Here is a 41,491-nt window from a genome sequence, read left to right as displayed (position 1 = left end):
CATGTGAGAGTAGGTCATCGTCAAGCTTCTAATTTCAAAGCCCCTGATCAGCGAAAGCTGGTCGGGGGTTTTGTTTTTGGGGAAGGAAAAATACTCGCTGTGCCGTGGGATGCTTCCGCTTGGCGCGCCGCCCTCTCCCTGAAGGGAGAGGGGACCGATTGGCACGGTGAGCAGTTCTGGCGTTAGTCGGAGACAGGCTCGCTCCTACAAAGGGCTGAGGGGCTTGGTCATGATGAGGGTGCGCTCTTCGCCGTGGAGTCGTTCGCGCAGCACGCAATAGCCCAGGCGAGCGTAGAAGCTCTCAGCAGTGATGGAAGCGGGGACCAGCAGGGCCTCTATGCTGCGCTCCAGGGCGGCTTTCTCTATTCGGCTCATCAGGGCCTGGCCGATGCCTCTGCGTTGCTGCGGAGGGGTTATGAAGAGGCTGCGCACGACATCGCCATCCAGGGCGCCAGTGCCCACGATCCTGTCGTCCAGCAAGGCGACGAAGACCAGGCGTTGCTCCAGCAACTCCAGCACCCGCCCAGGCGTGAAATTCGCCACTACTGATGCGATAACGCTCTCCGGATAGTCCTGGCTGTTGCTCTCTTGGACGGCCGCTACTATCACCTGGCTGATGGCCTTGGCGTCGTCGCTATGGGCTTGCCTGATCGTCAATCTCATCGATGCGCTCCCTGATCTCAGCCTGCTCATCCTGACGTGATCGGTAGCGCATGGGTAGAGCGGAATCGCAGGCAACAAAAAAGGCGCCCTGGGGCGCCTTTCTTGTGTTGATCACTGATCAGCCGTTGTGGCGTTTCAGGACCAGGGTGGCGTTGGTGCCGCCGAAGCCGAAGCTGTTGCTCATGACGGTGTCGATCCTCGCGTTCTCAAGGGTCTCGCGCAGAATCGGCAGGTCGGCGACTTCCGGGTCCAGCTCGTCGATGTTCGCGGAGCCGGCGATGAAGTTGCCTTCCATCATCAGCAGGCAGTAGATCGCTTCGTGAACGCCTGCGGCGCCCAAGGAGTGACCGGACAGGCTCTTGGTGGAGCTGATGGCCGGAGCCTTGTCGCCGAACACGGCACGTACGCCACGGATTTCAGCGACATCGCCGACCGGGGTGGAGGTGCCGTGGGTGTTCAGGTAGTCGATCGGGGTGTCCACGGTCGACAGGGCCTGCTGCATGCAGCGGATGGCGCCTTCGCCGCTCGGGGCGACCATGTCGTAGCCATCGGAAGTTGCACCGTAACCAACGATTTCGGCGTAGATCTTGGCACCACGCTTGAGCGCGTGTTCCAGTTCTTCGACCACGACCATGCCGCCGCCGCCGGCGATGACGAAACCGTCACGCTTGGCGTCGTAGGCGCGCGAGGCCTTTTCCGGGGTGTCGTTGTACTGGGTGGAGAGGGCGCCCATGGCATCGAACAGGCAGCTCTGGCTCCAGTGTTCTTCCTCACCGCCGCCCGCGAAGACGACGTCCTGCTTGCCCAGTTGGATCTGCTCCATGGCCTGGCCGATGCAATGCGCGCTGGTGGCGCAGGCCGAGGAGATGGAGTAGTTCACGCCCTTGATCTGGAAGGGAGTGGCCAGGCAGGCGGATACAGTGCTGCCCATGGTGCGGGTGACGCGGTATGGGCCGATGCGCTTGACGCCCTTCTCGCGCAGGGTGTCGATAGCTTCCATCTGGTTCAGGGTGGAAGCACCGCCGGAGCCGGCGATCAGGCCGGTGCGCGGGTTGGAGATCTGCTCGGGGGTGAGGCCGGAGTCCTTGATCGCCTGTTCCATTGCCAGGTAGGCATAAGCGGCGGCGTCGCCCATGAAGCGGAAGACCTTGCGGTCGATCAGCTCTTCCAGGTTCAGGTTGACCGAACCGGACACGTGGCTGCGCAGGCCCATCTCGGCGTAGCTCGGGTTGTGGCGGATGCCAGCACGGCCTGCACGCAGGTTGGCGGAGACGGTGTCTTTGTCATTGCCCAGGCAGGAAACGATGCCCAGACCGGTGATCACGACGCGACGCATGCGGATACCCTTAGAAGCTGTCAGTGGAAGTGAACAGGCCGACGCGGAGGCCTTCGGCGCTGTAGATTTCGCGGCCATCGACGCTGACGGTGCCGTCGGCGATGGCCAGGATCAGCGAACGATTGATCGTACGCTTGATGTGAATGTTGTAGGTGACTTTCTTGGCGGTCGGCAGGACCTGGCCGAAGAACTTCACTTCGCCCGAACCCAGGGCGCGGCCGCGGCCGGGGTTGCCCTGCCAGCCAAGGTGGAAGCCCACCAGCTGCCACATGGCGTCGAGGCCCAGGCAGCCCGGCATGACGGGGTCGCCTTCGAAGTGGCAGGCGAAGAACCACAGGTCCGGGTTGATATCCAGCTCGGCGACCAGTTCGCCCTTGCCGTACTTGCCGCCAACATCACTGATGTGGGTGATGCGGTCGATCATCAGCATGTTCGGGGCGGGCAGTTGCGCATTACCCGGGCCGAAGAGCTCGCCGCGGCTGCAGCGCAGCAGGTCTTCTCGGGTGAAGGCGTTTTGTTTGGTCATGCGAGCTCCTCAAAAATCCTGGATAGCAGGCGTTGTCTGGCTTGTGCCTGCGGCGCCGCGTTCCGTTGTTCTTGTCACGGTGTCATGCGGCAGCCTAGTCATAGACTATTGCCTTTAGGTGAAAGTCACAGCAATCGGCGAACGCTTGTTCACTTTTCGCCGACGCAAGGTTTCCGTCAGGACGCAGGCCCGGACCGGTCCGCAGTTTGCGGGCAAGCGCTCCGCCGATCAACGACCTGGGGCAACCCAGCGCTGCAGAATCCGCTGCAGTTCCGCGCGTTTGAACGGCTTGGCCAGGTAATCGTTCATTCCCGCCTCCAGGCACGCTTCGCGGTCACCTTGCAGCGCGTTGGCGGTCAGGGCGATGATCGGTACCTGCTCGCCGCCCGGTTTCGCGCGAATCTGCCGGGTAGCCTCGTAGCCGTTGAGCACCGGCAGCCGGCAATCCATCAGGATCGCCGCGAATTCGCCGCGCTCCGAGGTGCGCACTGCCTGGGCGCCGTCACCCACCAGCGTGACGCGATAACCCAGGCTGCGCAACATGGCTTCTATGACCGTTTGATTCACCGGGTTGTCCTCCACCAGCAGTACGGACTGACCAGTGGCAAGGGCATCGACACCCGTCAATCCGCTCTCTGCGGCGCTCTGACGCTCCCGGAAGGGCAGCGGAATTTCCAGGGTGAAGGTCGAGCCACAGCCCTCTTCGCTGACGGCGCCCAGGGTGCCGCCCATCCGCTCGGCCAGGGTGCGCGCGATGGACAGCCCCAGCCCGGTGCCGCCGTAGCGCCGCGAGGTGGACGAGTCCGCCTGCTGGAAGGCTTCGAACATGTGCTCCAGGCGCTCGTGGGAGATGCCGATGCCGCTGTCCTGCACCGAGCAGCTGAGCCACAGCACTTCGTCGTCCAGCGCCTGCCAGGTGGCTTCCAGGCGCACACCGCCGTCCTCGGTAAACTTCAGGGCGTTGCCCAACAGGTTGACCAGGATCTGCCGGATGCGCGTCGGGTCGCCCTGCACCTCCAGGTTGTCGAGGCCCGCCTGAACCTTCATTTCCAGCTCCAGCCCGCGTTGCTGGGCGCTGTGCTGGAAGACCTGGATCGAGCTCTGGATCAGCTCCAACAGGTTGAACGGGATGCGCTCCAACTCCAGGGCGCCGCGCTCGACGCGAGAGAAGTCGAGGATGTCGTTGATCACCTTGAGCAGGTGCTCGGTGGATTCGGTGGCCAGCGCGCTGTACTCGGCCTGCTCCTGGTTCAGCTCGGTGGTTTCCAGCAACTGCAGCATACCCAGCACGCCGTTCATCGGAGTGCGCAGTTCGTGGCTCATCATCGCCAGGAAGTCGGACTTGGCGCGGTTGGCCTCTTCGGCTTCCTCCCGCGCCGCGACCAACTGGGCGATGCTGCGCTCCTGCTCCAGGCTGGCCTGCTGCAGGCCGCGGGCAAGGTTGTTGATGTGCCGGGCCAGGTCGCCGACTTCGCCGTCGTCCGGCACCGGCAGGGTGGTGTGGTAGTCGCCGGTCTGGATCGCCTGCACGGCGCGGCCCATGGTGCGGATCGGCGCGGCCAGGCGGCGGGCGAGGCGCCGCGCCAGCAGATAGGTGAGGATCAACGCGAACAGTGCGAGCAGGCTCGCCTTGAGGAGGATTTCCTGCTGGCGTTCGCTGAAGGCATCGCTGGCCATGCCGACCACCACGCGGCCGAGATAGTCGCCAGTGGGCGGTGCGGCAGCCGGCAGCATGTCGTTGGAATCGGCCAGCCCGCTGCCGTTGAGGGTGATGTTCTCGCGCTGGATCGAGGCGTGGAAGATCTCCACCTTGGTGCTCGCCTGCGCGGGATCGGCGGCGTGCTCGACGTAGACGAGTATGTTGTCGCCGCGGTCGCGTACTTCAATGAAGCGTACGTGGGCGGTGCTCAGGGTCGCGCGCAGCAGGCTCTGCAGCACCGGAAGGTTGCCGGAGATCACCCCGTATTCCGCCGCCGGGGCGAGTTGATTGGCGATCAGCTGGCCGGTGTGGTTGGACTCCAGGCGCAGGTCCTGCAGACGCGAGTAGGTGAAGTAACCGGTCAGCAGCACGGTGAGCAGCAGCGCCGGGCCGAGGCTGATGGCCAGCATGCGCGTCTGGATGTTCCAGCTCTTGCGGGAACTCATGGTTTCTCTCCTTCGGCCAGGCGCTGCGCGAGTTCCGCGTCAACTGGCAGGTCGATGCCGAGCGAGCGCGCCACCTGGCGGTTGCTCTGCACCTTGAAGCGGTCGGGGTAGCGGCTGCGGGGCCAGTGCTCCGCCGGCTCGTCGAGCAGGGTGTCGAGGGTTTCGAGCCAGTCGCTCTGGTCGCTGTAGGTGCTGGCCAGGCTGCCGGCCTTCACGAAGGCTGCAGTGGGACCGATCAGCGCCCGGTTTTCGGCGTAGGCGCTGAGCAGGATGCCCTTGATGGTTTGCGCGTTATAAAGCTGTTTGTCGTCCAGCCCGAGCAGCAGGTCACTGCGACCGAGCAGTTCTCGCAGCGGGCGGTTGTCTTCGGCGCGGGTCTGCAGCTCACTGACCAGCTCCACTCCGAGTTGGGCGGCGGTGTGCTGGAGCTCTTTCAGCAGAAATTCGCTGCTCGGCCCGACCAGCACGCCGATGCGTTGCGGGCGTGGGTTGAGCTGCAGGGCCAAGGCCAGTTGGCGTGCCGGCGGCGGATCGCTCCACAGCAGGCTCAGGTGCGGCGGGTCGCGCTCGCCCAGCACCTGCCGGGCTTCGACGCGGCTGACCAACAGGGTCAATGCCGGCGGTGCGTCGTGGCTGGCCAGGCGCCAATTCAGCGCGCCGCTGCCGAGCAGCAACAGGCGCGTCTCGCCATCCAGCTTGGCGGCGGGCGGCAGGTTCTCCGGTGATTCCAGGCGCACCTGATCGTCAGGACGAAGTTGTGCCAGGGCCTCGGCAAAGTCCTGCAGCGCCGGGCTCTGTTCGGTGCTCACCAGCAAGATTTCGCGGGCCTGGGCCGGCAGCGCGAACAGGCAGGCCAGCCAGAGCAGCAGGGCGATGCGGAGGGTTGTGCGGCTCATCCTTGAGCGGGGGGCAGACATGCTAGAAGTCCACCTCGGCGCTGAAATAGAGCAGGTGGCGATTGTCGTAGCGGTTTTCCGGCCAGGTCAGCGGTTCGTCGTCCAGACGCTGTTGCAGTACGCCGGCCAGTTCCAGCGCCGCGCGGCCCAGGGGGATGCGCTTGGCGACGCGCAGGTCGACACGCTCGAAGCGGTGCTCGTTCAGCGCGTCGTCACCGTAGTAGAAGACCGAGCTGGACCAGCCGCGCCCCCAGTCGCGCATCCAGCCGGCCGAGCCGCTGTTGCGCGCGGTCAGGCGCTGGTCGTAGCGGCTGCTCGCCTCGTAGTCGACATAGGCATAGGTCAGGCGCACGCGGTCCTGGCGCGTCAGGCGCCAGTCGAGCTGGGTCTCGGCGCCACTGAAGCGGATGTCGTTGTCGTTGGTTGGTTCGAAGTCGGAGACCTTCAAGGGATCGCTGATCAGCCCGTGGATTTCGTCGTAGTAGGCTTTGATGTCCAGCGCCAGGCCGAGTTCGTCGAACTGGCCGTTGTAGCCGATTTCCCGCGAGCGCATGCGCTCCTGGTCGAGGTCGCCCGGCCCGTGGGCGCGGGCGAAGTAGTAGGCGCTGGACTGGCCGTACACGGGCGTCGAGAGGTTGCGCACGCGGTAGCTCCAGTTCACGTCGTTCTCGTACATGTCCGGCGAGCGCACCGCCTCGGAATACACGGCGCGCAGGCTGTGGCGCGGGGTGATCAGATAGTTGAGGGCGATGCGCGGGCTGATCGAGCTGCCGGAGCGCTGGTCGTCCTCCGCCATCGCGCCGCCCTGCAGCAGCCAGTGCGGTGCCAGGTGCCATTCCAGCTGGCCGAACAGGCGCCAGATATCGTTGTTCACCGTGCCGTCGAAGTAGGTTTCCGAGGTGGCCTGGTCGTGGCGGTAGCTCATGCCGCTGACCAGCCGAACGCCGTCGGCAAGGTTCAGCGTGTCCTGGACTTCCAGGTCGTAGCGGGTCTCGCGGATGTTCTGGTTCACCTGCCCGCAGACCGGCAGATAGGCGCCGCCCGCCAATTGCTGGACGACCTGTCGTGCCAGCGCCTGCTTCTGCGGCGTGCCGCGGGGAATGCGCGGCAGAGCATCGGCGAAATTCTGCACATATTTCGGGTCCAATTCCCACAACTGCGCGAGCTGCGGGCTGAAGGCGATCTGCGCTTCGCACGCGTCGAAGTCCTGCAGGCGCTCCCAGTGTTCGGCGTATCCCTGCACGTAGAGGCTGTGCTCAGGGTTGGCGTCGAACGTCCAGCGCATCGAGCCTGCGTAATCGCGGGCAGTCAGGTCGGAGTCATTGTCGCCAGGGGCGATGTTGCCGAAGATCGGCTCGTAGCCGTAGGGCCGCTGGTTGCTGCCTTCCTTCGCGGCGAGCTGCCAGTCCAGGCTGTTGCGCAGGTCCAGGCTGTGGCTGGCCACCAGGTTGAAGCGGCTCAGGCGACGGCCATCGCGGTAGTCGCGGCCGTGCTGGTCGTGGTCGAAGCCATCGTCTTCCTGGCCGGAGAGCGACAGCCGGTAGTCGCCGGAACGGCCATGGATGCCCTGGCTGGCGTACCAGTCGCGAACGCCGTTCTGCCCGGCGGTGTATTTCAGCCGTGTGCCCTGGCTGTCGGCGGGGTGGCGAGTGAGGATGTTGATCACCCCCATCAGCGCGTTGGCGCCGTAACTCACGGCGTTGGGCCCGCGGAAGACCTCGATGCGGTCGATGTCCTCGATGGCCACCGGGATGTCGCTCCAGTCCACCGTGGCCAGGCCGGGGCGGTACACCGAGCGGCCGTCGACCAGTACCTGCAAACGCCGCGCCTCGGTGACGTTGGTACCGTGGTAGTTCACCGTCGCCTGGTTGCCCGACAGGTAGCCGACCATCATGCCCGGCACCAGGCGCATCAGCTCGGGAATGTCGCGGGCGCCGGAGGCCTTGATCAGGTCGCGGTCGAGTACCGTCATGCTGCCGGGAACTTCGGCGGGGGACTGTTTGAGCCGCGTCGCGGTCAGAACTTCCGGGACATCGAGGCTGTCCACGAACAGGTCGCCCGCCACAACCTTGCCCGCCAGCAATGCGGCAAGCAGGGAGAGCGGCAAAGGGACGCGGACGGATCGATGCACGGAACGGCCTTGTTCTCGCTTCTTATCAATGGGGTCAACGTCTGCAGCCAGACGTTTCCTGTCAGACGGATGTTAAACGAGGCGGCGCTGATTGCCAGTCCCGCGATCCGCACTGGTCGCTCGCCGATGCGGCCTTATAATGCCCCAATCGCCGCCCCTCAGCGGTCACCAATGGAACAGACATGACACAGCAGCAACCGATCGCCGTCCTTGGCGGTGGCAGTTTCGGCACCGCCTTCGCCAATCTGCTGGCAGAAAACGGACAGCGCGTTCGCCAATGGATGCGTGACGAGGAACAGGCCGAGGCGATCCGCACCCGTCGCGAGAATCCCAATTACCTCAAGGGCATACGCATTCATGACGGCGTGGAGCCGACCACCGACCTCGCCGCCACCCTGGCCGAGTGCGAGATGATCTTCGTCGCGGTGCCTTCCAGCGCCCTGCGCAAGGTGCTTGACGGCCGCAGCGAGGAGCTGGCGGGCAAGATGCTGGTCAGCCTGACCAAGGGCATCGAGGCGCAGAGCTTCAAGCTGATGAGCCAGGTGCTCGAAGAGATTGCCCCGAAGTCCCGCATCGCGGTGATCTCCGGTCCGAACCTGGCGCGGGAGATCGCCGAGCACGAGCTGACCGCTACCGTGGTCGCCAGCGAGGACGAAGACCTTTGCGCCCAGGTGCAGCAGGCCCTGCATGGGCGCACCTTCCGCGTCTACGCCAGTGGTGATCGCTTCGGCGTCGAACTGGGCGGTGCATTGAAGAACGTCTACGCCATCATTGCCGGCATGGCCGCCGCGCTGGGCATGGGCGAGAACACCAAGGGCATGCTGATCACCCGCGCCCTGGCCGAAATGACCCGCTTCGCCGTCCAGCTCGGCGCCAACCCCATGACCTTCCTTGGCCTGGCCGGCGTCGGGGACCTGATCGTCACCTGTTCGTCACCCAAGAGCCGCAACTATCAGGTGGGCTTCGCCCTGGGCGAAGGCCTCACCCTGGATGACGCCGTGGCGCGCATGGGCGAGACCGCCGAAGGCGTGAACACCCTCAAGGTGCTCAAGGCCAAGGCCGATGAGCTGCAGGTCTACATGCCGCTGGTGGCTGGCCTCAACGCCATCCTGTTCGGCGGCCGCACCCTGGAGCAGGTCATCGGGGCGCTGATGAGCGGCGAGCCGAAGACCGACGTCGATTTCATTCCCACCACCGGTTTCTGAGGAGGTACAACCATGTCTGCGGAACGTCAGGAAAAAGAGTCCCTGGTCCTGCGCGTCGTCTGGATGCTGGTCTTCGCGCTGGTCTGGTTCGTCGCCGAGATCATCCTCGGCGCCGTGGTGATCATCCAGCTGATCTACCGCATCATCTATGGCGCGCCCAGCGGCAGCCTGATGGGCTTCGGCGACAGCCTGAGCCAGTACTTTGCGCAGATCGGCCGCTTCGGCACCTTCCAGACCGAAGAGAAGCCCTGGCCGTTCGCCGACTGGCCGACCGCTCGCGCGCCGGAAGGCGAGGCTCCTCACGATGTGCCGCCGGCACCGCACCCGGTGCGTGACGAGGAGCCGAAGCTTTGAAGCTCTGGCTGCTGCGCCATGGTGAAGCCGAGCCCCAGGCCCGCCGCGACTCGGAGCGGCGACTGACCGCCCACGGCATCAAGGAGGCGCTCAAGAGCGCCGCCCAGCTCGCCGGCCAGCCGCTGGACGGCATCCTGGCCAGCCCCTACGTGCGCGCCCAGGAAACCGCCGAACTGGTCCGCGAGGCACTGGGCTTCGAGGGCTCGGTCGGCACGGCACCCTGGCTGACTCCGGATGATGACCCCAAGGATGTGCTGCGCTTCCTCGACGGCCGCAACGAGCGAAACCTGCTGCTGGTCACCCACCAACCGCTGGTGGGGGCGCTGGCCGGGCTGCTAGTGCACGGCAGCCGCAGCGACGCCGTGCCGTTCAGCACCGCCACCCTGGCGGAACTGGAAGGCGAGGTGCCGGTGGCGGGGCTGATGAAACTGGTATCGCTCTACCATCCGCGGCACTCCTGAGCTCGCTGAAAAACCTCCGGATACTTTGTGTCGGAGCTTTCCCCTCTCCCCAGCCCTCTCCCTTAAGGGAGAGGTAGCCGCCCGTGCCGGCTGATGCCGTGGTTTCTCCTGCTGCGCAACAGTCCCCTCTCCCGTTCGCGGGGGAGGGCTAGGGAGGGGGGCTCTTCCTCCGCCCCGAGCAATTCGTGCCCGGATGTTTCCGTGCAGTGCCCGTCGCAGAGCGGCTCGCGCCCATCCTTCGACTAAATTCTACAAAACTTCACACGACCAACCTTGTTTGCGGCTGCGCTGCGTGGAATATTCGACCAAGCAAGTGCTTGGTCGATCCATCGCTATATCCCTGAGCTACACCTCTGACAACAAGAACAAAGGAGGGGCACGTGGTTAAAGCAGTCCGATTACCACTCGACCTGTTCTATCAGCGCGAGAAGAGCCACCCGAACAAACGCTACCTGGTGCAGCCGCTCACCGGCGGAGCCGTGCAAACCCTGACCTGGGGCGAAGTGGGCGAACAGTCCCGCCGCGCCGCGGCCTGGCTGCGCAGCCTGGACCTGCCCGAAGGCAGCCGGGTGGCGATCATTTCGAAGAACTGCGCGCACTGGATAGTCGCCGACATCGCCATCTGGATGGCCGGCCACGTCTCGGTGCCGCTGTATCCCAACCTCACGGCCGACTCCGTGCGCCAGGTGATGACCCACTCCGAAGCGCGGGTGGCCTTCATCGGCAAGCTGGACGACTGGCCGGCGATGGTCGACGGCATTCCCGAAGACGTGCCTACTGTGGCGCTGCCCTTGCACCCGGAAGGACGCTTCGACCACCAGTGGAGCGATCTGCAGGCGCACTCACCCATCCTCGATGATCCACGCCCGGATGCCGCGACCCTGGCGACGCTCATCTATACCTCCGGCACCACCGGCACGCCCAAGGGCGTGATGCACACCTTCGGCAACTTCGCCTTCGCCGCCAGCCATGCCATCGACCTGTTCGGTGTCGGCGAGGAGGACCGCCTGCTGTCCTACCTGCCGCTGTGCCATGTGGCCGAGCGCATGTTCGTGCAGATGGCGTCGATCTACGCCGGGCAGACGATCTTCTTCGCGGAGAGCCTGGACACCTTCGTCGCCGACATGCGGCGCGCGCGGCCCACTGTGTTCTTCGGCGTGCCGCGCATCTGGACCAAGTTCCAGATGGGCGTCTATGCGCAGATGCCGGCGCAGAAGCTTGACCGACTGCTGCGTCTGCCGATCATCGGCCGCCTCGTTGGCCGCAAGGTGCTCGCCGGCCTTGGCCTCGATGCCGTGCGCTATGCCCTGTGCGGCGCCGCACCGGTGCCCGAAGCGCTGCTGGACTGGTACCGGCGCCTGGGCCTGAGCGTGCTCGAGGTCTACGGCATGACCGAGAACTGCGGCTACTCCCACGTCTGCCGGCCTGGCGAGCAGCGGGTCGGCTGGATCGGCCGTAACAGCCCCGGTGTCGAAGTGCGCATCAGCGACGAAGGCGAGGTGCAGGTGCGCAGCGGTGCGACCATGGTCGGCTACTTCAAGGACCCGGAGCGCACTGCCGAGACCCTCACCGAGGATGGCTTCCTGCGCACCGGTGACAAGGGCGAGCAGGACGCCCAGGGCAACCTGCGCCTGACCGGCCGCATCAAGGAAATCTTCAAGACCGCCAAGGGCAAGTACGTGGCCCCGGCGCCCATCGAGAACCGCCTGGCCGTGCATTCGCGGATCGAGCAGATCTGCGTGGTCGGCGATGGCCTGATCGCCCCGCTGGGCCTTTGCGTGCTGTCCGAGGTGGGCCGCCACGAAGCCGCCAACGGCTCGCGCAGTCAATTGGAGCAGAGCCTGCAGGAGCTGCTGACAGAAGTGAACGAGGCGCTGGACAAGCACGAGCGCCTGGCCGGGCTGGTGCTGGTCAAGGACGTCTGGACCGTGGACAACGGCTTCCTCACGCCGACCCTGAAGATCAAGCGCAACGTGGTGGAAGGGACCTACGGCAAGCGCTTCAATGAATGGGCGGAGCGCCGCGAGGCGGTGCAATGGCATGAATGACAGAAGGACTTTCGAATGACCTGGCGCACCACGCCCGACCTGGAAAAGCTCAACGCCAACCTGAAGAACACCATCGGTGAAGTGCTCGACATCCGCTTCGAGGCGTTCGACGACGACTCGCTGACCGCCAGCATGGTGGTGGATTCGCGCACCCACCAACCCTACGGCCTGCTGCATGGCGGTGCCTCGGTGGTGCTGGCGGAGACTGTCGGTTCCACCGCCAGTTACCTGTGCCTGGATACCAGCAAGTACTACTGCGTCGGCCTGGAGGTGAATGCCAACCATCTGCGCGGCCTGCGCAGCGGGCGGGTGACTGCAGTGGCGAAGGCGGTGCATATCGGCCGCTCGACCCACGTCTGGGAAATCCGTCTGCACGGGGATGACGGCAAGCCGAGCTGTATCTCGCGGCTGACCATGGCCGTGGTGCCGCTGGAGCGCTGAGTGCTCTTCGTAGGAGCGAGCTTGCTCGCGAACCCGCTCCGATGCGGAGTTTTGTTCGCGAGCAAGCTCGCTCCTACAGAAAGCCTCTCGCAATTTTGTCCAAGACCCGCCGTTCCCGCGCCGGTAAAGTAGGCCCATGGAACGCATCGAACACCACAGCAGCGGCTTGCCCGGCGTCCGCTTCATCGACGCCGAGTACCGCCGTTTTGCCTTTCCTCGGCATTTTCACCTCGACTACCACGTCGGGCTGATGCTGGACGGCTGCCAGCGCTACACCCATCGCGGTGAGCGCTCGCTGGCCGGGAATGGCGACATCCTGCTGATGAGCCCCGAAAGCATCCACGACGGTTCCAGCGAAGGCGAGGACGGCTACCGCATCCGCGTACTGTCCATCGACCCGCAATGGCTGGACGATGCCTGCCGCGCCTTCAGTGATGGCCGCCAGGGCGCCCCGCGCCTGACTGCTGCGCAGCTGCGCGATCCGCTGCTGCAGGCCGAACTGCAGCGCGCCCACGCCCTGATGCTCGGTGGCGAGCGGCTGGCGCAGGAAGGTCAGCTCTGGCAGGCGCTGGCCGCGCTGCTGGAGCGCGCCTCCAGCCTGCGCATTCGCGAGCCAGGGCAGGGTTTCGATGCGCCGACCTGGACGTGCCTGCGCGAGTGGCTGGAATCGCGCCTTGAGACGCCGCCGACCCTGGAAGAGATCGCCGAGTTCTGCGACCTCAGTCCCTGGCAGGTGCTGCGCCGCTTCAACCACCAGTGCGGGTTGCCGCCACACCAATGGCTGACCCAGCTGCGCCTGGAGCGCGCGCTGCCACGGGTGATCAAGGGCCAGCCGCTGGCGGAGATCGCCCTGAGCCTGGGCTTCTATGACCAGGCGCACTTCAGCCGCCTGTTCCGCCGTACCTACGGATTGCCGCCCGCTCGACTACGCCAGCGCTGATCCACCCCAAGGAATCCCTATCCATTCCCACTGGAGAATCCCGCCATGCAGGAGGTTCAAGTCTTGCTCATGCTCACTGCCGTGTTCGCAGTCGCCCTGGTCAGCCCCGGCCCGGACGTCGCGCTGGTGGTGCGCACCTCGCTGCACCAGGGCCGCCGCGCTGGCGTGCTCAGCGCCCTTGGGCTGGCCTGCGGCATCCTGGTCCATGGCACCCTGGTGCTGACCGGCGTGTCGTTGCTGCTGGCCCGCTCACCGCTGCTGTTCAGCGCCCTGCAACTGGTGGGTGCGGCTTACCTCGCCTGGCTCGGCGTGGGCGCGCTGCGCGCGTTGCGCAAGCCGGGTGGGGCAGGGCGGATCGCCGGCGAGCTGCCGGACTCGACGCTCGGCCCCTGGATGCGCGGGCTGGCGACCAACCTGTTCAACCCCAAGGCGCTGGTGTTTTTCCTTGCACTGCTGACCAGCCTGATTCCAGTGGGCATGTCGGTTGCCGGCAAGGTCTCGGTGGCGGTGATGCTGTTCGTCGTTGGCTTCGCCTGGTTCAGCCTGCTCAGCGTGATCCTCACCCGACCGCTATGGCAGCAGCGCCTGCTACGCGCGGTTCCGGTGATCGATGGTGCCTGCGGGCTGGTGTTCCTGCTGGTGGCGGGGGGAATCCTGCTCAGCCTAATGAACCACGCGGCGCATTGGGTGTGAGGCGTGCTGGCGGATAACGTGTTCCAAGTTATGCGCCCTACGATGGGCGTTCCGTAGGGCACCTAACGCGGCACGCGTTCTCCGCCGCAAAGAGGGTGAGATCAGGGCAAACCCGCCGGAGCGCCATGGAGTTTGGCCGTAGTGCCGTCATTCGCGGGAGCGCGGGTCATTGCCGCGCCCCCGGTGCTGTCGGAAAATTCAGGCTGTCATTCCCCTGAGTTCACGCAGCATGTCGCAAGCGGTCTTCTTCGCCCACGCCAATGGTTTCCCCTCGGGCACCTACGGCAAGTTGTTCGACGCCCTGGAGCCGGATTACCGGGTCCATCGGCTGGACATGCATGGCCACGACCCGCGCTTCCCGGTGAACGCCAACTGGGAAAACCTGGTGGAAGAGCTGCTGCATCACCTGCAGGCGCTGGACGAGCCGGTGTGGGGCGTCGGTCATTCCCTGGGTGGTGTGCTGCATTACCATGCGGCGCTGCGCAAACCCGAGCTGTACCGCGGGGTGGTGATGCTCGACTCGCCTTTGCTGACCCTGGCCGACCAACTGGTGATCCGTGCCGCCAAGCGCTTCGGCTTCATCGACCGGCTGACGCCCGCTGGCCGCACCCTCGGCCGCCGCGAAGACTTTAACGACTTCGCCGAGGCGCTGGAATATTTCGCCGGCAAGCCACTGTTCAAACGCTTCGACCGCGACTGCCTGGAAGCCTACGTGCGCCACGGACTGGCGCCGGCGGACGCACGGGGCCTGCGGCTGAAGTTCGACCCGGCCACCGAGATTTCCATCTACCGCAACGTGCCGCACACCGCACCGGGGCGCGCCAAACAGCTGGCCGTGCCGCTGACCATGGTGCGCGGCCGCCACAGCCGCGTAGTGCTGCCACACCATGCCCGGCTGATCGGCCGCATCCCCATGGGCGAAAGCCTGTCGCTGCCCGGTGGGCACATGTTCCCGCTGGAGCGTCCGCAGGATACCGCTGCGCTGCTCAAGACCGTCTTCGCTCGCTGGCAACAGCGCGCCAACACCTGAGGAATCGCCATGACCGCCCAAGTCCAGGAAATCCGCCTGAACCTGCCGCACATCGAGCTGGCCGCGCACCTCTTCGGCCCGGAAGATGGGCGTCCGGTGATTGCCCTGCACGGCTGGCTGGACAACGCCATGAGCTTCGCGCGCCTGGCGCCCAGGCTCGAAGGCGTGCGCATCCTCGCCCTGGACTTCGCCGGCCACGGCCATTCAGGCCACCGCGCGCCGGGGGCCAGCTACCTGCTGTGGGACTACGCGCTGGATGTGCTGATGGTGGCCGAGCAGATGGGCTGGGAACGTTTCTCCCTGCTCGGGCATTCCATGGGCGCCATCGTCTCGGTGCTGCTGGCCGGCTCCATGCCCGAGCGCATCGAGCGCCTGGCGCTGATCGACGGCCTGGTGCCCTATACCGGCGAGCCGGACACCTCGCCACAGAAACTCGGCGAAGCGTTGCGTGCCCAGCTGGCTTTGCCGAACAAGCGCAAGCCGGTCTACGAAGCCATCGACCGTGCGGTGGAAGCGCGCATGAAAGGCGTCGGCGCGGTAAGCCGCGAGGCGGCTGAATTGCTGGCCTCCCGTGGCCTAATGCCGGTGCCCGGCGGCTACACCTGGCGCACTGACCCACGCTTGACCTTGCCGTCGCCGCTGCGCCTGACCCGCGCCCATGCGCGACAATTCGTCCAGTCCGTGCAATGCCCGGCCAGCCTGGTGCTGGCGCAGCAGGGGCTATTGATGGTCGAGCCGGCATTGCGCGAAATGCTGAAGAGCCTGCCCTTCGAGGTCCATGAGCTGCCCGGCCAGCACCACCTGCACCTGGATGACGAGGCGGGCGCCGAAGCCGTTGCCGCGATCTTCCGACCCTTCCTGCAAGCCTGAGGGAAACACCCCGTAGCGCCCTGTGGCTTGACTAAAGCGGGGCCGGCCGCGACGCTGCACGGATCGCTTCAGGGAGATTGTGCATGCTCGACATCCAGACCGCCGCGCGCCAGGGGCCGGAACACCCTCACTTCGCCAGGACCGACGCGCACCGGATGTCACGGCTGTTCCGCATGCTGATCGCCGGCGGACTGCTCGGCTTCACCAGTATCGCTGGCTCCGCCGATCTGCCCGACAGCCACGACCTGGAGATCCTCCCGCGCTTCCCGCGTTCGGAGATCGTCGACTTCAACCAGGCCGCCAGCCAGGAGCGTATCTATCCGCAAGGCTCGATCAGCCGCATCAGCGGGCGCCTGCGCATGGAAGGGGAGGTACGCGCCATCGGCGACCTGACCGCCGTGACCTACCGCCTGCCTGACGAGGATTCCAGCCAGAGCGCCTTTGCCGCCGCGCGCAAGGATCTGCTCAAGGCCGACGCCACGCCGCTGTTCTGGTGCGAGAGCCGCGATTGCGGCTCCAGCAACCTGCTGGCCAACTCGGTGTTCGGCAACGCCAAGCTGTTTGGTCCGGACGACCAGCAGGCCTACCTGCTGGTGCGCCTCGCCGCTCCGCGCGAGAACAGTCTGCTGGCGGTCTACACCATCACCCGTGGCAACCGCCGCGCCTACCTGCACGCCGAACAGTTGGACAGCAGCGCTGCTCTGGGCGAGCTGCTGCCCAGCCCGGCGACCCTGATGCGCCTGCTCAAGGCCAACGGCGAGCTGACCTTGAGCCACGTGCCGCAGGAACCGGGTGGCGCCTGGCTCGACCTGCTGGTGCGCACCCTGCGCCTGGACACCGGCGTGCGTGTGGAACTGGCCGGCCGGCACGCTGGCGACTGGCGGGCGGCGCTCACCGCCCAGGGCGTACGCGATGCGCGTCTGGAGCAAGGCAAGGATGATGGCGAAGGCCTGCATATGACCTGGCTGCGCTGATTTCCTGAGCGCATTCTCCAGGCTGAATATCCGGCACCAGGAACGGAAACGCCCTACACTGGGGCTTTCGAGCCAATCGGGGTTTCCAATGTTCGACAACGATCGCCTGTTGCTGCGCTTGCTGCTGCTCGGGTTGCTGGGCGCCAGTATCTGGGTGCTGCTGCCCTTCTGGTCCGCGCTGTTCTGGGCCGCCGTGCTGGCCTTCGCCAGTTGGCCGCTGATGCGCCTGCTGACGCAGTTGCTGGGTGGCCGACAGGCCACGGCGGCGGGTTTGCTGACCGTGGGCTGGATCGTGCTGGTGGCGTTGCCCCTGGTGTGGCTGGGCTTCGGCCTGGTGGACAGGGTGCGCGAAGGCGTCGAACTGGTGAAGAACCTGCAGGTTTCCGGCCTGCCGCCACCGCCGGCGTGGATGGCACGGGTACCGCTGATCGGCGATCGGCTGATTGGCTGGTGGTACCAGGCCGACCAGCAGGGCGTGGCCATCTTCTCCGCGCTCAAGCCCTACATGGGCGAGGTTGGCAACTGGGCCCTGGCGCGCAGCGCCAAGCTGGGCGCGGGCATCTTCGAACTGGTGCTCAGCCTGGTGCTGATCTTCTTCTTCTACCGCGACGGCCTGCGCCTCCAGGCATTCGCCCACGGTGTGCTCGAGCGCCTGATCGGCGAGGCGGCGCAGCAGTACATGGATATCATCGCTGGTACCGTGCAGCGCGTGGTCAACGGTGTGATCGGCACCGCCGCGGCGCAGGCCGTGCTGGCCACCATCGGCTTCCTTGTCGCCGGCGTGCCGGGTGCCCTGGTGCTGGGGTTGTTGACCTTCGTCTGCAGCCTGCTGATGGTGCCACCGCTGGTGTGGGGCCCGGCCGTCATCTGGCTGTTCTACCAGGAAAGCTACGGATACGCGGTGTTCATGGCGATCTGGGGCTTCTTCGTCATCAGTGGCGTGGACAATATCCTCAAGCCCTACCTGATCAGCCGCGGCGGCAACCTGCCGCTGGTGGTGGTGCTGCTGGGCGTGCTCGGCGGGTTGCTCAGCTTCGGCTTCATCGGCCTGTTCCTAGGCCCGGTGCTGCTGGCGGTGGTTTACAATCTGGTCAGTGCCTGGGTTGCGAGCTCGCACCGGCCTCCGCCGCCGCCAGTGGCTTGATGGGTCGGAGCGGGGGCTACCCTCTCCCCAGCCCTCTCCCTGAAGGGAGAGGGAGCCGTTCGGCACAAGGTTGTCCTTCGGATTCAGCCGGCTGGATTCGAGCTTTCAACGCTGCGAACAGTCCCCTCTCCCTTCAGGGAGAGGGTGCAATCGGCCACTGCGGAGTCCATCGCAAGCGCTGTTCGCGAGTAAGCTCGCTCTTACAGTAGTACTCCGGCGTAGGGCGAGTAACTCGGAACGGGGTGTCCGCTCTGCGATCCGGCGAGCTCAGACGTGCTCGCTCCTCACCTGCACCAGCTTGTCCCGCCCTGCGCCCAGGCCGAACACGATCCCCGCCACCGTCACCACCACGAAGATCACCCCGGTCGCTGCCCAGCCGCCGGTGGCGTCGTGCACCACGCCGACCAGGAACGGTCCGCAGGCCGCCAGGGTGTAGCCCACGCCCTGGGCCATGCCGGAGAGGTTGGAGGCGACGTGGGAGTCCGGCGAGCGCAGCACGATCAGCGCCAGGGCGATACTGAAGGTGCCGCCCTGGCCGAGGCCGAGCACCACCGCCCAGCCCCAGATCCCCGCGAGCGGCGCGAACAGTAGGCCGAGCAGGCCGGCCAGGGTCAGGCCCATGACGATCACCACGGCGATGCGTTGGTCCTTGCCACGGGTAGCCAGCCAGGGCGCGGCCAGTGCGCTGAACAACTGCACCATCACCGATCCGGAGAGCACCAGCCCGGCCTCCACTGCGCTCAGGCCGCGGTCGATGAGGATCGACGGTACCCAGCCAAAGACGATGTAGGCCAGCGACGACTGCAGGCCCATGTACAGCGTGACCTGCCACGCCAGCGGGTCGCGCCATAGCCCCTTCACCTTGTACACCGCGCGGTGGGCGTGGTGGTTCTGGCGCGTCTGCGGCAGCCAGATCGCCGCAGCGACCACGGCGGGAATCGCCCAGAACGCCAGGGCCAGTTGCCAGCTGCTGCCCAACAGTCCGGCCAGCGGCACGGTGGCTCCAGCGGCGGTGGCGGCGCCCAGGCACAGGGCCATGGTGTAGACGCCGGTCATGGTCCCGGCGATGTGCGGGAAGTCGCGCTTGACGATGCCCGGCAGCAGCACGCCGATGATGCCGATGCTGGCGCCGGCCACCAGGCTGCCGAGGAACAGCCCGGCCACCGGGAACAGGCTGCGCAGGACGATGCCGCCGGCCAGGGTGAAGAGGATCAGCAGCACGGTGCGCTCGGCGCCCAGGCGCCGCGCGAGCATCGGCGCCAGCGGCGCGAACAGGCCCAGGCAGAGCACCGGCAGGGTGGTCAGCAGGCCGGCGGCGGCAGCGGAAAGGCCGGTGCCGTCGCGCACGGTGTTGAGCAGCGGCGACAGGCTGGAAAGCGCCGGGCGCAGGTTGATCGCCACCAGCACCAGGCCCAGGAGCAACAGCCAGGTGCGTTGCGGGCGCGGCGCTGCCTTCACGTCGTCGTCCTCGGCGTCGATCAGCAGTTCTTCGGGCGGGCGGGACACCTTGTGTTCGGTGTCTTTCGGGTCATGGGGCAAGGACATGGCGGGCATTCCAGTGCAGCAAGGCAGAGAACATTCGTCGAACGTTGTGGCAAGGAGAGTCAGATCAGCAGCGCGCGGTTCGCTTTCGCGGCGGCCTCGGCGTCGCCACGGGCGATGGCCTCGAGCAGCTCGCGGTGCAGTTCGAAGCTGGGTTGCGGTCGGCTCGGGTCGCCGATCGTGCGCTCCAGGCCGGCGCGGATCACCTGGGAGAAATAGCGGTAAAGCTCGCTGAGCACCGGATTATGGGCGCTGTCGACCACGCGCTGGTGGAACATCAGGTCGAGTTCGATGTAGGTGGCAAGATCGCCGCCGTGATGCACGGCGGAAGCCTCCAGCGCTTCGTGCAGGTCGGCGAGGTCGGCTTCGCTGCGGCGCTCGGCGGCCAGCCGGCTGGCTTCCACCTCGATGATGCCGCGCGCTTCCAGCGCCTGTTCCACCGAGCTGCGGGCCAGCACCAGCATGGCGTCCAGCGGGTTGGCGCAGGCGCGCACGTAGGTGCCGTCGCCCTGGCGCACTTCCAGTACGCCGGAGAAGGTCAGCACGCGCACCGCTTCGCGCACGGTGTTGCGGCTGATACCGAGGGACTCGGCCAGTTCGGGCTCCGGCGGCAGGCGCTGGCCCAGTGGCCAGATGCCGTCGCCGATGCGCTGGTGGATCTGCTCGAGGGCAATGTCCACCAGCGAGCGTTTCTGAAGGGGGCTTGGCATTCAAACATCCAATCATCGGATGAATTAGGAAGGCCAAGACTAGGGCAGCGGCGGAGCGCTGGCAATGCGAAAAATGAGCAATACCACCGGAGCGGGGCGCTCCGGTGGTGGTGCCGGGCAGATCAGGCGGCGATGTTCACCAGACTGCCGCCGGTGGCCTGGAGCGCAGTGGCATCGCTGCTCTGGTACTGCTTGAGCAGGTTGGCCACCAGCTTCTGGTAGGCCGCGGTGGTGTGGGTGTCCGTGTCGGACTGGCTGGCGGATGGTGGGGGTGGCGGTGGCCCATCGCCCTGGCGCTGGGCCAGGAACGCGCTGGTCGGCTCGTCGCCGCCGCTGCCGTCGGCGTCGAGTTGGCTGAACACCTGGCTGAGTGGGCCGCTGGCGTCGTCCTTGCCGGCGGCTGCCAGTTCGTCGGCGCTGATGACGCCGTCGCCATTGGTGTCCAGCGCGCTGATCAAGTCCTCGCCGGACCCGCCGGCATTGGCCACGCCTCCTGGGCCACCCATGCCGCCGGGCGGCGGTGGAGGCATGGCGGCCGACAGCTCGTCCTGCGAGACTCCGCCGCTGCCATCGCTGTCCAGTTGAGCGAGCAGGTCGTCGACATCGATGCTGCTGTCACTGTCACCAGAAGACAGAGCGCTGGTCAGCTCGTCTGTGGTGAGGTTGCCGTCGCCATCGCTGTCGATGGACTTGAACAGGTCTTCCTGGAATTTCGCCGCGCCCTGGTTGCCTCCGCAGTTGCCGGCCTGGGTGCCGGTCGAACTGCTGGCGGTCTGGGTCCTGGCGAGCGTCGAGCCGGTGTAATGGCTCGAGTAGCTGCTGACGCCGCTGATCATAGGACTGTCTCCATGGTTGCCCGGAGGGTTCTCCGGTTTTCGCAGCCTCGGTGGCGTCTGTGTCGAGGGTTTGTGCGCCTTGTATGCGCCGCTCTACATCAGCCTCGTGGCAGGCGCAGCACGGCGGTGGCGCCGCCGCCTGGGGTTTCCTCGAAGGCCAGGTCGCCGCCCTGGCGCCGCGCGGCATCGCGGGCGATGGCCAGGCCCAGGCCAACGCCGCCGGAGTTGCGATTGCGCGAGCCTTCCAGGCGGAAGAACGGTTCGAACACCTGCTCGCGCAGCTCGGCGGGAATGCCCGGGCCGTGGTCGCGCACGCGGATTTCCACCTCGCGGGTACCGTCGCGCAGCTCGATGCTGACCTCGCCGGCGTAGCGCAGGGCATTGTCCAGGAGGTTGTTCAGGCACGAGCGCAAGGCCATGGGCTGCACCTTGAGCGGCGCGCAGAAGCCTTCGACGCCGACATCGGCGCCACGTTCGCAGGCGTCTTCGGCCAGGGAGTCGGCCAGGGCCTTCACGTCGAACCACTGCAGCGGCTCGGTGGCGCGCTCCTGCTGCAGGTAGTGCAGGGTGGAGTCGAGCATGCCAATCATCTCGGCCAGGTCCTGGCCGATGCGCGTGCGCAATTGCGGGTTGTCGATTTCCTCGACGCGCAGGCGCAGGCGCGACAGCGGGGTGCGCAGGTCATGGGAGACCGCCACCAGCATGCGGCTGCGCTGCTGCACCTGTTCGCGGATGCGTTCGCGCATGCGGTTGAAGGCGTGGGCGGCCTGGCGCGCTTCGCGCGGGCCGGTTTCCGGCAGGGGCGGGCTGTCCAGGTCTTCGGAGAGGCGCAGTGCGGCGTCGCCCATGCGCTGCACCGGACGCGCCAGCAGGCGCGCACCGATGCCGGCGGCGAGGATCAGCGCCAGCAGCTGGAAGGCGAACGGCGCGCTCCAGAACGGCAGGCGCGGCGGCGGAGGCGGACGCAAGCCCTCGGGTGGCGGCTGGAAGCCTTGCGGCGGCGGGCCGTGCTCGAAGCCCTGCTCCGGCGGCGCTGGTGGCGGCATGTCGGGCCGGTGCGGGCCGTAATGGTGGAACCAGGCAAAGGCCAGCAGGTGGGCGATCACGATGGCCAGCAGGAATACGCCGAACAGCCGGGCGAACAGGCTGTCGGCACGCTGCAGCGGTTTTCCCCTGGCGCGCTCGGGCGCGGGCTCAGGCGATGTCGCGGACATCGAACAGGTACCCCTCGCCGCGCACGGTCTTGATCAGCCGGGGCGAGCGCGGATCGTCGCCGAGCTTCTGCCGCAGGCGCGAGACCAGCAGGTCGATGCTGCGGTCGAAGGCCTCGATGGCGCGGCCGCGAGCGGCGTCCAGCAGCAGTTCGCGGTTGAGCACCCGCCGCGGGCGTTCGAGGAACACCCAGAGCAGGCGGAATTCGGCGTTCGACAGCGGCACAACCAGGCCATCGGGTGCATGCAGCTGGCGCAGCACGCTATCCAGGCGCCATTGGTCGAAGCGCACCTGGGCGCGCGGTTCACCACGTGCGCCTTCCTCGCTGGGGCCGCTGCTGCCGCGCACGCGGCGCAGGATGGTCTGGATACGCGCTACCAGCTCGCGCGGCTCGAAAGGCTTGGCCATGTAGTCGTCGGCGCCCAGTTCCAGGCCGATGATGCGGTCCGCCGGCTCGCAACGGGCGGTGAGCATGAGGATCGGGATGTCCGACTCGGCGCGCAGGAAGCGGCACAGGGAAAGGCCATCCTCGCCGGGCAGCATCAGGTCCAGTACCACCACGTCGAAACTTCCGTTCTGCAGTGCGCGGCGCATTCCGATGCCGTCGGCTACGCCATGGGCCTCGATGTTGAAACGCGCGAGATAACTGCAGAGCAGCTCGCGGATCGGCTCGTCGTCATCCACCAGCAGGGCACGGATAGTCCAGCGGCGTGGGTCGTCGGAAGTGGTGAGGTGCATGAAGGGACCTGTCGCAGGAAAACGTAGGGCAGGGTGGCCAAAGGCCTCGATGGGCGTGCGACGAACGCATGCTAACCCGTCATCGCGAGCGCGGGCCATGGTCGGCGAGGCTGCAGCCGACGGGTGTCGCCAGCGTGTCCGCTGTGTATCGGTATCGATACAAAGGCGCGGGCTCAGTTCCAGCACGGTTTTTTACGCCTTCTTTACGCGGCCCGGCGAGGCCGGGAATCGCTCCTTTACGCCCTCCTTGCGGAAAATTGCCGTCAGGCGGCAAAGGCCGCCCAAGCGATGGAGTCGCCCGCGTGAGGAGAAACAAAGCATGAGCGTGCTCGACGGTGTGTCACTGGTCCTGGCCACGGGACTGTTCATCTACCTGCTGGTGGCGCTGCTGCGCGCCGACCGTTCCTAGGAGTGGCCATGAACAGCCATGACGTATTGCTGATCGTTGCCTTCCTGGCGCTGGTGCTGGTGCCGGCGCCCTTCCTCGGGCGCTTCTACTACAAGGTGATGGAAGGGCAGCGCACCTTCCTCAGCCCGATTTTCCTGCCGGTGGAGCGGGCGATTTACCGCGCTTGTGGCATCCACCCCGAAGACGAGCAGGACTGGAAGCGCTACACCCTGGCCCTGCTGGCGTTCAACCTGGTGGGGCTGGTGCTGCTGTTCGCCATCCTCATGCTGCAGGGGCTGCTGCCGCTCAATCCGCAACACCTGCCGGGCCTGGAGTGGACGCTGGCGTTTAACACCGCGGTGAGTTTCGTCACCAACACCAACTGGCAGGCCTACAGCGGCGAAGCCTCGCTCAGCTACCTGAGCCAGATGCTCGGCCTGACCGTGCAGAACTTCGTCAGCGCCGCCGTCGGCCTGGCCGTGCTGGTGGCGCTGGCCCGTGGCATTTCGCGCAAGTCGACGACCAACCTGGGCAACTTCTGGGTCGACCTGACCCGCGCCACGCTTTACGGGCTGATCCCGCTGTGCCTGCTGCTGGCACTGCTGCTGGTGTGGCAGGGCGTGCCGCAGACCTTCCTCGACTATGCCCACGCGCTGACCGTGCAGGGCGCCGACCAGTCCATTCCGCTGGGGCCGGCCGCCAGCCAGATCGCCATCAAGCAGCTGGGCACCAACGGCGGCGGCTTCTTCGGCGTGAACTCGGCGCACCCGTTCGAGAACCCGACCATCTGGAGCAACCTGTTCGAGGTCGTCTCGATCATCCTGATCCCGGCCGCGCTGGTGTTCACCTTCGGCCACTACGTGAAGGACCTGCGCCAGAGCCGCGCCATCCTCGGCTGCATGCTGGTGCTGTTCGCCCTGGGCCTGGGTGCGTCGCTGTGGGCCGAGTACCAGCCCAACCCGGCGCTCAGCGCGCTGCCGGTGGAGCAGGTCGCTCCGCTGGAGGGCAAGGAAAGCCGCTTTGGCACCACCGCCAGCGTGCTCTGGTCGGTGACCACCACGGCAGCCTCCAACGGCTCGGTGAACGCCATGCATGACAGCCTCAACCCGCTGTCGGGCATGGTGGCGATGCTCAACATGATGGTCGGCGAAGTGATCTTCGGCGGTGTCGGCGCGGGCCTCTACGGCATGCTGCTGTTCGTGCTGATCGCGGTGTTCCTTGCCGGGCTGATGGTCGGCCGCACCCCGGAATACCTGGGCAAGAAACTCGAAGCCCGCGAAGTCCGCCTGCTGGTGGCGACCCTGCTGGTGATGCCGGTGGGCGTGCTGGTGCTCGGCGCCATCGCCGCCAGCCTGCCGGGCCCGGCGTCGGCGGTGACCAATCCGGGGGCGCATGGCTTCAGCCAGTTGCTCTACGCCTATACCTCCGGCACCGCGAACAACGGCTCGGCTTTCGCCGGCTTCGGCGCCAACACCCCGTTCCATAACCTGATGATCGCCCTGGCCATGCTGATCGGCCGCTTCGGCTACATCCTCCCGGTGCTGGCGATCGCCGGCAGCCTGGCGGCGAAAAAGGCCACCCCGGTCGGCCCCAACAGCTTCCCGACCCACGGCCTGCTGTTCGTCAGCCTGCTGACCGCCACCATCCTGCTGGTGGGCGGCCTGAACTTCCTGCCGACGCTGGTGCTGGGCCCGGTGGCCGATCACCTGACGCTTGGCTTCTGAGGAGCTGTCGCAATGAATGCGAAAACCCAGGAACTGGCCTTGAACAAGGCCGTCGAGAAACGCCCGACCACCGCGCTGTCCGCCCTGTGGAAACCGGCGCTGCTGCAGGCCGTCGTCAAGCTCGACCCGCGCCAGCTGCAACGCTCGCCGGTGATGCTGGTGGTGGCCCTGACCGCCGTGCTGACCACTGTGCTCTGCGTAGTCGGTGGTGAAGCTGTACCGACTTTCGTTGCCGTGCAGATCGCCGTATGGCTGTGGTTCACCGTGCTCTTCGCCAACTTCGCCGAGGCTCTGGCCGAGGGCCGTGGCAAGGCCCGCGCGGACAGCCTCAAGGCTGGCACCCAGGGACTGCAGGCGATGCGCCGCACCAGCAGCGGCAACTTCGAGAAAGTCGCCGCCAGCAGCCTGCGCAAGGGTGACGTGGTGCGCGTCGAAGCCGGCGAGCTGATCCCCGGCGACGGCGAGGTGATCGAAGGCGTGGCGGCGGTCAACGAAGCCGCCATCACCGGTGAATCCGCGCCGGTGATCCGCGAGTCCGGCGGCGACCGCTCGGCAGTGACCGGCAACACCCGGCTGGTCTCCGACTGGCTGCTGGTGAAGATCACCGCCAACCCTGGTGAGTCCACCCTCGACCGCATGATTGCGCTGGTGGAAGGCGCCAAGCGCCAGAAGACCCCCAACGAAGTCGCGCTGGACATCCTGCTGATCGGCCTGACGCTGATCTTCCTGCTGGTGGTGGTCACCCTGAAGCCCTTCGCCCTGTTCGCTGGCGGCAACCTGCCGCTGGTGTTCCTGGTGGCGCTGCTGGTGACCCTGATCCCCACCACCATCGGCGGCCTGCTCTCGGCCATCGGCATCGCCGGCATGGACCGCCTGGTGCGCCTGAACGTCATCGCCAAGTCCGGCCGCGCCGTGGAAGCGGCAGGGGACGTGCATGTGCTGATGCTCGACAAGACCGGCACCATCACCTTCGGCAACCGCCGCTGCAGCGCCCTGCACACCGCTCCCGGCGTACAGCCGCTGGAGCTGGCCGAGGGCGCCTTCCTCGCCTCGCTGGCCGACGACACGCCCGAGGGCAAGTCCATCGTCGAGTTCCTCCGCGCGCAGATCATCCTGCCCGAGCCTGACCGCAGCCGCGTGACACCAATTGCCTTCAGCGCCGAGACGCGCCTGTCGGGGATCGACGTCGACGGCCACGTCTACCGCAAGGGTGCGGTGGACGCCGCGCTGGCCTTCGTCGGCCTGGATCGCTCGCAGATGCCGGACAGCCTGGCCAAGGAGATCGAGCGCATCGCCCAGAGCGGCGGCACGCCCCTGCTGGTGGTGGCCGACGGCAAGTTGCTGGGGGCGATCCACCTGAAGGACGTGGTCAAGCCGGGCATCCGGGAGCGCTTCGCCGAACTGCGCCGCATGGGCATCCGCACCGTGATGGTGACCGGCGACAACCCGCTGACCGCCGCGGCCATCGCCGCCGAAGCGGGTGTGGACGATGTGATTGCGGAGGCCACGCCGGAGAAGAAGCTGGCACGCATCCGCCAGGAGCAGGGCGAGGGTCGCATGGTCGCCATGTGCGGCGACGGCGCCAACGATGCTCCAGCGCTGGCGCAAGCAGACGTCGGCATGGCCATGAACGACGGCACCCAGGCTGCCCGCGAGGCCGCCAACCTGGTAGACCTGGACAGCGACCCGACCAAACTGCTGGACGTGGTGCAGGTGGGCAAGGAGCTGCTGGTAACCCGTGGCGCGCTGACCACCTTCTCGGTGGCCAACGACGTGGCCAAGTACTTCGCCATTCTTCCCGCGCTGTTCGCCGGCATCTACCCGCAGCTGGGCGTGCTCAACGTGATGAAGCTGGCCAGCCCGCAGAGCGCCATCCTCTCCGCCATCGTGTTCAACGCGCTGATCATCGTCGCGCTGATCCCCCTGGCCCTGCGCGGCGTGCGCGTGCAGGCCAGCGACGCCTCGCAGCTGCTGCGGCGCAACCTGCTGATCTACGGCGTCGGCGGGCTGCTGGCGCCGTTCGTGGGGATCAAGGTGATCGACATGATTTTGGTCGCCGTGGGCCTGGCTTGACGGGCTTCGTTGATCGACTGACGGGAGGCGTTGGTGCCTTGCGCCCTCTCCCTAACCCTCTCCCTGAAGGGAGAGGGGACCGTCCGGTGATATCGGGAAATGTGGAGCTCGCCGGATGCTCCGAACAACTCTCTCTCCCGTCAGGGGGAGGGCGGGGGAGAGGGTAGACAGCCCCGCTCCTAACCCAACAGAGGAACACCAACATGCTCAACCAACTCCGCCCCGCCATCGCCTCGCTGGCCCTGCTCAGCGTCGTCACCGGCGTCGCCTATCCGCTGGCCGTCACCGCCATCGCCCAGGTGGCTTTCCACGACCAGGCCAACGGCAGCCTGGTACGCGACGATCAGGGTGTCGTGCGCGGCTCGGCATTGATCGCGCAGAAGTTCGACGGCGCCCAGTGGTTCCACCCGCGCCCATCGGCCGGTGATTTCGCCACCGTCTCCAGCAGCGCGAGCAACCTCGCGCCCGGCAACCCGGCGCTGGCAGAGCGCATTGCCAAGGATGCCGCCGCCCAGCAGATCGGCGCGCAGCCGGTGCCGCTGGCGCTGGTCACCACCTCCGGCAGCGGCCTCGACCCGCAGCTGCCGCCCGCCGCCGCGCTGTACCAGGTGCCACGCATCGCCCTGGAGCGCGGCGTACCGGCCGCGAGCCTGGAGAAGCTGGTGGAGGCGAACACCGAGCGCCCGCTGATCGGCCCCGCCGTGGTCAACGTACTGGCGCTGAACATGGCCCTGGCCAGCCTGCCTCGCTAGACTCCAGCGCCAGAGCCGTCCAGGTCGATGCACAAGGTCACCAACCTGCAGCGGACCGCTCCCTCTCCCTTAAGGGAGAGGGCTGGGGAGAGGGGGCTCTCCCTGGCAAACCATCAAGCGAGCGCCGAAAGCGCCCCCGAGGATATCGACATGACCGACCCCAACCGCGCTGACGCCCTGCTGGCCGACCTGCCCCCCGTAGGGCGTGGCCGCCTCAAGGTATTCCTCGGCGCCGCGCCGGGGGTCGGCAAGACCTACGCCATGCTGCTGGCCGCCCAGAGCCAGCTGCGCCAGGGCGTCAAGCTGCGCGTCGGCGTCGTCGAAACCCACGGCCGCGCCGAGACCGAAGCCCTGCTCGCGGGGCTGCCGCAGCAGGCGCTCAAGCGCTCGGTCTACCGTGGTATCACCCTGGAGGAAATGGACCTCGACGGCCTGTTGGCCGATCCGCCGACGCTGGTGCTGGTGGACGAACTGGCACACAGCAACGCTCCGGGCAGCCGCCACGCCAAGCGCTGGCAGGACATTCAGGAGCTGCTGTCCGCCGGCATCGATGTCTATACCACGGTCAACGTCCAGCACCTGGAAAGCCTCAACGATCAGGTGCGTGACATCACTGGCGTGCAGGTGCGCGAAACCGTACCCGACTGGGTGCTGCAGGAGGCCTTCGAACTGCTGCTGGTGGACCTGCCGCCGCGCGAGCTGCTGGAGCGCCTGCGCGAGGGCAAGGTCTACGTGCCCGAGCAGGCCCGCGCCGCCATCGACGCCTTCTTCAGCCAGACCAACCTTACCGCGCTGCGCGAGCTGGCCATGCAGACTGCCGCCGCGCGGGTGGATGCCGACCTGGCTCATCGTTATCGCCAGCAGGGCAGCGAGGCGCCCGCCGTGCGCGGCCGTCTGCTGGTCGGCGTGGATGGCGAGCACAACGCCGAGCGCCTGGTGCGCCATGCCAGCCGCGTGGCCGAGCGTCGGCACCTGCCCTGGTCGCTGGTGCACGTGGAGACCGGTGAGCCGCGCAGCGAAGAGTCGCGCATGCAGTTGCAGAACGCCCAGCAACTGGCCGAGCGTTTGGGGGGCGATGTGGTCGAACTGCGCGGCGGAGAGGTCGCACGAACCCTGGTCGAACACGCCAAGGAGCGCCGCGCCACGCTGGTTCTGGTCGGCCGCTCGCGGCAGCGCTGGTATCGCCAGCTGTTCGGCGGCGGCCTTGCCGCGCGCCTGCTGCGCCTGGGCGACGGCCTGGAGATCAGCGTGCTCGACAGCGAGGCCGACCTCGCGCCACCCAAGGCTCGCCCGCAAACGCCGTGGCCCTGGGGCAACTACGCGCTCGCCGCGCTCGCCGCCGGCTGCGCCAGCGCCCTGGCCTGGGGCGTCGCCAGCGTGCTGGAGCTGCCGAACATTTCCCTGGTATTCCTCGCCGCCGTGCTGCTGGTGGCGGTACGCAGCAGCCTCGGCCCGGCGCTGGCCTGCGCGGTGCTGTCGTTCCTGGCCTACGACTTCCTGTTCATCCCGCCGCACTTCTCCTTCTCCATCCAGCGCGAAGAGGACGTGCTGACCCTGCTGTTCTTCCTGCTCATGGCCGGCCTCACCGGCAACCTCGCGGCCCGCCAGCGCCGACAATTGCAGGCGCTGCGCGAGACGCAGGAAGAAACCAGCCAGATGCTCGAACTGTCGCGCAAGCTGACCGCCGCCACCGACCGCCAGGCGGTGATGGCTGCCGCCGCGCAGCAACTCGGCGGTTGGGAGGGCCTGGATATCTGCCTGCTCGGCCGGGTCAACGGCGAGTGGAAACCCGAGGGCGGCCTCAATCGCGCGCTGGAAGACCAGGAGCGCGCCGCCGCCGATTGGGCCTGGCAGCACGACCAGCCCGCCGGCCTGGGCACCGGCACGCTGCCGGGCGGGCGCTGGTGGTGGTGGCCGCTGTCCGGCGAGGACGGCCCGCTGGCGCTGCTGGGCGTCAGCCCACGCGATTCGCAACCGTTGTTCGGGTCGCGCCGCCGCCTGCTGGCTGCTCTCGGTCAACCGCTGGCGCAGGCCTTGGCCCGTGCGCGTCTGGCGGAAGACCTGGAAGCTGCGCGCCTGCATGGCGAAACCGAACAACTGCGCAGCGCGCTGCTGGCCTCCGTCAGCCATGACCTGCGTACGCCGCTGACCTCCATGCGCGGCGCCATCGACAGCCTGCTGGCCTTGGGTGACGCAATCCCGCCGCCGGATCGCCGCGAACTGCTGGAAAGCACCCGCGACGAGGCCGAGCGCCTGGACCGCTACATCCAGAACCTACTGGACATGACCCGCCTCGGCCATGGCGGCCTGAAGCTGTCCCGTGACTGGGTGTCGCCCGGCGACATCGTCGGCAGCGCGCTCAGTCGCCTGCGCGCGGTGGTTGCCCCGTACCGTGTGGAAACCCGTGTGCCGCCGGAACTGCCGCTGCTCCATGTGCACGCCGCGCTGATCGAACAGGCGCTGGTAAACGTGCTGGAAAACGCCGCGCGCTTCTCGCCGCCCCAGGGCCGCCTGCGGGTGGCGGTGGAGCAGGGCGATGACGAGTTGCGCTTCCTGGTCAGTGACGAAGGGCCCGGCATTCCGCCGGCCGAGCGCGAGAAGATCTTCGACATGTTCTACACCGCTGCGCGCGGCGACCGCGGTGGGCAGGGCACCGGGCTGGGCCTGGCGATCTGCCAGGGCATGGTCGGCGCCCATGGCGGTCGGATCACCGTCGAGGACGGCATTGATGGGCGCGGCACCACCCTTGTGCTGCACCTGCCGTTGCAGCAGCAGCCGGACCTGGAGCAACTTGATGCTGCTGTCTGAAAGGCTCAAGCTGGACGCCCCCAGTCAGTCCGGGCTCCCAATGAACGCCAGCGCTGCCACCATCCTGGTCGTCGACGACGAACCGCAGATCCGCAAGTTCCTCCGCATCAGCCTCAGCGCCGGTGGTTACAAGGTGCTGGAGGCCGGCACCGGCGAGGAGGGCCTGGCCCAGGCCGCGCTGGGCCGTCCGGACCTGGTGGTGCTCGACCTCGGCCTGCCGGACAAGGACGGCCAGGACGTGTTGCGTGAGCTGCGCGAGTGGTCGCAGGTGCCGGTGTTGGTGCTCTCGGTGCGCGCCAGCGAAAGCGAGAAGGTGCTGGCGCTGGACAGCGGCGCCAACGACTACGTGACCAAACCCTTCGGCATCCAGGAGTTTCTCGCGCGCATCCGTGTGCTCCTGCGCCAGGGGGCGAGCGGCGAGACGCAGGAAGCGGTGGTTGCGGTCGGCCCGCTGAGCGTGGATTTCTCCTATCGTCGCGTACTGCTCGATGGCGAGGAAGTCTCGCTGACCCGCAAGGAGTACGCCGTACTGTCGACCCTGGCGCGACATATCGGCCGGGTGGTGACCCAGCAGCAGTTGCTCAAGGATATCTGGGGGCCGACGCACACCGAGGACACGCATTACCTGCGGGTGGTCGTTGGCCATCTCCGCCAAAAGCTTGCTGACGACCCGGCGACACCGCGTTTCATTGTCACTGAAGCTGGTGTTGGCTACCGCTTGCGCGAGGCCTGACCTCGCGCATTCCTCTGCTGCGCGGGCAATGCTCACGATCGCGCCCATGGGGCGCTCCTACGAGTTGCGACATTAGCCTTCGTTGGTCAGCAGCCAGTCGGCGATATCCCGTTTGCCATTAAGCACTCGCCAGACATCGATGTGGTCGGCTCGCTCAATGAAGAACACCAGGTGTGGATAGCGTTTCAGAGGCCAACTGCGCAGGCCTGGAATGTTCAGTTCGTGGGCATATCGTGAAGAGGCTGTTGAGGGGTTTCGTGCAATCAACTGATAGGCGCGTTGTAGCTCGTCAATGAAGCCGAAGGCGGCCTTCTCGCCACCTTCGCTCAGATAGTATTCCAAGGACTCTGCGACATCCCGCCGGGCTATGGCCCGGGGTCTGACCGGGCGAGCTTTCACGAATCGCGCCTGCGCACGCGGTCACGCAGCGCTTCGAAGTAACCATCATCCACGGCTTCACCTGGCTCGGATGCAGCACCGGCCAGAAGTAGCTCTCGCAGGTGCTGGCGGTCCTGGTCCTTGCGGATCAGCTCGCGTACATATTCGCTACTGGTGCCGTAGCCGCGTTGGCTGACCTGATCATCGACGAAGCCTTTCAATGCTTCAGGCAGGGAAATATTCATCGTGCTCATGCCGGCTCTCTTGGAAATGGCAAAATTTGCCAAAGCATACGCCGTTTACCTCGCGTGGCAAAAGCCTTCCGCTGGTCGGTCAATACGGATTCTCCGCCTCATACCGATCCAGCGTATCGCTGGCGATCTGCCGGCCGAGGGCGATGAGTTCGGGGGCCTTGTAGAATTCGAAGAAGCGGCACACGCGCTTGGGAACGTTGATCAGGATGTCCGGCGGGTAGCCGGCGATCTTGTACTGGGCCAGCGACGTCTGCATCACCTCGAAGCTCTGGTTCACCAGTTCCAGCAGCGAGGCCGGGCTGCTGCTGTCGATTACGTGGCTGCCGGTGGCCGAGCGCGGCGAGCCCATCGCCTGCGGGGCGGCGGCGGGTTGCTGCATTTCCGGCTCGGCGGGCTCTTCGGAAGCCGCCGGAATTGGGTGGAGCAGGGCGTCGGCGATCAGCTCGGGTGGCGGCTCGACTTCGCCGCGGCGGAAGAAGCTCAGCTTGTTCGACAGCCCGGATATCACCGAGTCGAAGCGGCCTTTCAGCGCTGCCGGGCGCTCGATCACCGGCAGCGAATACTGGCGCTGGTTGGTGGCGTTGAGGTTGACCGCTATGATCAGGTCGGCGTGGGTCGAGACCACCGGGACGATCGGCAACGGGTTGAGCAGGCCACCGTCAACCAGCATGCGGGTGCCCTGCATGACCGGGGTGAACAGGCTGGGGATTGCCGCCGAGGCGCGCATGGCCTGGTGCAGGCAGCCTTCCTGGAACCAGATTTCCTGCTGGTTGGTGAGGTCGGTGGCCACCGCCGTGTAGGGAATCGGCAGCTGTTCGATGTCGATCTCGCCAAGAATTTCGTGGATCTTGCCAAAGACCCGCTCGCCGCGAATGGCGCCGAGACGGAAGCTGACGTCGAGCAGGCGCAGCACGTCGAGGTAGTCCAGGCTTTCCACCCAGTCGCGGTACTCGCCCAGCTTGCCGGCGGCGTAGATGCCGCCGATCACCGCGCCCATGGAGCAGCCGGCGATACACACCACTTCATAGCCGCGTCGTTCGATCTCCTCGATCACTCCGATATGCGCATAACCGCGCGCGCCGCCGGAACCGAGTACCAGCGCGATCTGTTTTGACATGGGGCAACTCCGCGTGACGAACCCTGCGACGATACGCCGGGGGCAGCGGCCGCGCCAAGCCGGGCTTTGCTAGAATCGCCGTTTGATTTCCCTGCCGGAGCCTCCTGATGAGCGAACCGATCCGCCTGACCCAGTACAGCCATGGTGCCGGTTGTGGCTGCAAGATTTCTCCCAAGGTCCTGGAGGTCATTCTCGCGGGCAGCGGCGCGCAGAACCTCGACCCCAAGCTGTGGGTCGGCAACGCCTCGCGCGATGACGCCGCCGTCTACGAAATCGACGCCGAGCGTGGCGTGGTGTCCACCACCGACTTCTTCATGCCGATCGTCGACGATCCCTTCGACTTCGGCCGCATTGCCGCCACCAACGCCATCAGCGACATCTACGCGATGGGCGGCGACCCGCTGATGGCGATCGCCATCCTCGGCTGGCCGGTGAACGTGCTGGCGCCGGAAATCGCCCGCGAGGTGATCGCCGGCGGTCGCAAGGTCTGCGATGAGGCGGGCATCCCGCTGGCCGGCGGCCACTCCATCGACGCGCCCGAGCCGATCTTCGGCCTGGCGGTCACCGGCATGGTCGAGAAGCGCTTCATGAAGCGCAACGACACCGCCACTGCCGGCTGCAAGCTGTACCTGACCAAGCCGCTGGGCATCGGCATCCTCACCACCGCCGAGAAGAAGGCCAAGCTGCGCGCCGAGGACGTGGGCGTCGCCCGCGACTGGATGTGCACCCTGAACAAGCCCGGCGCGCGCTTCGGCAAGCTCGGGGGCGTGAAGGCGATGACCGACGTCACCGGTTTCGGCCTGCTCGGCCATCTGGTCGAGATGGCCGACGGCAGCGGCCTGACTGCCCGCGTCCGCTACGATGCCGTGCCGCGTCTGGCCAGCGTCGAGTACTACCTCGAAGCCGGCTGCGTGCCGGGCGGCACCCTGCGCAATTTCGACAGTTACGGCGAGCGCATCGCGCCGCTGCCCGAACTGCACAAGCTGCTGCTGTGCGACCCGCAGACCAGCGGCGGCCTGCTGGTGGCGGTGGAGCCTGCAGGCGAGGCGCAGTTCCTCGCCACGGCGAAAGAGCTGGGCATGGAGCTGTCGTCCATCGGCGAACTGGTTGGCCGACAGCGTCACGCGGTTGAGGTGGCGTGATGCGCGACAACACCCGCCACTACCGCGAGCTGTTCCTGTGTGATGTGAGGATGATGGACGTGCGTGCCCCGGTCGAATTCGGCAAGGGTGCGTTCCCCAACGTGGTCAACCTGCCGCTGATGAACGACATCGAACGGCAGAAGGTCGGCACCAGCTACAAGCAGCACGGCCAGCAGGCGGCCATCGCCCTGGGCCACGAGCTGGTCTGCGGCAAGCTCAAGGCCGAACGCATCGAGGCCTGGGCGAACTTCGCCAGGGCCAATCCCGGGGGCTACCTGTACTGCTTCCGTGGCGGCCTGCGTTCGCAGATCACCCAGCAGTGGCTGAAGTCCGAGGCGGGCATCGACTACCCGCGCGTGGTCGGTGGCTACAAGGCGATGCGCGGTTTCCTCTTCGACACCACCCGCGCCGCTGTCGAGGAATGCCAGTTCGTATTGGTGGGGGGCCTGACCGGCACCGGCAAGACCGAGGTCATTGCCCAACTGGCCAACAGCCTGGACCTCGAAGGCCACGCTAACCATCGCGGCTCCGCCTTCGGCCGTCGCGCTACGCCGCAGCCGGCGCAGATCGATTTCGAGAACCGCCTGGCCATCGACATCCTGAAGAAGCGCCACGCCGGCATGGAGCAGTTCGTGCTGGAAGACGAGGGGCGCATCGTCGGTAGCTGCTCGGTGCCGCTGGAGCTCTACCAGGGCATGCAGCACTATCCGCTGGTGTGGCTGGAAGACAGTTTCGAGCAGCGCGTGGAGCGCATCCTGAAGGACTACGTGGTCGACTTGTGCGCGGACCATGTGCAAGTGGTGGGTGAAGAGGGTGGCTTCGACTCTTTCGCCGCCTACCTGCGCAAGAGCCTGTCGGGCATCGTCAAGCGCCTGGGAGGCGAGCGTTACCAGCGCTTGGCGGCGATCATGGATGCGGCCCTGGAGGAGCAGAAGCGCAGCGGCGCGGTGGACCTGCACCGGGGGTGGATCGAGGGGCTGCTGGGCGAGTACTACGACCCGATGTACGCCTTCCAGCGCGAGAGCAAGGGCGAGCGCGTGGAGTTCCGTGGGACGCAGGACGAGGTGGTGGAGTATCTGAGGTTCCGCGCGGAGCGTTAGCTCTTTTGTAGGAGCGAGCTTGCTCGCGAACAGATTTCGCTCCTACAAACAAAGCGCTCGGCGCTATGGGCACCTGACTGCATCCGGCTTTTGTAGGAGCGGACTCTGTCCGCGATCGCCTCAACGCCGCAGCGGAATCAGCGGCTCTTGCCGTCATACTCCTTCACCGTCAGCCCCGACAGCTCAACGCCGGGCAGGCAGCGCACGTTGATCGCCGCCATCGGCGTGCCGTCCGGCGCGCTGGCGTAGGCCAGCGGAGCACAGCCGCAGGTGGGGCAGAAACGATGCTCGATGCGGTGGGTGTTGAACGTATAGGTGCTCATCGCACTCTCAGGAGTCGTCAGCTTCAGCTTGCCGCGCGGTACGAACCACAGCAGCGAACCCTTGCGCCGGCAGATCGAGCAGTTGCATGACACGACGTCACCGACATCCCCTTCCACTTCGAACGCGATCTGCCCGCAATGACAGCTGCCCTGGTGCACCATGGTCCTTCTCCTCGCCGGGTTAACCCGTGGGCAAACAGTGTAGTAGTCGCTTGAACGCCGTCCGTCCGGTGGCATACTGCGGCGCCGTCCGGCAGGCCTTTGCGCCGCGTTCTAAGCTGGATTCACCCCCGAATACTTCCAGGAGTTTCGTCATGCCGCGCATTCCCGTGATCATCGCCCTGCTGCTCGCCGTCGCCGGCTGCTCGGGCAAGACCGTCAACCGCGACAGCTGTGCTTCGCAGCTGGACGCCGCCTGGCACGAGCTGGACCTGGCCAAGGCTGAAGGTTTCGCCGGCACCGTCAGCTACTCCAAGGCCGTCGGCCTGCTGACCGCCGCCAAGACCCAGCAGCAGGTCGAGGCTTACACCGGTTGCTCCGACAAGGCCAGCCGCGCGCGCTTCTACATCAAGGAATCCCGCGCCGGCCGCTGAACCGCGCACCGCCGGGCCGCGTGAAGCGGCCCGCGCTTTCCCTATCGCATCGCCCGGATTTCGACATGCAACTCGACTTCACTCAACTGTCCAAGGCTGAGGCCTACCGCTGGCTGGCCTCCACCGTCACGCCGCGGCCGATCGCCTGGGTGACTACGCTGTCCGCGGACGGCCAGAGCAACCTCGCGCCGTTCAGCTTCTTCCAGGTCATCAGCGATTCGCCGCCGACCCTGCTGGTCAACACCAGCGTGCGGGAGGATGGCAGCGTCAAGGACACCCTGCGCAATGTGCGCGAAACCGGCGAGCTGGTAATCCACCTGGTCAGCGCCGCCCAGGCCGAGGCCATGAACGCCACCGCCGCCTGGCTGCCTCACGGTGATAGCGAGATCGAGCACGCCGGCATCGCCACCGTGCCCAGTGAACGCGTGGCGCCGCCCCGCATCGTGGGTGCGCCGGTGGCCTTCGAATGTGAATTGACGGAAATTATGCCGTACCCGGCACAGAACCCCTCCAGCATGCTGATCTTCGCCCGCGTGCTGCTGGCGCACATCGACGAGTCGGTGATGCAGGACGAGCGCCACGTCGACCCGGCGAAGCTGGATCTGGTGGGCCGCCTGGGCGGCACCCAGTACAGCTACACCCGCGATACCTTCAGCATGATTCGCCCCAGGTAAGTGCGTGTGCCTGGCGCTGCGGCGTCAGGCGAACTCCAGTTCCAGGCCGAGATGCCAGTGGATGCCGCCCATGTGCGCCACGTCCAGCCGCTCGCCGAGGGCGAAGAGTTCCGAAAGCAATTCGTCGCGGCGGTCGAGTACCAGCGCATTGCCATGAATCAGGCTGACGATGCCATGCACCAGGCGCCAGCCGGCCTGGGCATCGAACCAGCAGTCCAGCCATTCGCCCTTGACCTCATCGCAGGCCAGCGGGCAGACGAAGCTGCGAATCGGCATGTGTCCGCGAGCCAGCAGCAATGGGTCGAGGCGGCGCTGCTCGCGATACAGCTCCGGCAGTTGGAGTGGGTAGGCGAATCCCGCCAGCGGGCGTTGTAGAACCAGTTGGTAGTAGGCATTCATCCGAGCACCTGATAGGGACAGTCAGGTGTCGGAATCTGAGCGGTCGGGCTGTCAGCTTGCTGTCGGCAGTTTCCGTATCCGCGCGAGGAAAGTCCTGTTAAGTGTTCTGGATGCGACCTCCGCGTATCTCTGTGCAGCATCACCGTGCCATCACCGTCGCGCCCTCTATCCAGTCGGTGGGCGGTACTCCTAATGTTCCGGCCAAAAGCAGCGATAACGATCAGGAGACCTTCGGGGATTTCCTGCAACGCCATTGCGGATGGGGGGAGAAGCCATGTTTGCCTTCGTGCAGCGTCGTCTGGCCGATATGGGAACGGCGAAGAAACTGGCCATCGGCTTCGGCCTGGTGCTGTTGTTGACCGCCGTGGTGGCGGCGATCGGCGTGACCGCGCTACGGACGATTGCCCAGCGCTTCGACCTGCTCGGTGACATGTCGACCATCAACCGTGAGTTGCTGGAGATGCGCCAGAGCGAGAAGGACTTCGTCATCGATGCCAGCGACGCCTCCGCCAAGCGCCTGCGCGAGCACGCCGGGATGCTCGGCGAGGCGGTGGCGCGGCTCAAGGCCCAGGCGGGCGAGGCCGCTGCGATGCAGCAGGTGGAGCAGGGCATTGCCGACTACCTGGCGGCGTTCGAGAAGTTCGAGAAGTCCAGCAAGAGCCGGCGCCTGTCGCTGGACGCCGCCACCTGGTCGGTGAACGGTGCGTCCAACAGCCTGGACATCCTGCAATCCAGCCTGGCCGATGACGGTGCCTACGAGCTCAAGGACTCCCAGGGCCAGAAGGGCGAGGAACTGTTGCAGCAGGCCGCCCAGGTCAGCCAGCTCTATCGCCTGGTGCTGCAGGGCCTGGACGAGGCGCGCTCGCGCCTGGACGCGGGCGGTGACGAAAAGACCGGCGAGGAGAAAGCCGAGGGTGGCCGCATCAAGTCCGCCGCCGAGGCGCTGGAGCTGTCCGCCAAGTTGCAGGAGGTCATCACCGACCCGACCTACGTCTCGGTGCTCAAGGATGTCATCACCAACATCAACGCCTTCGTCGAGAAGCTCGACGACTACACCGCCAGCCTCGAGCAGGAGAAGCAGGTCCACGCGCAGATGAACGAGCGCGCGGCCCAGGTCATGCGGCAGGTCGACGACGCCTACGCCGCCCAGCGTGCGGCCATGCAGACCCAGCTGCGCACCAACACCCTGCTGATCATCGCTTCGGCGGCATTGGCACTGCTGGTGGGCGCGCTGGCTTCGCTGCTGATCACCTGGATGATCGTTCGCCCGCTGCGCCAGGTGATCGGCATGGCACGTCGCATTGCCGAGGGCGACTTGAGCGTGAGCGTGGAGGTTCGGCGCAGGGATGAAGTCGGCCAGCTGATGGGCGCGGTCGGCAGCATGGCGGACAGCCTGCGGGCCATCGTCAGTCGCCTGAGCGACGGCGTGGGGCGTATCTCCGCCTCGGCGCAGGCGCTGTCCAGCGTCACCGAGCGCACCCAGCACGGGGTGAATAGCCAGAAGGCGGAGACCGACCAGGTCGCCACGGCGATGAACCAGATGGCCGCCACCGTCCATGATGTGGCGCGCAATGCCGAGGAGGCCGCCACCTCCGCCGAACAGGCCGACGGCAAGGTGGCCAGCGGCCAGGATGTGGTGCGCCAGACGCTCGGCCGCATCGAGCAACTGGCCGAGGCCGTGCGCGCGGCCACCCAGAGCATCGAGCAGCTTGGCCGTGAGAGCCAGAGCATCGGCAGCGTGCTGGATGTGATCAAGAACGTTGCCGAGCAGACCAACCTGCTGGCGCTCAATGCCGCCATCGAGGCCGCGCGGGCGGGCGAGCAGGGCAGGGGGTTCGCCGTGGTCGCTGATGAAGTGCGGGCACTGGCGCGGCGCACCCAGCAGTCCACCGCCGAGATCGAGACGCTGATCGCCGCCCTGCAGAACGGCGCCAGCACTTCGGTACAGCGCATGCAGCGCAGCCACGCCCTGGTGGAAATGACCGTGGGCGACGCGGTGCAGACCGAGGCTGCGCTGGGCACTATCGCTTCGGCGGTGGCGGTGATCCACCAGATGAACCAGCAGATCGCCGCCGCTTCCGAGCAGCAGAGCGCGGTGGCCGAGGAGATCAGCCGCAGCGTCAGCAGTATCCGTGGCATCGCCGACGAGTCGGCGCAGGCCATGGAGTCCACCGCGTCTTCCAGCGTCGAGCTGGCGCAGCTCAGCCGTGAACTACAGGGATTGGTCGGGCAGTTCCGCCTGTGACGCCCGGGCGCTGGCCGCCTGCTCGCGCTTGCGCTGCTGGTGCCAGCGCCGGTAGGCATTGACGCCCGCACGCACCGAGCTGAACACCAGCGGCGGCTTCACCTCGCCCAGGGCGCCGGAGCGCTTGATCATCGCCAGGGTTTCGCCAGTCACCCGCGCCAGCGACAGGTGCACGCCCTGCGCATCGAGGGTCTGTTGAACTTCCCGCAACGTCGTCAGGCCGCTGATATCCAGGTTGAGGATGCCCTCGGCATTGAGCAGCACCGCGCGCGCATTCGGCGTCTGCGTCACTACCTCGAGGATGCGCTGCTTGAAGTAGTCGGCGTTGAAGAACAGGATCGGCGCGTCGAAGCGGTAGATCACCAGGCCCGGCAGTGTATGCGCGTTGGGGTATTGCCCGACCTCCACCTGGCCGTCGATGCCATACACCCACCCCATGACCGCGTCGTGCGGGCGGTAGGTGAGGTACAGCAGGCGCAGCAGGGCGAGCATGATGGCGACGAAGATGCCCGGCAGCACGCCGACACTGAGCACGCCGGCGGTGGTCAGTACGCACAGGCCGAACTCGAACCGGCTCAGCGCCCAGAAACCGCGCAGGGCGCGAAAGTCGATCAGCCCCCAGCCTGCCATCAGCAGCACCGCGCCCAGCGCCGGCATCGGCACCCAGCCCAGCGGCTTGCTGAACAGCAGCAGGACCAGGCCGATCACCAGCGCGGCGACCACGCCGACCATCTGGCTCTTGCCGCCGACCATGTCGTTCACCGCGGTGCGCGAGTCCGCGCCGCTGATGACGAAGCCCTGGGAAATCCCCGCGCCGATGTTGGCCATGCCCAATGCCATGAACTCGTGATTGGCGTCGATGGCGTAACCGTGGCGAGCGGCGAAGCTGCGCGCGGTGAGCATGGCGCTGCAGAAGCTGACGATGGTGATGCCCATGGCATCGCGGAACAGGCTGCCCAGCTCCTCGTAGTTGGTCTTCGGCCAGCTCAGGTGCGGAAGGCCCTGCGGCACTTCGCCCAGCAGCTTGATGCCGTACTGGTCCAGGCCGAACAGAGCGGCGATGACCGAGGCGAAGAGTACGCCCACCAGCGCGCCGGGAATCTTCGGATAGCGGCGCGGCAACAGGACCATCAGCGCCAGGGTGCCGATGCCCAGTGCCAGGGTGGGGAAGTGGGTATTGGCGAGGTTGCGCGCCAGGGCGATCAGCCCGCGGATGAAGCCGCTGGTCTCGCTGTGGTAGCCGAGGATCTTGCCGAGCTGGCCGGCGATGAGGCTCAGGCCGATGCCGTTCAGGTAGCCCACCAGCGTGGGCCGCGAGAGGAAGCTGGCAACGAAGCCGGCGCGGGCGACACCGGCGGCGATGGACAGCGCGCCCACCAGTACGGCGACGATCATCGACAGTTGCAGCAGGCGCTCCGGATTGCCGGCGGCCAATGGCGTAATGGCCGCGGCGACCATCGCGGCGGTAGCGGCGTCCGGGCCGACCATCAACTGCCGTGAGCTGCCGACGACGGCGTAGATCAGCATCGGCAGGATGCAGGCGTAGAGCCCGACCTGGGGCGGGAAGCCGATGATCTGCGAATAGGCGATGGCGGTGGGAATCTGCACCGCTGCCACCGACAGGCCGGCCTGGATATCGCGCGGCAGCCAGTCGGAACGGTAATGCAGCAGGCTGTCCAGACCGGGCAGCCAACGGGCGAGGGACATCGGGGGGATCTTCCTTGGAATCGACCAAGGGAAATCCTAGCCGGAAAGGCTCAACAGGGCTTGTCGGAAATCATCGAGTTAGAGCAGGGAAGTGAGGACGGTGACTTGTAGGAGCGAGCTTGCTCGCGAATGTGCCTCCCGGCGGGGGCGGAGCTGGGCCGGTTCGCGAGCAAGCTCGCTTGTATG

40 protein-coding genes and 1 pseudogene are annotated in these 41,491 nt (G+C 66.7%); 24 read left to right on the top strand and 17 right to left on the bottom strand.

Features of this window, described 5'->3' with window-relative positions; genetic code table 11:
• The coding region (locus C167_RS35040) for a hypothetical protein (RefSeq protein WP_235154295.1) at positions 1-186 on the top strand (186 nt) is incomplete at its 5' end.
• An 18-nt stretch (positions 187-204) separates the two neighbouring features.
• On the opposite strand, the gene C167_RS0106185 is transcribed toward C167_RS35040, so the two are convergent.
• The 6 genes from C167_RS0106185 to C167_RS0106160 form a co-directional block, all read right to left on the bottom strand.
• Positions 205-663 (bottom strand): GNAT family N-acetyltransferase, encoded by a 459-nt coding sequence (locus C167_RS0106185; RefSeq protein WP_017517391.1) that lies wholly within the window; start codon positions 661-663, stop codon positions 205-207.
• Between the two features lie 118 nt (positions 664-781).
• Complete coding sequence (gene fabB, locus C167_RS0106180) at positions 782-1,999, bottom strand: beta-ketoacyl-ACP synthase I (RefSeq protein WP_017517390.1); 1,218 nt, start codon at positions 1,997-1,999, stop codon at positions 782-784.
• 10 nt (positions 2,000-2,009) lie between these two features.
• Positions 2,010-2,525: a 3-hydroxyacyl-[acyl-carrier-protein] dehydratase FabA gene (fabA, locus tag C167_RS0106175; RefSeq protein ID WP_017517389.1), complete on the bottom strand. Its 516-nt coding sequence runs from the start codon at positions 2,523-2,525 to the stop codon at positions 2,010-2,012.
• A gap of 228 nt (positions 2,526-2,753) precedes the next feature.
• Complete coding sequence (locus C167_RS0106170; protein WP_017517388.1) at positions 2,754-4,670, bottom strand: ATP-binding protein; 1,917 nt, start codon at positions 4,668-4,670, stop codon at positions 2,754-2,756.
• A complete protein-coding gene (locus C167_RS0106165) occupies positions 4,667-5,587 on the bottom strand; it encodes an ABC transporter substrate-binding protein (RefSeq protein ID WP_235154294.1) in 921 nt (306 codons plus the stop codon). The genes C167_RS0106170 and C167_RS0106165 overlap by 4 nt, the downstream gene beginning before the upstream one ends.
• 1 nt (position 5,588) lies before the next feature.
• The gene (locus C167_RS0106160) at positions 5,589-7,697 is read right to left on the bottom strand and encodes a TonB-dependent receptor plug domain-containing protein (RefSeq protein ID WP_037006008.1); all 2,109 of its coding nucleotides are present in this window, start codon (positions 7,695-7,697) and stop codon (positions 5,589-5,591) included.
• Between the two features lie 182 nt (positions 7,698-7,879).
• Here C167_RS0106160 and C167_RS0106155 point away from each other — a divergent pair, with 182 nt between their 5' ends.
• From C167_RS0106155 to C167_RS0106105, 11 genes are all read left to right on the top strand, one after another.
• Positions 7,880-8,902, top strand: coding sequence for an NAD(P)H-dependent glycerol-3-phosphate dehydrogenase (locus C167_RS0106155; RefSeq protein WP_017517385.1), 1,023 nt, complete (start codon positions 7,880-7,882; stop codon positions 8,900-8,902).
• Positions 8,903-8,914: 12 nt separating this feature from the next.
• Positions 8,915-9,256: a DUF4389 domain-containing protein gene (locus C167_RS0106150; protein ID WP_017517384.1), complete on the top strand. Its 342-nt coding sequence runs from the start codon at positions 8,915-8,917 to the stop codon at positions 9,254-9,256.
• Positions 9,253-9,717 carry a phosphohistidine phosphatase SixA gene (gene sixA / locus C167_RS0106145; RefSeq protein ID WP_017517383.1) on the top strand — a complete coding sequence of 155 codons (465 nt, stop codon included), beginning with the start codon at positions 9,253-9,255 and terminating at the stop codon, positions 9,715-9,717. Before C167_RS0106150 ends, sixA begins: the two co-directional genes overlap by 4 nt.
• Positions 9,718-10,097: 380 nt before the next feature.
• A complete protein-coding gene (locus tag C167_RS0106140; RefSeq protein ID WP_017517382.1) occupies positions 10,098-11,765 on the top strand; it encodes an AMP-binding protein in 1,668 nt (555 codons plus the stop codon).
• A 15-nt stretch (positions 11,766-11,780) separates the two neighbouring features.
• A complete protein-coding gene (locus C167_RS0106135) occupies positions 11,781-12,206 on the top strand; it encodes a hotdog fold thioesterase (protein WP_017517381.1) in 426 nt (141 codons plus the stop codon).
• A 136-nt stretch (positions 12,207-12,342) separates the two neighbouring features.
• Positions 12,343-13,146: an AraC family transcriptional regulator gene (locus tag C167_RS0106130; protein WP_017517380.1), complete on the top strand. Its 804-nt coding sequence runs from the start codon at positions 12,343-12,345 to the stop codon at positions 13,144-13,146.
• 45 nt (positions 13,147-13,191) lie between these two features.
• Positions 13,192-13,839 carry a LysE family translocator gene (locus tag C167_RS0106125; RefSeq protein WP_017517379.1) on the top strand — a complete coding sequence of 216 codons (648 nt, stop codon included), beginning with the start codon at positions 13,192-13,194 and terminating at the stop codon, positions 13,837-13,839.
• Between the two features lie 229 nt (positions 13,840-14,068).
• A complete protein-coding gene (locus C167_RS0106120) occupies positions 14,069-14,869 on the top strand; it encodes an alpha/beta fold hydrolase (RefSeq protein WP_017517378.1) in 801 nt (266 codons plus the stop codon).
• Positions 14,870-14,878: 9 nt separating this feature from the next.
• Positions 14,879-15,739 carry an alpha/beta fold hydrolase gene (locus tag C167_RS0106115; protein ID WP_017517377.1) on the top strand — a complete coding sequence of 287 codons (861 nt, stop codon included), beginning with the start codon at positions 14,879-14,881 and terminating at the stop codon, positions 15,737-15,739.
• A 173-nt stretch (positions 15,740-15,912) separates the two neighbouring features.
• Entirely contained in the window at positions 15,913-16,713 is an 801-nt protein-coding gene (locus C167_RS0106110; RefSeq protein WP_416775254.1) for a DUF4892 domain-containing protein, read from the top strand.
• 88 nt (positions 16,714-16,801) lie between these two features.
• The gene (locus C167_RS0106105; protein WP_017517375.1) at positions 16,802-17,857 is read left to right on the top strand and encodes an AI-2E family transporter; all 1,056 of its coding nucleotides are present in this window, start codon (positions 16,802-16,804) and stop codon (positions 17,855-17,857) included.
• Positions 17,858-18,124: 267 nt separating this feature from the next.
• Here the strand turns inward: C167_RS0106105 and C167_RS0106100 are convergent, their stop codons facing one another.
• From C167_RS0106100 to C167_RS0106080, 5 genes are all read right to left on the bottom strand, one after another.
• Positions 18,125-19,402: a CynX/NimT family MFS transporter gene (locus C167_RS0106100; protein WP_017517374.1), complete on the bottom strand. Its 1,278-nt coding sequence runs from the start codon at positions 19,400-19,402 to the stop codon at positions 18,125-18,127.
• Positions 19,403-19,461: 59 nt separating this feature from the next.
• A complete protein-coding gene (locus C167_RS0106095; RefSeq protein ID WP_017517373.1) occupies positions 19,462-20,109 on the bottom strand; it encodes a FadR/GntR family transcriptional regulator in 648 nt (215 codons plus the stop codon).
• A gap of 122 nt (positions 20,110-20,231) precedes the next feature.
• On the bottom strand, positions 20,232-20,945 hold the full coding sequence (gene xopAW, locus C167_RS32255) for a XopAW family type III secretion system calcium-binding effector (protein WP_017517372.1): 714 nt from the start codon (positions 20,943-20,945) through the stop codon (positions 20,232-20,234).
• Positions 20,946-21,043: 98 nt separating this feature from the next.
• Positions 21,044-22,159 carry a sensor histidine kinase gene (locus tag C167_RS0106085; protein ID WP_017517371.1) on the bottom strand — a complete coding sequence of 372 codons (1,116 nt, stop codon included), beginning with the start codon at positions 22,157-22,159 and terminating at the stop codon, positions 21,044-21,046.
• Positions 22,140-22,895 carry a response regulator gene (locus C167_RS0106080; RefSeq protein ID WP_017517370.1) on the bottom strand — a complete coding sequence of 252 codons (756 nt, stop codon included), beginning with the start codon at positions 22,893-22,895 and terminating at the stop codon, positions 22,140-22,142. Before C167_RS0106080 ends, C167_RS0106085 begins: the two co-directional genes overlap by 20 nt.
• Positions 22,896-23,214: 319 nt before the next feature.
• Here C167_RS0106080 and kdpF point away from each other — a divergent pair, with 319 nt between their 5' ends.
• The 6 genes from kdpF (at position 23,215) to C167_RS0106050 (ending at position 31,373) form a co-directional block, all read left to right on the top strand.
• Positions 23,215-23,304 (top strand): K(+)-transporting ATPase subunit F, encoded by a 90-nt coding sequence (kdpF, locus tag C167_RS32250; RefSeq protein WP_009618573.1) that lies wholly within the window; start codon positions 23,215-23,217, stop codon positions 23,302-23,304.
• Positions 23,305-23,312: 8 nt separating this feature from the next.
• A complete protein-coding gene (gene kdpA, locus C167_RS0106070) occupies positions 23,313-25,007 on the top strand; it encodes a potassium-transporting ATPase subunit KdpA (RefSeq protein ID WP_017517369.1) in 1,695 nt (564 codons plus the stop codon).
• Between the two features lie 12 nt (positions 25,008-25,019).
• Complete coding sequence (gene kdpB, locus C167_RS0106065) at positions 25,020-27,080, top strand: potassium-transporting ATPase subunit KdpB (RefSeq protein ID WP_017517368.1); 2,061 nt, start codon at positions 25,020-25,022, stop codon at positions 27,078-27,080.
• A 203-nt stretch (positions 27,081-27,283) separates the two neighbouring features.
• Positions 27,284-27,832 (top strand): potassium-transporting ATPase subunit KdpC, encoded by a 549-nt coding sequence (kdpC, locus tag C167_RS0106060; RefSeq protein WP_017517367.1) that lies wholly within the window; start codon positions 27,284-27,286, stop codon positions 27,830-27,832.
• Between the two features lie 150 nt (positions 27,833-27,982).
• Positions 27,983-30,640 (top strand): sensor histidine kinase, encoded by a 2,658-nt coding sequence (locus tag C167_RS0106055; RefSeq protein WP_017517366.1) that lies wholly within the window; start codon positions 27,983-27,985, stop codon positions 30,638-30,640.
• A gap of 40 nt (positions 30,641-30,680) precedes the next feature.
• A complete protein-coding gene (locus C167_RS0106050) occupies positions 30,681-31,373 on the top strand; it encodes a response regulator (RefSeq protein ID WP_026078833.1) in 693 nt (230 codons plus the stop codon).
• Between the two features lie 72 nt (positions 31,374-31,445).
• On the opposite strand, the gene C167_RS0106045 is transcribed toward C167_RS0106050, so the two are convergent.
• The 3 genes from C167_RS0106045 to C167_RS0106035 all read right to left on the bottom strand — a co-directional run bounded on the left by C167_RS0106045 (position 31,446) and on the right by C167_RS0106035 (position 33,122).
• Complete coding sequence (locus C167_RS0106045; RefSeq protein ID WP_026078832.1) at positions 31,446-31,772, bottom strand: type II toxin-antitoxin system RelE/ParE family toxin; 327 nt, start codon at positions 31,770-31,772, stop codon at positions 31,446-31,448.
• On the bottom strand, positions 31,769-32,005 hold the full coding sequence (locus tag C167_RS0106040) for a type II toxin-antitoxin system ParD family antitoxin (protein WP_017517363.1): 237 nt from the start codon (positions 32,003-32,005) through the stop codon (positions 31,769-31,771). Before C167_RS0106040 ends, C167_RS0106045 begins: the two co-directional genes overlap by 4 nt.
• A gap of 79 nt (positions 32,006-32,084) precedes the next feature.
• On the bottom strand, positions 32,085-33,122 hold the full coding sequence (locus C167_RS0106035; protein WP_017517362.1) for a patatin-like phospholipase family protein: 1,038 nt from the start codon (positions 33,120-33,122) through the stop codon (positions 32,085-32,087).
• A gap of 107 nt (positions 33,123-33,229) precedes the next feature.
• Here C167_RS0106035 and selD point away from each other — a divergent pair, with 107 nt between their 5' ends.
• Both selD and mnmH read left to right on the top strand, forming a co-directional pair.
• Positions 33,230-34,264 carry a selenide, water dikinase SelD gene (gene selD, locus C167_RS0106030; RefSeq protein WP_017517361.1) on the top strand — a complete coding sequence of 345 codons (1,035 nt, stop codon included), beginning with the start codon at positions 33,230-33,232 and terminating at the stop codon, positions 34,262-34,264.
• Positions 34,264-35,364: a tRNA 2-selenouridine(34) synthase MnmH gene (gene mnmH / locus C167_RS0106025; protein ID WP_017517360.1), complete on the top strand. Its 1,101-nt coding sequence runs from the start codon at positions 34,264-34,266 to the stop codon at positions 35,362-35,364. The genes selD and mnmH overlap by 1 nt, the downstream gene beginning before the upstream one ends.
• A 137-nt stretch (positions 35,365-35,501) precedes the next feature.
• Here mnmH and C167_RS0106020 read toward each other — a convergent pair whose 3' ends face one another.
• Positions 35,502-35,849 (bottom strand): GFA family protein, encoded by a 348-nt coding sequence (locus C167_RS0106020; RefSeq protein WP_017517359.1) that lies wholly within the window; start codon positions 35,847-35,849, stop codon positions 35,502-35,504.
• Between the two features lie 152 nt (positions 35,850-36,001).
• Between C167_RS0106020 and C167_RS0106015 the strand changes: the two genes are divergently transcribed.
• On the top strand, positions 36,002-36,280 hold the full coding sequence (locus C167_RS0106015; RefSeq protein WP_017517358.1) for a hypothetical protein: 279 nt from the start codon (positions 36,002-36,004) through the stop codon (positions 36,278-36,280).
• Between the two features lie 65 nt (positions 36,281-36,345).
• Positions 36,346-36,954 carry a flavin reductase family protein gene (locus tag C167_RS0106010; RefSeq protein WP_017517357.1) on the top strand — a complete coding sequence of 203 codons (609 nt, stop codon included), beginning with the start codon at positions 36,346-36,348 and terminating at the stop codon, positions 36,952-36,954.
• Between the two features lie 24 nt (positions 36,955-36,978).
• Here C167_RS0106010 and C167_RS0106005 read toward each other — a convergent pair whose 3' ends face one another.
• Complete coding sequence (locus tag C167_RS0106005; RefSeq protein ID WP_017517356.1) at positions 36,979-37,353, bottom strand: hypothetical protein; 375 nt, start codon at positions 37,351-37,353, stop codon at positions 36,979-36,981.
• Between the two features lie 259 nt (positions 37,354-37,612).
• Between C167_RS0106005 and C167_RS35440 the strand changes: the two are divergent.
• Both C167_RS35440 and C167_RS35435 read left to right on the top strand, forming a co-directional pair.
• Positions 37,613-38,743 (top strand): annotated as a pseudogene (locus C167_RS35440) (HAMP domain-containing protein); the annotation flags it as partial.
• A complete protein-coding gene (locus C167_RS35435; RefSeq protein ID WP_416775252.1) occupies positions 38,717-39,598 on the top strand; it encodes a methyl-accepting chemotaxis protein in 882 nt (293 codons plus the stop codon). The pseudogene C167_RS35440 and the gene C167_RS35435, both read left to right, overlap by 27 nt.
• On the opposite strand, the gene C167_RS0105995 is transcribed toward C167_RS35435, so the two are convergent.
• Positions 39,566-41,305 carry a SulP family inorganic anion transporter gene (locus tag C167_RS0105995; RefSeq protein WP_017517354.1) on the bottom strand — a complete coding sequence of 580 codons (1,740 nt, stop codon included), beginning with the start codon at positions 41,303-41,305 and terminating at the stop codon, positions 39,566-39,568. The genes C167_RS35435 and C167_RS0105995 overlap by 33 nt on opposite strands.
• Between the last annotated feature and the right edge of the window lie 186 nt (positions 41,306-41,491).

It is taken from the genome of Pseudomonas nitroreducens TX1 (genome assembly GCF_000313755.1).
Taxonomy (GTDB): domain Bacteria; phylum Pseudomonadota; class Gammaproteobacteria; order Pseudomonadales; family Pseudomonadaceae; genus Pseudomonas; species Pseudomonas nitroreducens_A.
Note: the sequence above shows the minus strand (reverse complement) of the source record. Positions and strands in the feature narration are given on the sequence as shown.

Coding starts and splice junctions, on each gene's coding strand:
- C167_RS0106005 (WP_017517356.1), bottom strand. CDS start 37,353: ATGAATGCCTACTACCAACTGGTTCTACAACGCCCGCTGGCGGGATTC.
- selD (WP_017517361.1), top strand. CDS start 33,230: ATGAGCGAACCGATCCGCCTGACCCAGTACAGCCATGGTGCCGGTTGT.
- C167_RS0106135 (WP_017517381.1), top strand. CDS start 11,781: ATGACCTGGCGCACCACGCCCGACCTGGAAAAGCTCAACGCCAACCTG.
- C167_RS0106150 (WP_017517384.1), top strand. CDS start 8,915: ATGTCTGCGGAACGTCAGGAAAAAGAGTCCCTGGTCCTGCGCGTCGTC.
- C167_RS0106185 (WP_017517391.1), bottom strand. CDS start 663: ATGAGATTGACGATCAGGCAAGCCCATAGCGACGACGCCAAGGCCATC.
- C167_RS0106110 (WP_416775254.1), top strand. CDS start 15,913: ATGCTGATCGCCGGCGGACTGCTCGGCTTCACCAGTATCGCTGGCTCC.
- C167_RS0105995 (WP_017517354.1), bottom strand. CDS start 41,305: ATGTCCCTCGCCCGTTGGCTGCCCGGTCTGGACAGCCTGCTGCATTAC.
- C167_RS0106010 (WP_017517357.1), top strand. CDS start 36,346: ATGCAACTCGACTTCACTCAACTGTCCAAGGCTGAGGCCTACCGCTGG.
- kdpF (WP_009618573.1), top strand. CDS start 23,215: ATGAGCGTGCTCGACGGTGTGTCACTGGTCCTGGCCACGGGACTGTTC.
- xopAW (WP_017517372.1), bottom strand. CDS start 20,945: ATGATCAGCGGCGTCAGCAGCTACTCGAGCCATTACACCGGCTCGACG.
- C167_RS0106120 (WP_017517378.1), top strand. CDS start 14,069: ATGTCGCAAGCGGTCTTCTTCGCCCACGCCAATGGTTTCCCCTCGGGC.
- C167_RS0106155 (WP_017517385.1), top strand. CDS start 7,880: ATGACACAGCAGCAACCGATCGCCGTCCTTGGCGGTGGCAGTTTCGGC.
- C167_RS0106125 (WP_017517379.1), top strand. CDS start 13,192: ATGCAGGAGGTTCAAGTCTTGCTCATGCTCACTGCCGTGTTCGCAGTC.
- C167_RS0106130 (WP_017517380.1), top strand. CDS start 12,343: ATGGAACGCATCGAACACCACAGCAGCGGCTTGCCCGGCGTCCGCTTC.
- C167_RS0106165 (WP_235154294.1), bottom strand. CDS start 5,587: ATGTCTGCCCCCCGCTCAAGGATGAGCCGCACAACCCTCCGCATCGCC.
- C167_RS0106095 (WP_017517373.1), bottom strand. CDS start 20,109: ATGCCAAGCCCCCTTCAGAAACGCTCGCTGGTGGACATTGCCCTCGAG.
- kdpA (WP_017517369.1), top strand. CDS start 23,313: ATGAACAGCCATGACGTATTGCTGATCGTTGCCTTCCTGGCGCTGGTG.
- C167_RS0106105 (WP_017517375.1), top strand. CDS start 16,802: ATGTTCGACAACGATCGCCTGTTGCTGCGCTTGCTGCTGCTCGGGTTG.
- C167_RS0106040 (WP_017517363.1), bottom strand. CDS start 32,005: ATGAGCACGATGAATATTTCCCTGCCTGAAGCATTGAAAGGCTTCGTC.
- C167_RS0106055 (WP_017517366.1), top strand. CDS start 27,983: ATGACCGACCCCAACCGCGCTGACGCCCTGCTGGCCGACCTGCCCCCC.
- kdpC (WP_017517367.1), top strand. CDS start 27,284: ATGCTCAACCAACTCCGCCCCGCCATCGCCTCGCTGGCCCTGCTCAGC.
- C167_RS0106170 (WP_017517388.1), bottom strand. CDS start 4,670: ATGAGTTCCCGCAAGAGCTGGAACATCCAGACGCGCATGCTGGCCATC.
- C167_RS0106100 (WP_017517374.1), bottom strand. CDS start 19,402: ATGTCCTTGCCCCATGACCCGAAAGACACCGAACACAAGGTGTCCCGC.
- mnmH (WP_017517360.1), top strand. CDS start 34,264: ATGCGCGACAACACCCGCCACTACCGCGAGCTGTTCCTGTGTGATGTG.
- C167_RS0106085 (WP_017517371.1), bottom strand. CDS start 22,159: ATGTCCGCGACATCGCCTGAGCCCGCGCCCGAGCGCGCCAGGGGAAAA.
- C167_RS35435 (WP_416775252.1), top strand. CDS start 38,717: ATGGGCGCGGTCGGCAGCATGGCGGACAGCCTGCGGGCCATCGTCAGT.
- fabA (WP_017517389.1), bottom strand. CDS start 2,525: ATGACCAAACAAAACGCCTTCACCCGAGAAGACCTGCTGCGCTGCAGC.
- C167_RS0106080 (WP_017517370.1), bottom strand. CDS start 22,895: ATGCACCTCACCACTTCCGACGACCCACGCCGCTGGACTATCCGTGCC.
- C167_RS0106115 (WP_017517377.1), top strand. CDS start 14,879: ATGACCGCCCAAGTCCAGGAAATCCGCCTGAACCTGCCGCACATCGAG.
- C167_RS0106015 (WP_017517358.1), top strand. CDS start 36,002: ATGCCGCGCATTCCCGTGATCATCGCCCTGCTGCTCGCCGTCGCCGGC.
- C167_RS0106035 (WP_017517362.1), bottom strand. CDS start 33,122: ATGTCAAAACAGATCGCGCTGGTACTCGGTTCCGGCGGCGCGCGCGGT.
- kdpB (WP_017517368.1), top strand. CDS start 25,020: ATGAATGCGAAAACCCAGGAACTGGCCTTGAACAAGGCCGTCGAGAAA.
- C167_RS0106020 (WP_017517359.1), bottom strand. CDS start 35,849: ATGGTGCACCAGGGCAGCTGTCATTGCGGGCAGATCGCGTTCGAAGTG.
- C167_RS0106050 (WP_026078833.1), top strand. CDS start 30,681: ATGAACGCCAGCGCTGCCACCATCCTGGTCGTCGACGACGAACCGCAG.
- fabB (WP_017517390.1), bottom strand. CDS start 1,999: ATGCGTCGCGTCGTGATCACCGGTCTGGGCATCGTTTCCTGCCTGGGC.